The sequence below is a fragment of the Anabaena lutea FACHB-196 genome, assembly GCF_014698305.1.
GTDB classification, from domain to species: domain Bacteria; phylum Cyanobacteriota; class Cyanobacteriia; order Cyanobacteriales; family Nostocaceae; genus Anabaena; species Anabaena lutea.
Genome location: NZ_JACJST010000012.1, coordinates 115,343 through 173,013, shown reverse-complemented (window position 1 = coordinate 173,013; position 57,671 = coordinate 115,343). Strand labels below are relative to the sequence as shown.

46 protein-coding genes and 1 tRNA gene (1 of these 47 cut by a window edge) are annotated in these 57,671 nt (G+C 39.9%); 30 read left to right on the top strand and 17 right to left on the bottom strand.

Going from position 1 to position 57,671, the window contains the following annotated elements; translation table 11 throughout:
- A protein-coding gene (locus tag H6G59_RS14705; RefSeq protein ID WP_190715610.1) for a Calx-beta domain-containing protein crosses the window boundary here: on the bottom strand, positions 1-2,422 show its 5' portion. Its footprint begins 1,631 nt before the window's first position; only the first 2,422 of its 4,053 coding nucleotides appear in the window; the start codon lies at positions 2,420-2,422; the stop codon falls past the left edge of the window.
- 242 nt (positions 2,423-2,664) lie between these two features.
- Between H6G59_RS14705 and fni the strand changes: the two genes are divergently transcribed.
- The 3 genes from fni to H6G59_RS14690 all read left to right on the top strand — a co-directional run bounded on the left by fni (position 2,665) and on the right by H6G59_RS14690 (position 6,207).
- Entirely contained in the window at positions 2,665-3,714 is a 1,050-nt protein-coding gene (fni, locus tag H6G59_RS14700) for a type 2 isopentenyl-diphosphate Delta-isomerase (protein ID WP_190715608.1), read from the top strand.
- Between the two features lie 165 nt (positions 3,715-3,879).
- A complete protein-coding gene (gene sppA, locus H6G59_RS14695; protein ID WP_190715605.1) occupies positions 3,880-5,715 on the top strand; it encodes a signal peptide peptidase SppA in 1,836 nt (611 codons plus the stop codon).
- 252 nt (positions 5,716-5,967) lie between these two features.
- Positions 5,968-6,207, top strand: coding sequence for a hypothetical protein (locus H6G59_RS14690; protein ID WP_190715603.1), 240 nt, complete (start codon positions 5,968-5,970; stop codon positions 6,205-6,207).
- Positions 6,208-6,267: 60 nt separating this feature from the next.
- On the opposite strand, the gene H6G59_RS14685 is transcribed toward H6G59_RS14690, so the two are convergent.
- Together H6G59_RS14685 and H6G59_RS14680 are read right to left on the bottom strand one after the other, a co-directional pair.
- Positions 6,268-6,999: a GDYXXLXY domain-containing protein gene (locus tag H6G59_RS14685; RefSeq protein ID WP_190715601.1), complete on the bottom strand. Its 732-nt coding sequence runs from the start codon at positions 6,997-6,999 to the stop codon at positions 6,268-6,270.
- Positions 7,000-7,117: 118 nt separating this feature from the next.
- Positions 7,118-8,551, bottom strand: a complete 1,434-nt coding sequence (locus H6G59_RS14680; protein WP_190715633.1) for a DUF2157 domain-containing protein — start codon at positions 8,549-8,551, stop codon at positions 7,118-7,120.
- 212 nt (positions 8,552-8,763) lie between these two features.
- Between H6G59_RS14680 and H6G59_RS14675 the strand changes: the two genes are divergently transcribed.
- On the top strand, positions 8,764-9,717 hold the full coding sequence (locus tag H6G59_RS14675) for an RsmB/NOP family class I SAM-dependent RNA methyltransferase (protein WP_190715599.1): 954 nt from the start codon (positions 8,764-8,766) through the stop codon (positions 9,715-9,717).
- Positions 9,718-9,985: 268 nt separating this feature from the next.
- Here the strand turns inward: H6G59_RS14675 and pip are convergent, their stop codons facing one another.
- The 3 genes from pip to H6G59_RS14660 form a co-directional block, all read right to left on the bottom strand.
- On the bottom strand, positions 9,986-10,933 hold the full coding sequence (pip, locus tag H6G59_RS14670; RefSeq protein WP_190715631.1) for a prolyl aminopeptidase: 948 nt from the start codon (positions 10,931-10,933) through the stop codon (positions 9,986-9,988).
- A 435-nt stretch (positions 10,934-11,368) separates the two neighbouring features.
- Positions 11,369-15,337, bottom strand: a complete 3,969-nt coding sequence (locus H6G59_RS14665) for a PAS domain S-box protein (protein ID WP_190715597.1) — start codon at positions 15,335-15,337, stop codon at positions 11,369-11,371.
- A 213-nt stretch (positions 15,338-15,550) separates the two neighbouring features.
- Complete coding sequence (locus tag H6G59_RS14660) at positions 15,551-17,134, bottom strand: diguanylate cyclase domain-containing protein (protein ID WP_190715595.1); 1,584 nt, start codon at positions 17,132-17,134, stop codon at positions 15,551-15,553.
- 833 nt (positions 17,135-17,967) lie between these two features.
- Here H6G59_RS14660 and H6G59_RS14655 point away from each other — a divergent pair.
- From H6G59_RS14655 to H6G59_RS14645, 3 genes are all read left to right on the top strand, one after another.
- The gene (locus H6G59_RS14655) at positions 17,968-20,388 is read left to right on the top strand and encodes a dynamin-like GTPase family protein (protein WP_190715587.1); all 2,421 of its coding nucleotides are present in this window, start codon (positions 17,968-17,970) and stop codon (positions 20,386-20,388) included.
- A 370-nt stretch (positions 20,389-20,758) separates the two neighbouring features.
- Positions 20,759-21,946 (top strand): DUF2252 domain-containing protein, encoded by a 1,188-nt coding sequence (locus tag H6G59_RS14650; RefSeq protein ID WP_190715585.1) that lies wholly within the window; start codon positions 20,759-20,761, stop codon positions 21,944-21,946.
- 360 nt (positions 21,947-22,306) lie between these two features.
- Complete coding sequence (locus H6G59_RS14645; protein ID WP_190715583.1) at positions 22,307-22,549, top strand: hypothetical protein; 243 nt, start codon at positions 22,307-22,309, stop codon at positions 22,547-22,549.
- Positions 22,550-22,587: 38 nt separating this feature from the next.
- Here the strand turns inward: H6G59_RS14645 and H6G59_RS14640 are convergent, their stop codons facing one another.
- The gene (locus tag H6G59_RS14640; RefSeq protein ID WP_190715581.1) at positions 22,588-25,287 is read right to left on the bottom strand and encodes a DUF3536 domain-containing protein; all 2,700 of its coding nucleotides are present in this window, start codon (positions 25,285-25,287) and stop codon (positions 22,588-22,590) included.
- Positions 25,288-25,997: 710 nt separating this feature from the next.
- On the opposite strand from H6G59_RS14640, the gene cax reads away from it, so the two are divergent.
- Together cax and H6G59_RS14630 are read left to right on the top strand one after the other, a co-directional pair.
- On the top strand, positions 25,998-27,086 hold the full coding sequence (gene cax, locus H6G59_RS14635; protein WP_190715579.1) for a calcium/proton exchanger: 1,089 nt from the start codon (positions 25,998-26,000) through the stop codon (positions 27,084-27,086).
- Between the two features lie 688 nt (positions 27,087-27,774).
- A complete protein-coding gene (locus H6G59_RS14630; RefSeq protein WP_190715577.1) occupies positions 27,775-28,332 on the top strand; it encodes a peptidoglycan-binding domain-containing protein in 558 nt (185 codons plus the stop codon).
- 179 nt (positions 28,333-28,511) lie between these two features.
- Here H6G59_RS14630 and H6G59_RS14625 read toward each other — a convergent pair.
- Positions 28,512-28,584: transfer RNA gene (locus H6G59_RS14625), tRNA-His, on the bottom strand.
- 113 nt (positions 28,585-28,697) lie between these two features.
- On the opposite strand from H6G59_RS14625, the gene H6G59_RS14620 reads away from it, so the two are divergent.
- On the top strand, positions 28,698-29,078 hold the full coding sequence (locus H6G59_RS14620) for a DUF4359 domain-containing protein (RefSeq protein ID WP_190715570.1): 381 nt from the start codon (positions 28,698-28,700) through the stop codon (positions 29,076-29,078).
- Positions 29,079-29,348: 270 nt separating this feature from the next.
- Positions 29,349-30,872 (top strand): protein kinase domain-containing protein, encoded by a 1,524-nt coding sequence (locus H6G59_RS14615; RefSeq protein ID WP_190715568.1) that lies wholly within the window; start codon positions 29,349-29,351, stop codon positions 30,870-30,872.
- A gap of 54 nt (positions 30,873-30,926) precedes the next feature.
- Here H6G59_RS14615 and H6G59_RS14610 read toward each other — a convergent pair whose 3' ends face one another.
- From H6G59_RS14610 to H6G59_RS14600, 3 genes are read right to left on the bottom strand one after another with little or no spacing between them, the layout of a single operon-like run.
- On the bottom strand, positions 30,927-31,367 hold the full coding sequence (locus tag H6G59_RS14610; RefSeq protein ID WP_190715566.1) for a hypothetical protein: 441 nt from the start codon (positions 31,365-31,367) through the stop codon (positions 30,927-30,929).
- Positions 31,357-31,785 (bottom strand): DUF6010 family protein, encoded by a 429-nt coding sequence (locus H6G59_RS14605; RefSeq protein ID WP_190715564.1) that lies wholly within the window; start codon positions 31,783-31,785, stop codon positions 31,357-31,359. Before H6G59_RS14605 ends, H6G59_RS14610 begins: the two co-directional genes overlap by 11 nt.
- A gap of 4 nt (positions 31,786-31,789) precedes the next feature.
- A complete protein-coding gene (locus tag H6G59_RS14600) occupies positions 31,790-32,242 on the bottom strand; it encodes an acyl-CoA thioesterase (RefSeq protein WP_190715562.1) in 453 nt (150 codons plus the stop codon).
- Positions 32,243-32,318: 76 nt separating this feature from the next.
- Between H6G59_RS14600 and H6G59_RS14595 the strand changes: the two genes are divergently transcribed.
- The 3 genes from H6G59_RS14595 to cobA all read left to right on the top strand — a co-directional run bounded on the left by H6G59_RS14595 (position 32,319) and on the right by cobA (position 34,496).
- Positions 32,319-32,930 carry a TetR/AcrR family transcriptional regulator gene (locus H6G59_RS14595; RefSeq protein WP_190715560.1) on the top strand — a complete coding sequence of 204 codons (612 nt, stop codon included), beginning with the start codon at positions 32,319-32,321 and terminating at the stop codon, positions 32,928-32,930.
- 89 nt (positions 32,931-33,019) lie between these two features.
- Entirely contained in the window at positions 33,020-33,751 is a 732-nt protein-coding gene (locus H6G59_RS14590; RefSeq protein ID WP_190715558.1) for a sirohydrochlorin chelatase, read from the top strand.
- The gene (gene cobA, locus H6G59_RS14585; protein ID WP_190715556.1) at positions 33,744-34,496 is read left to right on the top strand and encodes a uroporphyrinogen-III C-methyltransferase; all 753 of its coding nucleotides are present in this window, start codon (positions 33,744-33,746) and stop codon (positions 34,494-34,496) included. The genes H6G59_RS14590 and cobA overlap by 8 nt, the downstream gene beginning before the upstream one ends.
- Positions 34,497-34,507: 11 nt before the next feature.
- Here cobA and H6G59_RS14580 read toward each other — a convergent pair whose 3' ends face one another.
- Complete coding sequence (locus H6G59_RS14580) at positions 34,508-35,533, bottom strand: response regulator (protein WP_190715554.1); 1,026 nt, start codon at positions 35,531-35,533, stop codon at positions 34,508-34,510.
- 1,768 nt (positions 35,534-37,301) lie between these two features.
- Between H6G59_RS14580 and H6G59_RS14575 the strand changes: the two genes are divergently transcribed.
- The 10 genes from H6G59_RS14575 to H6G59_RS14530 all read left to right on the top strand — a co-directional run bounded on the left by H6G59_RS14575 (position 37,302) and on the right by H6G59_RS14530 (position 45,566).
- Positions 37,302-38,222, top strand: a complete 921-nt coding sequence (locus H6G59_RS14575) for an RluA family pseudouridine synthase (protein ID WP_190715553.1) — start codon at positions 37,302-37,304, stop codon at positions 38,220-38,222.
- Positions 38,223-38,812: 590 nt separating this feature from the next.
- Entirely contained in the window at positions 38,813-39,334 is a 522-nt protein-coding gene (locus H6G59_RS14570; protein WP_127055129.1) for a phycocyanin subunit beta, read from the top strand.
- A gap of 84 nt (positions 39,335-39,418) precedes the next feature.
- Positions 39,419-39,907 carry a phycocyanin subunit alpha gene (gene cpcA / locus H6G59_RS14565; protein ID WP_127055130.1) on the top strand — a complete coding sequence of 163 codons (489 nt, stop codon included), beginning with the start codon at positions 39,419-39,421 and terminating at the stop codon, positions 39,905-39,907.
- 213 nt (positions 39,908-40,120) lie between these two features.
- Entirely contained in the window at positions 40,121-40,981 is an 861-nt protein-coding gene (locus H6G59_RS14560; protein ID WP_190715551.1) for a phycobilisome linker polypeptide, read from the top strand.
- A 166-nt stretch (positions 40,982-41,147) separates the two neighbouring features.
- Complete coding sequence (locus tag H6G59_RS14555) at positions 41,148-41,393, top strand: phycobilisome linker polypeptide (protein WP_190715549.1); 246 nt, start codon at positions 41,148-41,150, stop codon at positions 41,391-41,393.
- Between the two features lie 10 nt (positions 41,394-41,403).
- Positions 41,404-42,234: a HEAT repeat domain-containing protein gene (locus H6G59_RS14550; RefSeq protein WP_190715546.1), complete on the top strand. Its 831-nt coding sequence runs from the start codon at positions 41,404-41,406 to the stop codon at positions 42,232-42,234.
- Positions 42,235-42,307: 73 nt separating this feature from the next.
- Positions 42,308-42,916 carry a HEAT repeat domain-containing protein gene (locus tag H6G59_RS14545; RefSeq protein WP_190715544.1) on the top strand — a complete coding sequence of 203 codons (609 nt, stop codon included), beginning with the start codon at positions 42,308-42,310 and terminating at the stop codon, positions 42,914-42,916.
- Positions 42,917-43,026: 110 nt separating this feature from the next.
- Entirely contained in the window at positions 43,027-43,866 is an 840-nt protein-coding gene (locus tag H6G59_RS14540) for a phycobilisome rod-core linker polypeptide (RefSeq protein ID WP_190715542.1), read from the top strand.
- Between the two features lie 72 nt (positions 43,867-43,938).
- Positions 43,939-44,682: a phycobilisome rod-core linker polypeptide gene (locus H6G59_RS14535; RefSeq protein ID WP_190715540.1), complete on the top strand. Its 744-nt coding sequence runs from the start codon at positions 43,939-43,941 to the stop codon at positions 44,680-44,682.
- Between the two features lie 122 nt (positions 44,683-44,804).
- Positions 44,805-45,566, top strand: coding sequence for a phycobilisome rod-core linker polypeptide (locus H6G59_RS14530; protein WP_190715538.1), 762 nt, complete (start codon positions 44,805-44,807; stop codon positions 45,564-45,566).
- A gap of 87 nt (positions 45,567-45,653) precedes the next feature.
- Here the strand turns inward: H6G59_RS14530 and H6G59_RS14525 are convergent, their stop codons facing one another.
- The 3 genes from H6G59_RS14525 to H6G59_RS14515 all read right to left on the bottom strand — a co-directional run bounded on the left by H6G59_RS14525 (position 45,654) and on the right by H6G59_RS14515 (position 48,941).
- Positions 45,654-46,322 (bottom strand): HD domain-containing protein, encoded by a 669-nt coding sequence (locus tag H6G59_RS14525; RefSeq protein ID WP_190715536.1) that lies wholly within the window; start codon positions 46,320-46,322, stop codon positions 45,654-45,656.
- 124 nt (positions 46,323-46,446) lie between these two features.
- On the bottom strand, positions 46,447-47,922 hold the full coding sequence (locus tag H6G59_RS14520; RefSeq protein ID WP_190715535.1) for an adenylate/guanylate cyclase domain-containing protein: 1,476 nt from the start codon (positions 47,920-47,922) through the stop codon (positions 46,447-46,449).
- Positions 47,919-48,941: a molybdopterin-dependent oxidoreductase gene (locus H6G59_RS14515; RefSeq protein WP_190715629.1), complete on the bottom strand. Its 1,023-nt coding sequence runs from the start codon at positions 48,939-48,941 to the stop codon at positions 47,919-47,921. Before H6G59_RS14515 ends, H6G59_RS14520 begins: the two co-directional genes overlap by 4 nt.
- A 155-nt stretch (positions 48,942-49,096) precedes the next feature.
- On the opposite strand from H6G59_RS14515, the gene pruA reads away from it, so the two are divergent.
- The 3 genes from pruA (at position 49,097) to H6G59_RS14500 (ending at position 53,001) form a co-directional block, all read left to right on the top strand.
- The gene (gene pruA, locus H6G59_RS14510; RefSeq protein WP_190715533.1) at positions 49,097-52,123 is read left to right on the top strand and encodes an L-glutamate gamma-semialdehyde dehydrogenase; all 3,027 of its coding nucleotides are present in this window, start codon (positions 49,097-49,099) and stop codon (positions 52,121-52,123) included.
- Between the two features lie 177 nt (positions 52,124-52,300).
- On the top strand, positions 52,301-52,498 hold the full coding sequence (locus tag H6G59_RS14505; RefSeq protein WP_190715531.1) for a hypothetical protein: 198 nt from the start codon (positions 52,301-52,303) through the stop codon (positions 52,496-52,498).
- Positions 52,499-52,500: 2 nt separating this feature from the next.
- Positions 52,501-53,001, top strand: a complete 501-nt coding sequence (locus H6G59_RS14500; RefSeq protein ID WP_190715529.1) for a hypothetical protein — start codon at positions 52,501-52,503, stop codon at positions 52,999-53,001.
- A gap of 115 nt (positions 53,002-53,116) precedes the next feature.
- Here the strand turns inward: H6G59_RS14500 and H6G59_RS14495 are convergent, their stop codons facing one another.
- On the bottom strand, positions 53,117-53,458 hold the full coding sequence (locus H6G59_RS14495) for a hypothetical protein (protein ID WP_190715527.1): 342 nt from the start codon (positions 53,456-53,458) through the stop codon (positions 53,117-53,119).
- Positions 53,459-53,687: 229 nt separating this feature from the next.
- On the opposite strand from H6G59_RS14495, the gene H6G59_RS14490 reads away from it, so the two are divergent.
- Positions 53,688-54,473 carry an HAD family hydrolase gene (locus tag H6G59_RS14490; protein WP_190715526.1) on the top strand — a complete coding sequence of 262 codons (786 nt, stop codon included), beginning with the start codon at positions 53,688-53,690 and terminating at the stop codon, positions 54,471-54,473.
- A 372-nt stretch (positions 54,474-54,845) separates the two neighbouring features.
- On the opposite strand, the gene H6G59_RS14485 is transcribed toward H6G59_RS14490, so the two are convergent.
- The gene (locus tag H6G59_RS14485; RefSeq protein WP_190715524.1) at positions 54,846-55,454 is read right to left on the bottom strand and encodes a tetratricopeptide repeat protein; all 609 of its coding nucleotides are present in this window, start codon (positions 55,452-55,454) and stop codon (positions 54,846-54,848) included.
- 152 nt (positions 55,455-55,606) lie between these two features.
- Here H6G59_RS14485 and H6G59_RS14480 point away from each other — a divergent pair, with 152 nt between their 5' ends.
- Together H6G59_RS14480 and H6G59_RS14475 are read left to right on the top strand one after the other, a co-directional pair.
- Positions 55,607-56,782 carry a DNA double-strand break repair nuclease NurA gene (locus tag H6G59_RS14480; RefSeq protein ID WP_190715522.1) on the top strand — a complete coding sequence of 392 codons (1,176 nt, stop codon included), beginning with the start codon at positions 55,607-55,609 and terminating at the stop codon, positions 56,780-56,782.
- Between the two features lie 95 nt (positions 56,783-56,877).
- A complete protein-coding gene (locus tag H6G59_RS14475) occupies positions 56,878-57,663 on the top strand; it encodes an FHA domain-containing protein (protein WP_190715520.1) in 786 nt (261 codons plus the stop codon).
- The last annotated feature ends 8 nt before the right edge of the window (positions 57,664-57,671 follow it).

The window sequence follows — 57,671 nt, the reverse complement described above, 5'->3', positions numbered from 1 at the left end:
CACTACTGGGAGTGAAAGAAGGAACATCAAAAGTTCCATCTCCTTTACTTAACCAAACATGAGTATAATCATTATTAATAAAATGAATTAAATCTGTTTTTCCATCTCCATTAAAATCTCCTGTCTTAAAGTTGTAGTTATTATTAGCCATCCAATAGCCATTCCAAGGAGCATAACTTGGTTTAATTGTGAATGTTCCATCACCATTAGCTAACCACAGATGAAGAGAGTCAGGATTGTCAAAATGAATTAAATCTGTCTTACCATCTCCATTGAAATCCCCTGTCTTAAAGTTATAGTTATTAGCACCAATTGAATAACCACTACTGGGAGTGAAAGAAGGAACATCAAAAGTTCCATCTCCTTTACTTAACCAAACATTAGCATAATCATTATTGACAAAATGAATTAAATCTGTCTTACCATCTCCATTAAAATCCCCTGTTTTAAAGTTGTACTTATTACTGGCCACAAAATAACCATTCCAAGGAGTATAGTGTGAACCTACATTGAAAGTTCCATCACTATTAGCTAACCAAACAATCAGATAATTGCTATTTGCAAAATGAATTAAATCTGTCTTACCATCTCCATTAAAATCTCCTGTCGTAAAGTTATAGTTATTAGCCCCCATGTTATAACCACTACGGGGAGTATAATGCTGACCAACCGTAAAAGTTCCGTCACCATTAGCAGACCAAACGATCAGATAATCGCTACTGGCAAAATGAATTAAATCTGTTTTACTGACCAGTTTATCATTATCAGCAATAGTTACTGTTGCGGTCTTAACAGCACCCAAATTATAAGCCGCATTAGAACTGAGAGTAACTATCACAGTTTCATTACCTTCAACCAATGAATCATCAATGGAATTAACATTAATCAATGCCGTCGATGCACCAGCAGAGAAAGTGGCAGTACCACTCAAATTATTGTAATCTGTCCCATTTGTTGCCGTACCAGCAACAGAATAATTAACCGTCAAAGATGAAGCTGTACTTCCTGTACGCGTCAGAGTAAACTTACCAGGATTTGCAGTTTGTCCAGTTAAAGTTTCCCCTGCATTTGCATCTGTAGCACTAATAGTAATAGTCGGTTTAACATTAGTTGATGAATCATTATCAACCAAATTAACAGTAGCAGCTTTCGCAGTTCCTAAAATGTAACTTGTACCGCTTGCTAAAGTAACAATAACAGTCTCATTCCCCTCAATAGCCGTATCATCTTTGACATTGACATCAATTAATGCCGTAGCTGAACCAGCCGCAAAAGTCACTGTCTTAGTTAAAGTATTATAATCTGTCCCATTAGTAGCCGTACCCGCAACTGTATAACTAACAGTTAAAGCAGCAGTTTTATTTCCTGTACGCGTCAGAGTCAACCTACCAGGATTTGCAGTTTGTCCAGTTAATGTTTCTGCTGCACTTGCATCTGTCGCACTAATAGTAATTGTCGGTTTGTCATTATCAACTAAATTAACAGTACCAGTTTTTGAAGTTCCTAAAATGTAACTTGTAGCGCTTGCTAATGTAACTATTGCTGTCTCATTTCCCTCATAGACAGCATCATCAATGGGACTCAGATTAATTATTGCAGTAGAAGAACCTGCTGCAAAAGTAGCAATCTTAGTTAATGTTTGGTAATCTGTTCCATTTGTTGCCGTACCTGCAACTGTATAATTAACTGTCAAAGATGAAGCTGTAGTTCCTGTACGTGTCAGAGTAAACTTACCAGGATTTGCAGTTTGTCCAGTTAATGTTTCTGCTGCACTTGCATCTGTAGCACTAATAGTAATTGTTGGTTTATCATTATCAGCAATATTAACAGTAGCAGTTTTCGCAGTTCCTAAAGTGTAATTTGCACTACTTGCTAAATTGAGAATAACTGTTTCATTTCCCTCAAATACAGTATCATCACTAGGAGTGACATTAATTATCGCTGTCGATAAACCCGCTGCAAAAGTAATACTATTAGTTAATGTTTGGTAATCTGTCCCATTCGTTGCTGTACCGGAAATTGTGTAATTGACTTTTAGAGATGAAGCGATATTTCCCGTGCGTGTGAGGGTAAATAGACCAGGATTTGCTCCCTGTCCAGCTATAGTTTCAGCCGCATTTGCATCTGTAGCACTAATGGTAACTGTAGATAGAGTAGCTTGTTGAACTGTTAATAATTGACCGACAACACTGTGATTACTAGAAGACTGCCAGCCAAAAATGTTACTATATGATAGTCTCTCAGGAATAAGATTAGACCACTGTTGTTCTGCTTCAATCGTCGATAATCGCAATAGACGAAGACTTTCTGTATTACCACGAGTTGTCTGAAGAGGACTGACAATATCCAAAAAACCGTTGTTTTCCAGTCCAGGAAAAGGATTGGAGAGACCCTGATTGCTTTGTAGTATGAATTCATCCATTAGTATTTACACCTTGTCGCTATTAAACGATATATGTTGTGATGCTTTTTGACTTGGTATAATTAAGTCTATGGTGTTCCTCATGGAGTTGAGTATAAAGTTTTAATGAAGGATGTTGTATTTTTAATGATGAATCACTTTGCTATGCAGATGAGACGAGTAAGGGTTTAGCAATGCTAAACCTCTACAAATTTTCTATGGACTGTCACAATAATGAAGGTAAAAGCTTGGAATAATTATCTGTGAACCCTCCTACCAGCACCCCAGCAGAAACCCAAAATCGCAAAGCAGATCACATCCGCATCTGTCTAGAGGAAGATGTTCAATGTCAGCAAGTCACTACTGGACTAGAACGCTATCGTTTTACCCATTGTTGCTTACCAGAATGCGATCGCACTGACATCGATATCAGCACCAATTTTTTAGGAAAAAGCCTGAATGCACCGTTGTTAATTTCCTCCATGACTGGGGGAACAGAACGCGCAGGAATGATTAACCGTCGTTTGGCAGAAGTCGCCCAACGATATAAACTAGCAATGGGTGTGGGTTCCCAGCGTGTAGCAGTAGAAAAACCCCAAGTTGCTGACACCTTCGCTATTCGCAAATATGCTCCTGATGTACTTCTATTTGCCAACTTGGGTGCAGTGCAACTTAATTATCAATGTGGCGTTGATGAATGTCTGCGAATTATTGATATTTTAGAAGCAGATGCTTTGATTTTACACATCAACCCTTTGCAAGAATTCATTCAACCTAGAGGTGATACAAATTTCCGGGGCTTATTTGACAAAATATCTAACTTATGCAGTAAGTTACCAGTACCTGTAATTGCTAAAGAAGTAGGTAACGGCATTTCCGCTGTCATGGCAGAAAAACTCATATCTGTGGGAGTACAAGCCATTGATGTGGCTGGTGCAGGTGGTACATCTTGGGCGTTGGTGGAAAGCGAACGGGCAGAAACTGCATTACAGCGGCGTTTGGGGAGGACTTTTGCTGATTGGGGTTTACCAACAGCAGAATGTATTACCAGCATTCGCGCTCAGTTTCCTCAAATCCCCTTAATTGCTTCTGGGGGGTTACGTCATGGCTTAGATGTCGCCAAAGCGATCGCATTAGGAGCAGATATCGCCGGTTTAGCAATGCCCTTCCTGCAAGCAGCAGATGTATCGGAAACTGCCCTGCAAGAGTTAGTAGAGGTATTAATTGCCGAAATCACCACCGTATTATTCTGTACTGGTAACAGAACTTTGTATCACTTAAAGCAATCGGACAGTCTACAAAGCATACAATAAAGAAAACAACTTGTTTTTTCTTAGTCATTGGTTTTTGACTAATGACTAACATAGCAGTTGCTAGGTAAGTTAGGACATACAGTGATAATAAACTCAGACACAGAAAAACTTTTAACCCTGTTCCCTGTTCCCTGCTATGACCAATAACTAATAACTAATAACTAAATGAATAATTTCCTCAAACAAACTTTTGCCAGTTTAATTGGTAGCTTACTAGGACTGACTATTTTCTCTGGTATCGGTACTTTAGGCTTATTGTTCCTAATTATCCTTGCGACTACTTCCAAAGATACGGGGCCACAAGTCAAAGATAAGTCAGTGCTGGTTTTTGACTTATCCATGAAAATCACAGATAGCGAACCGAGTTCCAGTAGATTTCTGCAAAAAACCCTAACAGGTACAAATGAAGATAGCATTACACTCCGCAAAGTTATAGAAACCCTTGAAAAAGCACAGCGTGATCCACGGATTGTGGGTATTTATATAGACGCTACCAAGTCACCCGCAGCTAGTGGACTCGGCTATGCTTCCCTCAAAGAAATCCGTCAAGGACTAGATAAGTTCCGTGGTTCTGGTAAAAAGATTGTCGCATACGGCTCAGACTGGAGTGAACGAGAATATTATCTCAGTTCGGTAGCTAATAATATCGTCCTCAATCCCGTAGGACTAATGGAAATCAACGGTTTGAGTTCACAACCGATGTTTTTGACGGGAGCATTGCAGAAATACGGTGTTGGTGTTCAGGTCGTGCGGGTAGGGAAATTTAAAGGAGCAGTAGAACCGTTTATATTAGATAAACTGAGTCCAGAAAATCGGCAACAAACCCAGAAATTATTAGATGACGTGTGGGGAGAATGGCGGACATCTGTCGGGACAAGCCGGAAAATTCCACCAGAGAAGTTGCAAGCGATCGCAGATAATCAAGCTATCCTAGAAGCCTCATCCGCTAAAGCCAACGGTTTAGTAGATCAGGTGGCTTACATAGATGAAGTGGTAACTGACTTAAAAAAGTTAACTACCAGCGATAAAAACGATAAAAGCTTCCGCCAAATTAACATTAGTGATTATGCCGAAGTTAGGGATAAATCAATCGGTGCAGAACGCAACTCAGAAAATAAAATTGCTGTAGTCTATGCTGAAGGCGAAATCGTCGATGGTAAAGGGGAAGATGGAGAAGTAGGAGGCGATCGCTTCGCCAAAATCTTCAACAAAATTCGCCAAGATCAAGATGTGAAATCTGTCGTTTTAAGAATTAATAGCCCAGGTGGTAGCGCCTCCGCAGCCGAAGTTATTCAGCGAGAAATAAAACTAACTCGGCAAGTCAAACCAGTTGTCGTCTCAATGGGCGATGTTGCCGCCTCTGGTGGTTATTGGATTGCCAGCGATTCAAACCGCATTTTTGCTGAACCTAACACCATCACAGGCTCTATAGGCGTGTTTGGCGTGCTGTTCAATGGTCAAAAGTTAGCAAACAACAACGGTATTACTTGGGATACAGTAAAAACAGCCCAATACGCCGATAACCAAACTGTGTCTCGTCCCAAATCCCCCCAAGAATTGGCACTTTACCAACGCAGCGTTAACCGTATTTACAATATGTTTTTAAGTAAAGTTGCTCAAGGTCGAAAACTACCCCAACAAAAAGTAGCAGAAATTGCTCAAGGGCGAGTTTGGTCAGGTGCAGCAGCCAAACAAATCGGGTTAGTTGATGAAATTGGCGGACTAAATGTTGCCATTGCATACGCTGCCAAACAAGCAAAATTAGGCAATGATTGGGAATTGCAAGAGTATCCACAAGTTACTAGTTTTGAAGAACGCTTCTTTGGGCGGAAACTAGAAGAAGCACAAGCAAAATTAGGGATGGAGAAAACTCCAATCAAACCAGTTAACCCCCTCCTTGCCGAATTTGAGAAATTGCAACAGGAAATGACTATTTTGCAGAAAATGAACGACCCTCAAGGAATTTATGCCCGCTTACCTTTTAATTTGAAAATCGACTAAGGGAATTGCAAGAATGTCTCTGAATCAGGATTTACAGGATTTGAAGATGGGCAGGATTTAATCAGCAATAATTATCTAGTATTTTTTCCTCATGTACATCATTTAATCTTGGGTATCCTGATTCAGATTCCCTTCTGCCTCCTTCCTTCTGCCTTGTCATAACGACAATCGGACCTTTGGCGAAGCCTATTTCTTCTCCACTATTTCTAAAAGAGTGTAAAGTAGTTGGAATCCTAATTCACGCATCCATCTATGGATATAAAAAGTAAGCGCCTGTTACTCCTTGTGGTTTCCTGTAGTATATCTGGTGTTATTTTAGGCGGAACCTCGGCGTGGGCAGAAAGCAAAATGTGTTGGCACGCTGATACAGTAACCAGCGAATGTCTGACCCAAAACATAGTGGAAAAAACTATTCAAGGTATGAGTACTGGATTATTAGCTGGGGCTGGGGCTGCTTTTGGTGCAGCTTGGAATTTACGCCACCAAGACTAATATTCAGATCCCCGATTTTTTTGAGAAGTCGGGGATCTATCTTCTGATAACTGTTCACTGTTAAAAGCGATAATTGCGGTAGCTGCGCTGACTTGAAGGATCACCAATCCACATACTCGTCGGTACAGCATTACCTTGAGGATCTACTTTCACTTGTACCGCTATTGCTGGTCTCTCTCCGTCTGTGTTTTCCTGTGCTTGCAAGATATCATTGTTAATTTGCTGCCGTTGTTCATCTTGCAGGTAATAGTTTTCCAAGCCGTAGTTAATCAAACCATTTTGATAATTACCCTTTAAAGCTACCTGATTATTGGGGAGGTACATAGGCAGACTACTACTCACTCGCATAGGTCTCCAAGCCCTGGGAAAACCACGTTCAGAAGATTGTTGTTCTTGCAAAATTAAGTATAAAGTACTTCCCTGAGCTATTTGTCCGTTTCTCACAGAATTTCTCCTCACCCAATCTCTCCAACCCGGTAGTCTTCTCAGAGTTTCGCTCCGAGAAATATTATAATCAAGGGTCAAAGAAGATCCCTGTAGCGCATTATTAGTATTCACAGGTACAGTTTGCAAAATTACTGACTTCCCAGTCATGTCTGTGTACATCGCTTGGGTGGGAACTGCCATAATTAAGCCAATTTGTACCATTAATGGGGCTACGAACCGCCAAATAGGTAGAGGTTTATTGGCTTTCTGTTCAGTAGCTATCAAATAATCCCGAAAAGTCAACTTTTCGGAAAATTCCATTTCTGGAGTTAAGGTTTTATTTGGTTCGGATGAGTTACTTTTCATGAAAACTAATTGATAATTGTTTACTTGTCATTTGTCATTTATTCAGTTGTTAATACCCAATGACTCATGACTAATAGGAATTTAAACGCAGAGATTTAGGAATAAATATTGTGTTACGTCAATTGCCTTGCTTCTTACTTGCAGAATTAGATGCAGGAGATAAGCGACGTTCAAACCACTGACCAGCAGCTATGAGAGAATAGCCACAGGAGATAAAAACAAGTGACCTAAAAAGTACATCCGTGTCGTACTCCAACACCCGGCTGATAATTTGCAAGATAAACAGTAATATCCCACACCAAAAAGAGCGTCTTTTACTTAACTTCAATCCTTCTTGAATTAACCCCCAAGCTAATGTTGCCAAAAGGACATTGAAGATAAAAATGCCCAGTTCAGTAATCCGGCCAATCGCTTGATGCCAAAAAGGGACGATGACAATGAAACCCAGAAAGATGCTAATGACAATGAAAGTAAAAAATACTTCTCTCCGGGGTGGGCTGTTTCGATGACGCAACAGAAACAACCATTGCAATACAGCCAAGCCGCTGAGAATCCCCAAATCAATGATAGGCAGAGATTGGAATCCATTCAAGAAAGAATTACCATCAATTGGTGATTGCCACTGCCCACGGAAAGACAACAGATAAAAGACTACCCCAAAACATATCAACCCTAAATTCCGGGCTAGAGGTTGAAACAACCTGTAATTGATGATTGGGAATAGCAAATCATCATAACTCCAGAGTAATGCTGGTGGGAGCGCTAAAGCAAAAGATGCCACCCAAGGAACTAAATCAGAAAAAGTTAATAGGGGTAGTGGGTTAAGGTTGTATTGCAAGGAAAAAGTAAAGGCTACTACTCCTAGTCCAAAAATCCACCGCGAACGGCAAACATAGGCTAAAGGAACAAACAGCAGCCAAGATAACAGAGGCATATGCCGTACTGCTAACCGCGCCCAAGTTAACTCATTTGGAGAAGATAAAAATTCTCCCAATCCTATCCAATAGCCGATTTGCACCAAGATAATCGACAAAATTCCCAAGGAGTTTAGAGATAGACTATAGGCCATGACTAAAACGCCAAACCCCCAAGCCAAAAACAACTCAGAAGTTGAACCGCTAATATTGAATATTTGCGCCATCAGCCATAAAGTTGCCCCTAAAATCAGGCTACTCAGAATTAGCAAAGCTTCTCCCAGTAAGCGTTTGCTACGTTGTGGTTTTTTACCTTCAGCTAAAGCAAGTGCAGGTTGTCTCCATGTGAAAAAACCAGTGATAGCAGTAGACAAAAACAAACTCATTAACAAGATAAACTTGACTTCTCTTGACCATGTTTGCCAATTTGTGGCTACAAAGATAATTACACCTAAGGCTAAAAGTAAGCCACCAAAAGCAATGGCTATTAACCCAGAACTTTCCCGTGCATCCGCTTCTATCTTATTAAATTGATAGCGGTCTGCTAATTGCTGGTGTTGGGAAGAACTAATAAGTCCTTCATCTCGCCAAAGTTGTGCTTCTTGGCGCAGTTTTCGCTGAAAATTATCTAAGATCATGACCTCTCCGGTGCAATGGGTTAGTTTAGCAAGTGTCAAAACACGGTTAGCTTCTAGCCAAAGGCCAGAAGCCGCGCCGGACGCGCTTCGCAAACGCAATCTAAATGGTGGTCATTATATTTTCAGTATGCAGCCAAATACCTTAATTGCATTGTTCTGCTGTAACAGTTTCAATACTGTTCTAATTAGCTAAAATTACCCAAATTTAAAATATGGAAAAGCCTTCAAATTTATTACTTAAAGTCGCACGTCGTTTATTTAAAGATTCAGAAGAAGAAGCAAAGTTTATCGATGCTTTAGTTAATCCTCAACGTTTTTTACCTTGTATTCTTTGGTGTCAAGATCAGCCAGAAATCTCTCCTTTTTCGGTAGAAACACCTGTGGATTGGCAACCAAAATTTGTAGATCGTTTACACCTGGGAGAAAAGCCAGGTCAACATCTCTTACATCAACAAGGATATTTTTATTGTTTAGATTTTTCTTCTGTGTTTTCTGCTTCTAGTTTGTTAACTATTAATCAATCAGTACCTTTGGTGTTTGATATGTGTGCTGCACCAGGGGGTAAGAGTGTTTTTGCTTGGAAAGTATTAAAACCTCATTTGCTGATTAGTAATGAGGTGATTGGTAAGCGGTTAGGAATGCTAATTTCTAATTTGAAGCGTTGTCAGATAAAACCTGCTGGTGTAGTACATCGAGATTCTAGTATTTTTGCAGAAATGTTTCCAGAATCAAGTAATTTAGTTATAGTTGATGCTCCTTGTACAGGGCAATCTTTATTAGCTAAAGGTGAAAAAGCACCTGGATGTTTTCATCCTACTTCAATTAATAAAAGTGCAAATCGTCAAAAACGCATTATCGCTAATTCAGCACAACTTGTAGCTCCCCAAGGTTATTTAGCTTATATGACTTGTACTTATTCACCAGAAGAAAATGAGCAAGTATGTGAATGGTTTTTAGAAAAATTTCTCCATTTTCAAGCTGTAGAAGTTAGACATTTATTAGCTTATCAATCAGATTTAACTGACATTCCTTGTTATCGAATGTTTCCTCAATATGGTTTAGGGGCTGGTGCATTTACGGTGCTGTTTAAAAATATGACTGAGGGTGAAGGGAAGAAGATTGATATAGAGACGATATCGCCGATGTGTAAATATTTAAGTATTTAGTAATAATCTTTGATTTTTGAAATCTAGGTTTGGTGGGCATTTCCCACCCTACGAAACGAAGACTTACACATTGACTTGGTATATAGGTTTCAATTTTGATTCTGTACCTCATTGATCTGCAATCTGCTGTAAGTATTTAAATATGCCATCAATTTAATCAATTGTGATGCTCAGTTTTTTTAGTTCTAAGATTGGGTTGTGTGCCGCTTAACCCAATCTTCAATTTAGACAGTGACAGAATTTAAAACAGAATTTAAATATGCGTGATCTAAAACTCTGTAAATTTATCTGTAGCTGCAATTAAAGCACTACTAATTCCTGGTTCACTCATGGAATGTCCCGCATCAGGAATAACGATAAATTCTGCTTCTTTCCACGCTTGATGTAATTCCCAAGCTGATATCATCGGACACACTACATCATAGCGTCCTTGGACAATTACAGCGGGAATATGGCGAATACGGTCAACATTTAAAAGTAGTTGATTTTCCTGTTCAAAAAATCCCTTGTTAATAAAATAATGGCATTCAATGCGTGCAAAAGCTGCTGCAAATTCATCATCACCAAACTTTTGTTTAAGTTCGGGATCTACAAAAAGTTTACTTGTACTACCTTCCCAGATTGACCAAGCACGGGCTGCTTCTAGTTGAATTTGCAAATTTGAACTAGTCAAACGTTTGTAATAAGCTGTTATCATATCTTCTCGTTCAGCGACGGGAATAGGTTTAATATATTCTTCCCACGCATCAGGAAAAATATAACTAGCACCTTCTTGATAAAACCAGGATAATTCCTTTTCTCTTAACATGAAAATGCCACGCAAAATTAATCCTGTACAGCGAGAAGGATGGGTTTGACTATAAGCTAATGACAATGTGCTTCCCCAACTTCCACCAAATACAACCCACTTTTCTATTCCTAAATGTTCGCGTAATTTTTCAATATCGCTGACTAAATCCCAAGTGGTATTTTCTCGCAGTTCAGCATGAGGCTGACTTTGACCACAACCACGTTGATCAAACATTACTAAACGCCATTTCTCTGGGTGGAAATATTGCCGATAAAAAGGTGGACAGCCGCCACCAGGTCCTCCATGTAGTAAAACTATTGGTTTTCCTTGGGGATTACCTGATTCTTCAAAATGAATTGAGTGTAAGTCAGAAACTTGTAAGTAATCTTCGCGGTAAGGTTGGATAAGTGGATAAAGTTCTCGCATTTTGTTGATTGACACAAAAAGAATACTGTTATTATTTACTCACACTTTTAAATCAATTTATTTTTGGCAATTTGGCAGATTTTTTCATTGTTATATTGCTATTCTATATCCGCGAATGTCTTTGTGCGATAATTCCGACTTGCAGAATCCCTCGGTCTATAACCGGGGGTATTTTTTATGATGTTGCCAAACTAAAGACGGCTGGGAAGTTTACTTTTAAACGCAGAGGTTCGCTGAGGTAAACGCAAAGGTACGCAGAGTCTTTGTTTAAGTTTTTTTTCTCTCATTTATGCAATACTGTAAAGTCCAAATATTAGCCGATTTAAGTATAATTTATATCAGGTTCGCTTAATTATTTATCAAAAAAGCTCGACCTGTCATCGCGTTTCTCTATCGCTGTGTGATTGCCTGATAAGTCTTTAGCCGAAAACCATATTACTCGTTTAGGGTGCTGGATAATGTCAAAATTTGCAAGATTGCCTGGAATTGATAGGTGCTGACTAGATTTTTCAAGCTAGTAATTAAAGCGATGTTTGTTTCGGGAATTTGATCAATCAAATTTAGTACTTCCTCCTCATCACAACATAATGCAGCTTGGTGTAATTCGTTCAGCCAAGTTGAGGGCATAACAGATAGACTTTCAGATATTGCAGTTTGAGATTGTTCATCGTCTTGAATATTATTTGTCATGGGTAGCTGAGAATTTTCTTCAACATCTGAACTAGGAGAAATTCCTTCTGCTGTGGCTAATTTGACTGGAATATCAAAATAGAAAGTACTGCCTTGATTGAGATGACTGGTAACGCGAAGATTGCCATTCATTAAGTTAACAAACTTGTGGCTAATGGAGAGTCCTAATCCAGTTCCTTCTATAGCAGAAGTACCTGTGTTTGAGTTGCTATGCGATCGCACAGATTGGACAAAAGCATCAAAAATTCTGGTCAGTTCCTCTGGGGCAATACCAATACCAGTATCTTCGACTGCAAAGAAGAGACGCACAGATATTTTAGAAGGGGATTCAGGCTGGAGGGACTCATTCTGCTCTCCCTCTCCGTGTCCCCGCGTCTGTGCGTCATCTTGTTGAAAATGAAGACTGAGTGGGTCAATTTGAGCATTATTGCAATTTTTGACTTCTACACGTAGAGTGACACTACCTTGCTCTGTAAACTTAAGGGCGTTATTCAGCAGGTTAATCAGTACTTGGCGGAGTTTATTGGCATCGGTGGTGATGTACTGAGGTAAGTCTAAATCTAGTTCTAGATTAAGTTGTAAGTTTTTAGCTGCGGCTTTCAAGCGGAACATTTCTTGCAGGGACTTTAACAGCGCTATCAGGTCAAAGCTGGTTTCATTCAATACCATGCGTCCGGCTTCAATTTTGGATAAATCTAAAATTTCGTTGATGAAGTTAAGTAGGTTATGGCCACTGCGATGAATGATTTGGAGATGTTCTTGTTGCTCTAAACTGAGAGAACTGTCACGTTTCATGACTTGAGTGAAGCCCAAGATGATGTTAAGTGGTGTTCGCAATTCATGGCTCATGTTTGCTAAGAAGATAGTTTTTGCCTGGTTTGCGGCCACTGCTGCTTCTTTTGCTTGTTGAAGTTGTATTTCGGCTTGTTTGCGGTCTGTGATATCTATGGAATAGCCAACTACTTCTTTGGGGTTGCCTGCTTCATCTCTGATTAATCTTAATTCTGACTGTATCCAGCGATAATTACCATCTGCATCGAGGAAACGGTAATTATGAGCGTAAATATCTTTTTCATACAACTTTGGCAGATTGGCGAACACTTGTTCCTTGTCTTCTGGATGGATGTGATTGGCCCAAAAGTTTTCCTCCTCTAAGACTTCTTGGGCTGTATACCCCAGCAAATTCTGGACGTTTTCACTTATGAAGGTGAGACTGTAGTCATCTGGATTATAGCTATAGATCATGGCTGGACTGGAGGTGAGCAGATAGCTTAACCGTTGCTCACTTTTGCGGAGGGCTTGTTCAAAGAGTATGCGATCGCTAATATTGATGCTACTACCCACCAGGCGATAAATCTGCGACGATTGATTACGTATCGGTGTCAGACTCGTGAGCCACCAGCAATCTTGCCCTTGGAAAGGAAGATATTCTTCATAGGTGATGGTTTTACCTGTGTCAATACATTTTTGATAGTTTTGTCGTACCGCAGCCGCAAAATCTGGAGGAAGTATCTGTTCAGGGGTCTTACCAACTAGATCTGCTGATTGAATTCCCGTTAACCTTTCATGGGCTGGGTTTAGCCCTACATAGCAAAACTCACTATCAGCCAAAACATCAATCACAAAAATGGATTGCTCAACACCATCGTAAATGATTCGTAAAAATGCTTCTTTTTCTTGTAAAGCTAGTTCAGCTTGTTTGCGATCGTTGATATCCCTACCAACTGCTTGAAATTCTACAAACTCTTCTTGCTCATCAAAAATCATCAGGTTAATCCACTGAGTCCAGCGAATTTCTTCACCAACAATGACGCGATTTTCAATCACTATTGTGGGATTTTCCCGGCTCATTGAGTTGATAAGTTGGGCAACATACTCCCTGTCTTCCTCGAAAATGACTGGGTAAAAATTATGTTCCAGCAACTCTTCAGGCGATCGCCCAAAGTATCGGCAAAATGCTTGGTTAACAAAGGTTACAGTGCCATCTGGTTGATAGCGGACAATTAGTTCAGTTTGATCTTGAACAATGGCACGATAGCGATCTCTACTAGCGTGTAAAGCAGCTTGTATTTTTTTCAGTTCGGTGATTTCCTTACAGATGGAGAGAATGCAGGGTTTACCATCGAGTTCGATGATCTCGCAAGAAACAAGAGATACTTTGATTTCTTGTGTTTTTGTCCGCCAATGAAATTCTTGATTGCGGATAAATCCTGTTTGTTTGAGTTGTTGGGCGATTGCTTCTACTTCTTGAGGATTTACCAAAATATTCATTTCTATTGCTGTACGACCGATAAGTTCATCATAGGTATATCCAGCTAGTTGCAAAAAAGCATTGTTAACATCAATCCAGCGTCCATTCTCTAAGAGAGTAATGGAAATAGCATCAGGGCTGGTACGAAATATGGTGGCATATCTGCCTTCTAACTCTGACAGATTGACTCGAATTTGTTCAAAGTTGTCTCTTAACTGCTGCGCCATTTGGTTAAAAGATTGTGCCATCCGAGCCAATTCCCGTATAGGCTGATTTTGGGGAATTCGCTGCTGCAAATCGCCTTGAGCCATTAAGGATGAAATCTGGCTAATATTCAGGATGGGACTGGCCAGCCAACGGGTAATCAGAGAAGTGAGTGCGATCGCTATGATTACCGCAAATATTACCAAATTTATCGTAGTTTGGGTTGTGTCATGAATGCGACCTACAAAATCAGATTTGGGTACAACTGTTACAATTAACCAATTCAATCCATATTCATTTTTATAAGGTTGAATCTGAGATAAATAAGTTTGCTTATTGTCAATAAATTGCCAATTTTGGAGTTGATTTATCTGACTCCAATCGCCAACTTTTGATTTTATAAATTGGCTGACAGATTTAATTAGTGGATGTCGGCTTTGGTTAGCAATAATTCGCTCTATTTTACCATCACTAGTTTTAATAAAAGGTAATTCATCTGTTGAACTAGCAATTAAAGAACTATCCATTTCAGTCAGAAATACAATCCCAGAATGCCCTAATTTTAAATTGTTGAGAAATGTATTGATGTTTTTTAATAATAAATTAACGCCAAATACTCCTGTAAGGTTTTTAGTCACGGTGTCATAAATTGGCAAACTGGCATTAATTTTCAGATTCCTGCTATTAGCAGATGTATAAACAGGACTCCAATTTGCTTTTTTTCTCTGTTTGGCTAACTTATACCAATAGTTTTGTCTAATATCCCAATCAGGTGGATATTCTCCGATTTTTAATAATCGCACACGCTCACCTTTGGAGTTGACTTCATACTGTTGAAACTTTCTGATATTTGGACTATTCGTTACAGTAATTTGGCGTTTTCTATCTGTATTAACAACCATTCTAAAACTACCTTCTTCGTTAGCGTAGACAATATTTTCAATATTATTAAAACTGTAAATTTGCTCAATTAAATGACGTTCTACAGCCTCAATATTAGTAATATCAAGGTCACCATCTTTAACTTCGTTAATATTGATCTGATTAATCAGATGCGGTAATGATAGATAATTGTCTAGATAAAGATAGACACGATTTCCAACTTCACCCATTAATTGCTGTGTTATTTCCTCTACAACCTGGTTACTATTATGCAAACAAAAAAAGTTAGTCAGTCCTACTGTAATCACCAATAGCAAGATCAAAGGTAGAGTTAGAACTGTGCGGAGGGGAAGTGCGGGAAAACGATTGTAAAGCATAGATATTCGCAGAATATAGCGGTTCTCGATTGTGTGAGGTACAGTTAGTTTTGACTAATAATTCCTTGAATTTATCCGTAGAACCAATCCAGAATCTAAAATCTGTCTTGAAAAGTTTATTACAGAGGGAAACCCTCCTGAGAACTTTTCGCCAAATCCAAAATCGATTGAGATAGAGTCATCAAGTGATGATGCAAAATACAAAAATATGAATTAAATGGCAGAAGATACACAGTATGTGTTACGTCCTTGGGCTTTTGCCTGATAAAGTGCCTCATCTGCGGCAGCAATAAGCTCTTTTGGTAGAGTTTGACCTTGAGGAATTATACTAGCAATGCCTATACTCAAAGTTAATTGATTAGTGGAAGAAAATTGATGGGGTATGGCTAGTCTGGCTATTTCTGCTTGAATCTGTTTAGTAATATGAATTGCTCCGTCTACATCGGTATTAGGCAGTAAAATCACAAATTCTTCACCACCATAGCGAGCGACTAAATCCGCAGGACGATGACAGGTGCGAGCGATCGCTTCTGCTACCTTTTTCAGGCATTCATCACCAGCTAGATGTCCGTAATAGTCGTTGTAGGATTTAAAATAATCAATATCCCCAAGAAGTAACGACAAGGGTGCTTTTTCCCTTCGCAGTCTTTGCCACTCATGAGAAAGTGATTGATCAAAACACCTGCGATTGGCAATCTGTGTTAACCCATCTAAATTTGCTAACCGCAGTAATTCTTTATTTGCCTGTTTAAGTGCCTCCTCTGCCTGCTTACGCCCAATAAATGCACTCAACTCCATAGCCACTGCATTTACCAACTCTACAAGTTGGGGATTATGGGGTAAGAGCGATCGCTTGAAGAAGCACATAACTACAAGTGTTTCTCCTTCTAGGCTAATTGGCACTGCAAATACAGTCTTCAATCCGGCCTTATTCGCCGATTCAACCCTGATAAACATATCTTGCGGCACCTGTGAAACATCCTCAATCCATTGCGGTTGCTGGGTTGCACCGACTTGACCGATTAGTCTTACTCCATAGGAAAAAATGTATTCTAAACTTGCTAGGTGAAAGTCTTTTAACTGTTGATCAATCGGATCATAGGCAACTTGTCCTAGTTCTAATCCTGTACCATCTAAGTTGGTGATCCAAGCCTCTCCATAGTCCCAACCAATCACTTGACAAACTTCACACAAAACAGCATCCAACGCATGATTTAAATTCAGGGCTTGATTTACTAAAGTCATGGTTTTTATTAACAGTTGCAGTTTTGCTTCAGTCTGCTTTCGCTCTTCTATTTCCTTGATTAATGCCTGATTATGTTCATAAAGTTCCTGGCTTTGTCTGACAATGGTTAGTTGATGCTGAACTCTGATTAATACTTCTTCAGCTTGAAAAGGTTTAGTAATATAGTCAACACCACCAACCTCAAATCCTTTGACTTTATCAGTAACAGCATCTAGGGAACTTAAGAAAATCACAGGGATATGACGGGTTTCATGATTTTGTTTCAGCATTGAACAAACCCTGTAGCCATCGATTGTCGGCATTTTGATGTCTAACAGAATTAGATCAGGTGCTTCAACTTTTATAGTATCCAAAGCTACTTCCCCACTGATAGCTTTTCTGACTTTGTACCCTTGCTGGCTTAAAATCGCAGATAGTGTACGCAGGTTGTCTGGATGATCATCAACCACCAGTAAATTAGCGTTATACACAAATGGTTTTGTTTCTATTAGCGAAATGGAGGTAACTTGTCCGCTACTGTAACCCTCTTTAGCTTGGATTTGGTAGGACATTTCTTACGAAAGTTTGGCAGTTTTAAGTATATTTTTTCGTAGAATCTGACCAATTATCCTTGATGTATGGTAGAGGCTTGGTATCGAGTTGCTAAGATGATGTTCTGCGTTACTATGCTTCATATATAGGTAAACGACGATAGTAACACAATCTAAGTTTTTTACGCTATTTTATTATTTTGTATCATTATATGCTCTTAAAGTTCCCTAAACGGGCATTTTGATTGGGGAGACGCGGGGAGATGAGGACGCGGAGATGGGGAGACGCGGTGACGCGGAGATAGGGGGACACGGTGACGCGGTGACGCGGAGATAGGGGGACACGGTGACGCGGTGACGCGGAGATAGGGGGACACGGTGACGCGGGGAAAATTAAGAATTCCCTGTTAAGAGTTCCCTATTTACGAATTACGAATTACGTTGGCGGTAGCCTGCCGTAGGCACTATTACGAATTACGAATTACGTTGGCGGTAGCCTGCCGTAGGCACTATTACGAATTACTTTAATCGGTATTCTTCTGGTGGAAAGGGAGTAGCCGTAAATATGTTTATTGTTTTTATGATCAATAAAATATACAGGAGATTGCACATCAATGAGGTACACAATCTAAATTGAAACCTAGAAACTAAGCCAGTTTTACTCCTGACTCCTGACTCCTGACTCCTGACTCCTGACTTCTGACTTCTGACTTCTGACTTCTGACTCCTGACTCCTGGCTCCTGACTCCTGACTTCTGACTCCTGAATTCTGCTGTATATACCTCAGTGAACTTACTATACAAAAATTTGCTTAAGTAGTATTAAAATATTTATCAATAATTCTATTATTCAATATGTCAAACTTACCGCCTCAGTGTAAAAATTTGTCAGTACAAGTTGAATCTATCTTACAACTTCTACAGCAAGAACCAAGTTTGCGTTCTCAAGATATTACGTCGGTAAAGCTTTCTTTGGATAAAGCGATTTCTCCCAAGTTTGAAATTGTCTTTGCTGGTGCATTTAGTGCGGGAAAGTCGATGTTAATTAACGCACTATTAGAGAGAGAATTGTTGTACAGTGCAGAGGGACACGCTACAGGCACAGAATGTAAGATTGAGTATGCACCAGCAGATGCAGAAAGAGTAGTTTTAACTTTTTTGAGTGAAGTAGAAATTCGAGAACAAGCTATTTCTTTGTGTCAGCAGTTGGGGTTTAATACAGTTGCGAATATTAATCAATCGGATGTGATTGATTTACTCCGACAAGGTTGTGAAGTAATTATTCAGCAAGAGGGTGGGGAAAGTAAATCAGAACGCGCTAAACAAGCAAAAGCATTAATTTTGTTGTTAGAAGGATATATAACTAACCGCGATCGCATCAAGACAGTTAATAATGCTACATATTCAATGGAACAATTTAACTTTACTAATCTCAAAGAAGCCGCTGGATATGCGCGCAGAGGTAGTAACAGCGCGGTTTTGAAGCGAATTGAATATTATTGCTATCATCCTCTTTTACAAGATGGAAATGTCATTATTGACACACCAGGAATCGATGCACCAGTAGAAAAAGATGCACAATTAACTTACAGCAAAATTCAAGATGCGGATACCTCAGCGGTAGTGTGTGTACTCAAACCTGCTGCTGCGGGTGATCTGACGAAGGAAGAAACGGAACTTTTAGAAATGATGCGGGGAAATGCAGGAATACGCGATCGCGTTTTTTATATTTTCAACCGCATTGATGAAACTTGGTACAACACCCAACTTAGACAACGATTAGAAGATTTAATTAATGGACAATTTCGTGATAGCAGCAGAGTTTATAAAACCAGCGGATTATTAGGATTTTACGGAAGTCAAATTAAACAGACAAGTAAATTAGATCGATTTGGGTTAGATTCGGTTTTTGCAGAAAGTGTTAAAGGTTTGGATGGGAGGGAAGAAATACCTCAATTTGTCTATGCTTTTAATAACTATTGCGTTAGTTCGGGAAAACTTTCTCCTAGTCAATTCCGAATTTCTCTTAATGGCTTTGAAACTCCCAATGAAAACTATGTCCGCATTTTAGATGAACAAGGAATACTGCTAATTAACCAACTCATTCACGATAGCGGTATTGAAGAATTTCGCACAGCTATCACTCGCTATTTAACTGAAGAAAAGCGTCCTCAATTGTTTAAAAATCTTGCAGATGATTTAGAAGATATTTGTATTAATCTGAAAAAACACTATCAGAGTTCTCAGCGAGATTTAGATAGTCAACCGCGAGAAATAGAAACGATGAAGGCGCAGGAATTACAACGCCTCAATCAGCAACTTCAGCAAGTTGGTAGAGACTTTAGTCAGCATATCACAGATGAAGTTAATAGATTAATTAATAATTCCTGTGAAGAGTTTGAATCTGATTTTCGCCAATTACAAACTCGGATGATTCGTCGTTTGGATGAGTTGCTAGATACCTTCTCAGTTGCTAATGCTTATCGACGTGCAACTGTCAGTCATCCTCGTAACGCAACTGCACCTTTATTAGCTATATTAGTAGAGGCGTTTTATTACTTAGCTAATCAGTTGGAAGATATTTTAATTGAGTCTTGTGAACAATTAATTGCTAATCTTTTCCAACGGTTAATTGAGAAGCTTCAAAAGTCGGAATATTATCGTCATTTATACCGTTTGTTAGGTAATGATGGCGGAATTGAACAACAGGTAAAGTTGATAGAAAAACAAGTCGCTCAAGTTTTGATCAGTGCTGCTAGTATAGAGTGCGATAGATTTGTCAGAGAAAGTCCTAGATTTTACGATGAAGGTACTTTTTCTATCTATCAATTTCGTCAAACTTTACAGCAAACGTCCCAAGGTTATGATGCAGAAAGCGTTATAGAAGCCGAACCAGCAATTAGACAATTATTAAAGTTAGATTTTGAGCCGAAAGTTTCTCATACTATTCGCAAATCTTTCCGTCAAACTATTAACCAAACTCTCAAAACTCAGTTGTTACCAATGGCTGAAAAACAAGCAGATCATATTTTGCAGCAGTATCCCTATGCGCGGGCTTATTTGGAAGCTACTTTGGAACAGGAAGCTACGGAAAAAATTGCCAATAATCAGCGTTTATTGGGTGTTGTAGAACAAAAAATAGAAGATTATAATGCGGCTGTTTCTGGTATTAACAATTGTTTGCAAGCGATGCAGTTATATGAACATCTTTTGCCTATAATTGATGTGATATCTTTTAATGATGTGGTTGTTTCTGAGGAAGTAGTAGAGATTTAATTCTAATATTAATCACAGGTAAATGTGGTAATTTATCTGCGTTTATCTGTGGTTTGATTATTGTTTGTTTCGCGCCATGTTGGAATTGTATGTATTTAATATTCATTTTTGGCAATATTTTGTGTATAACCAAAAATAAAACTTCACACTTTTTAAGATTATAAAAGTGATATTTTAAATATAAATCTAGCAACATCTAAGAGGATGTTTTAAAAGCCAAAATATATAGTAGAAACCTCTCTCCAAACCTCTCCCCTACAAGAGGAGAGGCTTTGAAGCCCCCATTCCCTTGTAGGGAAGGGGGGAAGGGGGGTTAGGTTTTTGAGACTTAAATGTTACCCAAAATACTTTTCAAACAACATCTAAAGCTATGTCTAACAATATCACTGAAAGAATCTACAAATTCAACAATGGGCGCAACCCGGAATTTTTGAAATTAAAATACCAGAATATGCGTTCTGATGTCTTCACATTTTATCGTGGAACTTGTCATTTATTTTATGAAGATTTTCCTCAAGATTCATTACTCAATGCAGCCCCAGCAGTATGGATTTGTGGTGATTTACATTTAGAAAACTTTGGTAGCTATAAAGGACATAACCGATTAGTCTATTTCGATATGAATGATTTTGATGAAGCTGCTCTTGCTCCTTGCACGTGGGATGTAGTAAGATTAGTAACTAGTATAATAGTTGGTTGTCATGCTTTGGGAGTAAATGCGACAGAAGCATTGCATTTAAGTAATCATTATCTAGATGCTTACAGCGAAACTCTCTCTAAAGGACAGATAAGAAGTGTAGAGAAAGAAACTGCTAAGGGTTTAGTTAAGGATTTATCGGAAACCTTAAAATCCCGAAAACGTTCTGAATTTTTAGATCAGCGAACCAAAGTCAAAAAAGGTAAACGGCGCTTAATTATTGATAATCAACGTATTGTTGAAGCGACAGAAGAACAGCAAGAAAAGGTGAGAAAATTAATTACATCTTGGCACAAAGAAACCAAGCAAGATCAGGATTTTTATCAGATATTAGATGTGCAAATCAGGATAGCTGGGACTGGTAGTTTGGGTTTAGAACGCTATCTAATTTTGGTAGAGGGTGAAGGTTCTCCAGATCACAATTATTTGTTAGATTTTAAGGAAACAAAAACTAGTTCATTACAACCTTATCTAACATTACCTCAGCCACAATGGGAAAGTCCAGCCGCACGAGTTGTAGCTATTCAAAACCGAGTGCAAGGAACTCCACCTGCATTGTTAGAAGCGATTGTTGATGGTGATAAATCCTATGTTCTGAGGGAATTGCAACCAACACAAGATAAGGTGAATTTAAAGGGGTGGAATGGTAAACTTGGACGTTTAGAAAAGTTAATTCAAACTATGGCTGAGGTGACTGCTTGGAATCAATTACGTAGCGGTGGTAGACAAGGTTCTGCTATTGCTGATGATTTAATTAATTTTTCTCACTCTTCTCAATGGCGTGAATCTATTTTAGAATATGCACTTAACTACTCTGAACAAGTAGAAAAAGATTTTCGGGAATTTTGTCAAACATCATAAGTCGGGTTTGCTGATAGTATGGCATAAGCTATAAAATTTGTTCATGAGGATAGGGAATAGTGTTTTTATCATTATTTAAGAATGAAGCCATATAAAAAGAGAGTTTCAACCCTGTTAAGAGTTCCCTACTGTATGATTGATTTCGACGACATTTTAAACTTTAGGCTAAGAGGATGTTTGAAAAGTCTTTAGTTATGTATCAAAAACTTTTAGATCCCCCTAAATCCCCCTTTTTAAGGGGGACTTTAATTCAAGTTCCCCCCTTGTAAAGGGGGGTTAGGGGGGATCAATAAGTGCTTAAAGTCACAGCCAGAAACTTTTAAAACAACCTCTAAGATAGACTTTGAGTTTATCGTTTCTATGCCTAAAAAACTCAAGAATAAGTCCCGTGAATTCCCTAAAGCTGTCACTCTGACTCTTTACATCTTCGCTGTTATAGCTGTTTTAGTGGCAGCGTTTCCTTGGTTGTACGAGATAAAAACTAAAGCGGGGATTGATATCTCACCTAAATATCACGCTGGAACATTTTTTGAGAAACATACTAACGGATTGTTTCGGTGTGAGTGGTTATATCCCTATCATTGTGACCGTTCTAAAAGTTAAATCGGAGTAGAATGGTGGGCATTGCCCACCCAACAAATCTAGGCTAATTTTTTCTCAATCATGCTGACATCGACGGCTAATTTCTGCCCTAATTTCAGTAGTTGACGACAGTGATCTGTTTCTGCTTGATTGTTAAAGTTGCTGAGACACATGGGAATTATTTGACTATGCAAACAGCTAAAGTAGAGTTCTTGGGATTTTTCTAAGGAAATGCCAAGATTTAGCTGATGCCCTACATCTATCAACTTTTCTAGACGTTGGATATCTGTCCCAAATGTACCGTTATTATCGTGTAAGACTTGCCATAGCGATCGCACAATTAACTGTTCTATGATTTGCTTACCGTCAGGAGTATTCAGGTGACAACGCAGATGTTTAGCTTCAGTAGCGATCGCTTCTAATTCTCCAATATGATTCCAACTTGATTCTGCTTCGCCAATATCTTGTTCTAAAGACCTTAATGTCATCATACAGCGATAACCCAAAGCAATCTCCGCTGCCACTTGCAATTCTTGGGGAACTGCTAACTCATCTCGGTGAAATGCCATAATCACACCGTAATTTTCACGATATGCTTGGGTATATAGCTGGTCTAATCTTGTCAGTGTTTCTTGGCTTAATAGCCGCATAATTCTGTGTCGTTCTTCGGCAAATAAATTTTGCAAACTAAAAGCTTCATCCCCAAATAGCTGCGTCATTACTAAGATAGCGTGTGCTGCACTCGCTTGTTTTAGTGATGCCAATAGCTGATCTTTCAATTGGCCGTAGTCACGTCTGCCCGTGAATTGTTGAATACAACAATGAAAATCCCAGCCCCCCAAATGGAGAACAGCAAAGACTAAATTTTCACTCTCCCAAGTAATTTCTGACACCAGCTTCAAATGTCCTACCGCCATAGTCAACGATCCCATGCGTTGCATTTGGTAATCTAATTCATTAGCGGTATAACAATAAACACGCTTTTGGTGAGGATGGGGATGTTTATCTGGATCTCGTGGAGAAGATGTATTTTTGTGATTGTTAAATAGGGAAGTAATTGCATAATGAGCAGCAACTTGCTTAAAACCAATTTGGGCTGTTAGCACCAATTGACGATAAATTTCTCCACCATGCTTAAAGTGTTCCACATTGCTGGGGGCTAAACCCAAACGTTTGAGGAAGGCTTTTTCTAACTGCACACCTGCCACATCTCCCGCTAATTCTAAAGCACGAGCAGCATAACGGAGAATCTGTGTTCCTTCTGGGCGAGAAATTTCTTCAAAAAACCAACCGCAACTAGTAAACATCAGCAAAGCATGACGCTGCATTTCCAATAAACGCAAAGCATCTACTTGTTCTGCTGCTTGTAGTTTCCGGGTTTGATGACGAGAAAGAAAACGGCTAATATTGGCAGGAGAGCGATCGCGCAGCACTTCAATATATTCATCCCTCGCTAACCAGGGATCACGAAATAACTGCCCGCCATATTCTTCAAACACCTCAATTAACTGATCTCGTAGCCAATTTAAGGCATCTCGTAACGGCCGTCGCCATTTTTGATGCCATACCCCACCTTCCCCACCACATCCACAATCATCCTGCCATCTATCGACACCGTGGGCGCAACTCCAGGCGGTGATTGACTTTAATTCCACTTCCCAAGTCGGAGGATTTAAACTCAGATAATGAGCAAAGTTAGTTACCGTCCAACCATGACGGGGAAACTCGCCAACAAAAGCATAGGCTAAAGTTTTCTCAGTTCCCTTTTTATGATGTCCAAAGGTTTCCCCGTCTGTAGCTACAGAAATTAATTGGGACTGACGATGATCCCCGCGCACTGCTGCACCAACTCTACCTGCGAAGTGATGGGAATTATAAACCACATCACTAAAACCCATATCCCGTGAAATCGGACCATCGTAGAAGAAGATATCAATGTACGGTAAGCCTTCTGTCGCTTCTGAGGTAGTTGCTTTAGTTGTACTCAATGGAGAAGATGCAATGCTGAGGCTAGGCTTTAAATAACAACGATAGGGACGGGTGGGATCAATCTGACTACCACCGACTTCGCACCATTCATGGTGGGGATCATTTTCATTAGCCAGAGGACGACAACGTTGGGCTTGGGATGGTGCTAAGACAATAAAGCGAATTTTTTCGGCAACTAAAGCTTCTAAGGTGGCATAATCTACAGCCGTTTCCGCCAACCATATTCCTTCGGGATCACGTCCAAATCTAGATTTGAAGTCTTCTTTACCCCAGCGAATTTGAGTATGTTTATCTCGTTCATTGGCCAAAGGCATGATGATGTGATTATATACTTGCGCGATCGCATTGCCGTGACCATGCAGACGTTGACTACTCTTAACATCAGCCTCCAAAATCCGCTGATAAACTGACCTATCGTAGCGTTCTAACCACGACATCAGCGTTGGACCAATATTAAAGCTCATGTACTCATAATTATTGACGATCCCCACCAACTCGTTTCTGTCATTTAGCACTCTGGCAAAGGCGTTGGGGCGATAGCATTCCCTATGAATGCGTTCATTCCAATCATGGAAAGGGGTCGCACTCGGTTGGCGTTCAATTGCATCTAAATAAGGGTTTTCTCGTGGTGGCTGGTAAAAATGACCATGAACCGTTACATACACACCCTGGGATTTTTTCAGGGGATCATTATCAGCAATTTGTTGGGAATCTTGGTGTAATGTCGATGTTGAGCCAGAGCTAACTGGCAGTTCAGCAGCAGAAGTCATGATATTTTTATCCAAAAAAAATGGTAAGTAAATGTGGCGAAAATCTTGTTATGTATGCTTTTTACGGTGGTTTTTTCACAAAATCCGGTATGAACAACAGCTATGAAATCAGGCTAAATAGTTATTTTTGCCAAAATAGTTGAAATTTTCGGATAAATCTGCATTATCGCGCAGCCATTTCCCGCAGACAAATAGTCATCAACTATGGAATCAAGTCTCATAGCAGGAATTTTATCACTGGTAACCTGAATCAGCCAATAAAATTAATGGTATTTTAACCTATTAAAACTCATTTTTGCGATAAAACCCAGGCTTGAATCCATACTTTTGCAACAAAACATTGCAATAACTAATTAAATCGCAATCTTATTTTATGTATCGGCGATGCTCTCATCCACTGAGGTACAGCCAGAAAGAATTAACCGCAGCGAAAAGTTCCTCGTGAAAGCCGGGAAACCCTGCGTAGGAACGCCACTTTGCACAACTCTGGGAACCCCCGCAAGCAAGTGGCTCAACTTTTCAAGACAGATACACCTAGATAAATTTGTACCTCACCTGACTAGCAAACTCTATCAGCTGATTATGATCAAAATGGTAAAATTTGGGAATAGCTTCACCGACAGTTGAGAGTATTCTAGAGTCTGGTTACAGATTGCTGTTTCAATTCCTCACAGGCATTTGTAACTGATACTCAAAATTCGAGATGCCAAATGTCAGCTAAAAACATCCTTTTTCTCGGCTTATTAGTTTTTATCCCTATTTCCCTAACTGCTCACTTTCTAGAATGGGGAGACTTAATAGTTTTTATCACCGCTGGACTAGCAATTCTTCCCCTAGCTGCTTGGATGGGTACAGCTACAGAAGAAATTGCCGTGGTCGCCGGTCCTTCATTGGGGGGTTTGTTGAACGCCACCTTTGGCAACGCTACAGAACTGATTATTGCCTTAGTTGCCCTGAATGCGGGGCTAATCGATGTAGTTAAAGCCAGTGTCACGGGATCGATTATCAGTAACTTACTCCTAGTCATGGGTTTTTCCATGCTTTTGGGTGGACTGCGTTATAAAGAACAAACATTCCAATCAGTTGTAGCGCGGGTAAATGCTTCATCGATGAACTTGGCGGTAATTGCGATTCTATTACCAACGGCGATGAATTACACATCAGTGGGAATTAGTGAAATAACAGTGCAAAATCTTTCCCTTGCTGTTGCTGTGGTGTTAATTCTGGTTTACGCCTTAACCCTGCTATTTTCTATGAAAACCCACGCCTATTTATATGATGTAGGTGTAGCTGAGACAGAAGAAGAACAAGCAGAACCAGAAGTCGCCCATGAAAAACCAAATCTTTGGCTTTGGACTGCCATACTGCTAGTATGTACCCTGCTAGTAGCTTTAGAGTCAGAATTGCTAGTTGAGACTTTAGAAGTAGCCACGTCTAAGTTAGGTTTAACAGCATTATTTACAGGGGTAATTTTGCTTCCCATCGTCGGTAACGCTGCTGAACACGCTACAGCCGTGACAGTGGCGATGAAAAATAAAATGGATCTTTCCGTATCTGTAGCTGTAGGCTCAAGTATGCAGATTGCCCTATTTGTCGCCCCTGTTTTAGTGATTGCTGGGCGTTTCATGGGTCAGCCGATGGATTTGGATTTCAATCCCTTTGAATTAGTGGCAGTAGTCGTATCGGTGTTAATTGCCAATAGCATTAGTTCCGATGGTAAGTCTAATTGGTTGGAAGGAACTTTACTTTTAGCCACTTATACGGTTTTGGGTTTCGCCTTCTATTTCCATCCAGTTTAGGTTAGTGGTCGAGCGATCGCTACACCTGTACTCATTAATTGATTACCCAAAACTGAAATTACAGGGCATAATCCTACAGCGCTTCCTGCTGTTATGAGGTACGGGGTTTCATCGCCAAGCCTGTACGGGCGGGGAAACCCCGCCCTCGATTTATTGTTAGGTTTTATAATCGCTTGGTGTCCTAACCGCCCTGTCCGTTGCTATGGATGCAAAACTGCATTAGCTTTGCAGTCAGTCTTTTACCATCCTACATCTAAACTGGTATTATTTAGGCTTATCTTTCCTAAATCAAATATTATTCCTATAATGCGACTTTGTTAGTCAAAATAAATATAGATTTATAAAAATATTCATGTTATTTTCCCTGACAAAATAAATGTCTGAATGATGACTCAATCAAGCACTATTTATCCATTTAAAATCTATTAATGTAGAACACACAGGTATTTCAATGTAGCTAAGAAATTCTAGTGCTATAAAACCCAATACATATCTCATCCACGAAATACCAGCTTGTCATTATCAACTGAGACTCCATATTTCATAGGGTTTATGATTTAGATTTTTGTGATTTAAGGAACTTCTTACTGCGTAAATTATGCCTCTTTATCTAGAGTCATACTTTCACTCTCTTTGTTTGTCTACTCCTGGTTTATCCTTATAGGTGCAAGATATGAGATGAACTACAATGACTGAAATTGGCCTGCTGATGACAGGCGTGTTAAACACCACACAACCAACCTTACCTCCTTTGCCGCAGCAGCGACCATTTCATCTGGAAAATGGCGTTCACAAATCAGCAAATAGTCAGTTATCTCAGTTAGTTCCCACTCCTCAAATCACGCCACCTGAAGTCATCGAGACAAATGAAAGGGAGAAACCTAAAATCTCAACACTCGCACTCAAACGGGAAAAGATACTCAAGCAAATTAGACAAAAGCACCTATCCCTCGATTCCTTAAAGGTAGCTGAGTCCCAGGATATTTCCACAATAGGTAAGGATGGTGTAAAGTTATCACGATACCAAGCCTATAATCGGCAATCCATGCCGATTTTGTATTTTGGTAGTTCCGGTATGTCCGTGAGAATATTGCAACGGCTGTTAGTTTCCAACGGTTATGGTATCCGCATCGATGGAATTTTTGGACCCCTGACAGAGACAGCGATTAAAGCCTTTCAAAATCAACGCAATTTATTGGTAGATGGTGTAGTTGGTCAAAAAACTTGGTCGGAATTAACAATTTAATACTAGGACAGGTGTAGCACCTGTCCCGGTTAATTCGTAATTTGTAATTCATAATAATCCTGACCGCAGGCTACGCCGATGTAATTAAGTTTTGCAACAAAAATTTAGATCCTGCCACAAAATTTACTTCTTGAGCATCGCGGGGTCAATTAAAACAATGAGAATTATTAAAATAACAGGGCGAACGATGGGACTTGAACCCACGAATGGTGGTACCACAAACCACTGCCTTAACCACTTGGCTACGCTCGCCATTCACTATCTGAATATAGCACGAGCTTGGCAAAATGATCAATATTTTTCCAGAACTTTTTCAATTTACTTGTAGTCTTGACAATATAAAGACCACATCAGATTGAAACTATATGAAAGCCTGGACTATGATTGCATCTGTAGGAGCCGCAGGAATCGCCGTTTTGGGAGTGGCAATGGCGAATACAAATCCTGAACAGGCTGAATATGAAAAGTATGCAGTACAACGCTTGACGACTTACTTAAAAACCGATGTTTGCCAAAAAACGCCGAATTTCTTGCAAAATCTCATCCAATTGAATTGCAATAAATTGGTTGATTCGGCTAATCCCCAGATTCGAGACATTATTGCTGCGACTACAGCCAGACAGAATTATGTGATTTTTAGCTTGTATCGAACTGAAATAAAAATTGATAATTTATTACCTAACTACAAATTTGAGAGTGTAGGTGCATTTGATAACTTTTATACTTACAAAGCTGAACAACAATGATTGAAGAAGACACGGGGACGCTCTTACACCCCATGTCTAAAGCCAGGGGATTCCAGCAAGGAATGTCTTTTTTCTTCTCCACGACTGTAGTCGGGGGCTGGAAACCATTTGTGTCGAACGTCGGACACAGGCTTATTCTCGTCGCCGCGCGGATAAGCCTGTTTAAATTTTACATCTCTAATTCAGTAAACTTCTTTTTTGGGCAACAAAGGGGGCAATAGTTGGCAATACTTGTATATATAAAGATCCCTAGAAAAACTCCACCTTGTAATGAGTTTCTGTACTGCTTGTCTGTACCCGCAAAATCCAGATTCTGCTAAATTTTGTCTTAAATGTGGCCAGCCTTTATTGCTTAAAGAGCGTTATTACCCACTTTATCCTATTGGACAGGGTGGTTTTGGCAGAACTTTTTTGGCTGTGGATGAACACATCCCCTCTCGTCCTTTCTGTGTGATTAAACAACTTTGCTTTCCAGATGCTGATACATCCAGTTTTGGTAAAGCCGCAGAATTATTTCGTCAGGAAGCAGTCCGCTTGGATGAGTTGCGACATCCCCAAATTCCCCAGTTGCTGGCACATTTTGAACAAGAAAATCAGTTGTATTTGGTACAAGAATTAATTACCGGACAGACATTAGCGCAGGAATTACAACAACAGGGTGTATTTAGTGAAGCACATATCTGGCAATTGCTCCAAGATTTATTACCCGTACTGCAATTTATTCATTCTCGACAAGTGATTCACCGGGATATTAAGCCAGCAAATATCATGCGAAAACACACGCCGGAGAATTTAGGATCGATTGATATTTCAGTTCCTCAACAAATTTCTGAAACTGCAATATTTAATCAAGGCTCTACTATGACTGTTGGTAACATGGAATCTTTATTTCGTAAACCAAAGCGAGGTAAAGCAGTACCCAATAGTCAGATTCAGCCAGCAAATAGCATAGAATTATCTACCCCTGGGAATCTAGTTTTGATTGATTTTGGCGTTGCTAAACAAATCACCGCTACAGCTTTGGTAAATACTGGGACAACAGTAGGTAGTGCTGAATATATGGCTCCTGAACAAATGCGCGGTAAAGCCTTACCAGCGAGTGATCTCTATAGTTTGGGAGTGAGTTGTATTTACTTATTAACTGGCATTTCTCCCTTTGATTTATTTGATGTTACTAGCGATCGCTGGATATGGCGAGATTATTTACTTCCTGGAAATACTGTTACAGAAAACCTGAGTGCAATTCTCGATAAACTCCTGCAAAATGCCCTTCCCCAACGCTACCAATCTGCTACTGAAGTTCTAGCAGCAATTAATACAAAAGCACCAATTAAGCGATCGTTAGTTAATACCCTGTATTCAGCCGCAGGAGTTGATTACAAGCGGTTACGAAATTTACTCGCTACTAGGCAATGGCAGCAAGCAGATCAAGAAACTTGGACAGTGATGTGTCAGGCTTTATCCAAGCCTGCTGGTAGCTATTTATTTAATAGCGATTTGGAAAACTTACCCTGTGAAGATTTACAGATAATTGATCAATTATGGAAGAAATACAGCCAAGGGCATTTTGGTTTCACCGTGCAAACACAAATTTACCTAAGCTGTGGCAGCGACTATGGGCAGTTTTGCGCCACAGTTGGCTGGAATTTGACTAAATCTAACTCACCCACTCATAATTTCCTGCTTATTTGGTCAGTACCTAAAGGAAACTTACCCTCTCACTCGTGGGCTGGTGGAACTCAATTATGGCGACACATGAATGCTTTAACGACAAAGCTGTTAAGTAATTCGTAATTCGGGAACAGAGAACAGAGAACAGAGAACAGGAAAGTCTGCTTTTTTTAATTTTTAATTTTTAATTTTTAATTCCGAGAAAGCGGTACTAGGTTCTTGCAGCCACTGTTTGAGGATTAGTGCTGACCAGACAATAAATCCTAATATTGCTAAACCAGTTAACCCATCAGTCCAAATAAACAGATGCATCTTTGCTGTGAATTGCGACATCTTTCCATAAAGATAATGTCCTGGGCTTGCTAAACCTGTAAATGAGTAGACCAACAGACAGGCATAAGAGAGCCAATACTTTCGATATTTATACAACCAATACCCAGTAATTCCTATGGCTGTGAGAATGAGCCATGATTGATAAATTGAAGGAGCCGTAATCCAGGCTGGTTGTGGATATTGCTTAATAAATAGATAATTATCAGTGAAGTGAATACCTGTAGAAATGATGCTGGCAATTAGCAGAATTTTCAATAACCTTTGATGTTTAAGTTCAAGATTCATAATCAGGTTTTCTTAAATTGAATAGATTTAACTGCACACCAGCAATGTAACTTGCTACAAGTAAATCAAAGCTAATACAAGCAATTGGATACCAAGCTGGAGTAAATACTGCACCTTGATTAACTAGATGTAGCCCGATGTCCCAGAGTGGATGAGCCATCCAACCTAACATCAACCACCAGTTTGAATAACGCAGTCCTAATACGGCAAGTAGTCCATAAACTCCCACACCAGCAACTTCAATTACTATCCATAATTGGTTAGCACCGCCCCCAATCGCAAAGCCAATATAAATAATTGCAGCAACAACAAGCCCAATTGCAAGGATTTGTGATTCTTTTTTTGGCTGAATTCGAGTGAGGGTAATAAATGAAATTGCACCTACTAAACCAAACAATATCCAAAAAACAATGCTCATCGTTTTATAACGTACCAATCAGTAAATTAGCGCCTTGAGAATCCACCTTTGGATGTACATAAGGTATGAACAAAGAACGTTCCTCCGGGCGTAACCGCCTTGGGCGCATTGTTTCTTTATCCACAAACAATCCTTTTTGCCATCCCTCTGCGGCTAATATTTTCTGTTCGTTATAGAAACAAAACTGCATAATAGCAGAAGCATTTTTCAGTTCAGAAATCCACATTTCTGCTTGTACACGTTCGCCCAAATAGAGCGGTAATTTGTAGGTGATGTTGGTTTGAACCAAAACCGGAGCAAACCCTTGTTTCAAGATTTGCTGTGTTGGCATCTCAACGGCTTCCAGTAGTTTTGTTCGTCCAATTTCCATCCACTGAATATAAACAATGTTGTTAACATGACCGAGAAAATCAATGTGGAAAGAATACACCTCTAACTCAAAGGTAATTTTTTGCATTTTTAGTCTTTTAAGTCACCGATCAGTGATATAGTATCATAGTCACCAGTTGGTGACAAGTAAATGAGAATGATTTATGGCGCGAGACAAAGAAGAGACAAAAGCACGAATTCTATCTGCGGTTGGTAAACTTTTAGCAGAATCAGGTTTTAAGCAACTGGGGGTAAATGCGATCGCTCGTGAAGCTGGGGTTGATAAGGTTTTGATTTATCGATATTTTGAGAATCTCCCCTCGTTGCTACGCACCTTTGGCAAGGAAGGCAACTACTGGATTACGGTTGCAGAATTAATTGCAGATGAAACAGCCGTTAATGATAAATCACTGGCTGATTCGATGGTTTTATTGCTGACGCGCTTTCTGTATGATTTGCAAGAACGACCTATCACGCAAGAAATAGTGCGCTGGGAATTGCTGGAAGGTAATGAGTTAACCCATGAGTTGGCAACGGTGCGAGATCAGGTAGCGATTGAGAGTTTAGAATTTCTGAAGCAGAAGCATTCCTTCCCCCCAGATCAAGATATCCCTGCTATCAGTGCGGTTTTGATTGCGGGAATTGTTTATCTAGTTCTCCGAACCAAAGTCAACGACACATTTTTAGGAATTGATTTCAGTTCACCCAGCGGATGGCAACGGATTGAAAAAGCGATCGCATCTCTACTTGGGGCAATTGTGGAAAATGATGGGTAAATGTTGTGGGGAGCAACTTTCTTCACGGCTGCTCATTTAACCAGGTTAAAATTTACGTAATATTCAGTACTAAATTTGTACCTTTGCCTATGCCTTCTGCCTATCTTTTGGTATCTCACGGAAGTCGTGATCCACGACCAGATATTGCTATGCAGCAACTAGCCCAGCTTGTAAGTCAGAAGCTACCAAGTGGTGAAAATTTAGTAGGGACAGCGACATTAGAAGTAAATGAGCAACCTTTACACCAGCAGATTCAAGATTTTGCTGAAAGTGCTTTAGCCTATGGATACAACTACCTAAAGATTATTCCGTTATTTCTCTTGCCGGGAGTTCATGTGATGACAGATATTCCCGCAGAAATAGCAATGGCAGAAAAAGCACTTGGTCAAGATATGATCATTGACCTAAAACCATATTTAGGTAGTCATCCCGATTTAGAGAAATTGCTGATGCCGACAATGGCTAACATCAAAGTAGAGGCATCAATTCTGTTATCTCATGGTAGCCGTCGTTCTGGTTCCCAACAGCCTGTAGAAAATATGGCTGCGAGTTTGGGAGCAATAGCTGCTTATTGGTCTGTACTTCCGAATTTAGAATCAAGAGTGAAAGAGCTAGTCGCTCGTGGTTATAGACAAATTGCGATTCTGCCATACTTTTTATTTACTGGTGGCATAACCGATGCGATCGCGAAATCAGTAGAAGCGCTAAAATTACAATTTCCGGGGGTGAAATTTCAATTAGTGCCACCTCTAGGAGCAAGTGCAGAACTAGCTGATTTAATTTGCGATTTATCAACAGAAGAGGAAAAAGTTTTTGGGTAAGGTTTATTTAGTCGGTGCAGGCCCCGGTGATCCCGGACTCATGACTCTGAAAGGAAAAGGCTTGTTGCAATGTGCAGATGTCGTTATCTATGATGCTTTGGTAAGTCCCGCAATTCTGGAGATGATTAATCCCCAAGCAGAGCAAATTAACGCCGGTAAGCGGATGGGGAGACATTCACTGTTGCAGGAAGAAACCAGTCAACTGCTGATTGAAAAAGCTCAGGATCATGCCATTGTCGTGCGCTTGAAAGGTGGCGATCCTTTTATCTTTGGGCGCGGTGGGGAAGAAATGGCAGAATTGGTAGCAGCAGGAATTGCCGTGGAAGTTGTGCCAGGGATCACAGCCGGAATTGCGGCAGCAGCTTATGCTGGTATTCCCTTGACTCATCGTCTGTATAGTTCATCAGTGACATTTGTAACGGGTCACGAGTCGGCGGGTAAATATCGACCGGCAGTTAACTGGCAAGCGATCGCTCAAGGTTCAGAAACAATTGTGATTTATATGGGTATCCACAATCTACCTTATATCGTGGAGCAATTAACATTGGCTGGATTAAGCGTAGAGACGACGATTGCTTTGGTACGATGGGGTACTCGTCCAGAACAAGAAGAATTAATTGGTGAATTAGGGACAATAGTTGAGCAAGTAGAAGAGACTGGTTTTAGCGCCCCGGCGATCGCAGTCATTGGAGCGGTTGTGAAGATGCACAGCATTTTAGCTGGATGTCGTCCAGTGTCATCTTGACTGTGAGTATTTTAAACCATGTGCTGAAAGATGATTTTTAGTAAGTCACCTTGATTAACAGGTTTAGTCATGCAACCAGAAGCTCTGACCAGCTTGGCTTTGGCTCTATCCATCAAGCTGGGTTTTTCTGTCACCATAATCACGGGTGTATTTTTAAAAGATGCCTGTTTTCGTAATAAAGCACATACTTCATACCCATCTAAATTTGGCATTGTCACATCTAGCAAAATCATGTCTGGTTTGACGCGGAAAATTTCCATTAAAGCTTTTAAAGAATCGGTAACACCAATTACAGAAAATATTTGCTCGTCTAGAAAACCTCTAATGGCATTTAAAACCATCGGACTATCATCTACACAAAAAATTGTGTAATTTCTTTTGTTCGTAGGTCGTGAGTAATTTTGCTTATTTCTGTCAGCGGTGACTTGTCTATTACTAATTGGGGGTAATTGTACTTCTGTTGCGGTGCGTGTCTTAGACTGATTCTGCTGCCAAAACTGCTCCCGCGAAATTTTTACGCCAGCTTCACACTTTTCGACTAATAAGCGCAAGTTCAAATGACAAAATTTGGGTAGATCATCCAGAAAACTCTCAGGGATAAATTCATAACTCCCTTCTTCTATTTTCAGAAACGAATCTAGAAATTCTAGAGACAATTGCTCAATTAACATTGCGGCTTGTAAGGGACTCAGATATTTCTCGTTAACTAGCCAGCAAATAGCTAAGTAATCTGGATTCGGTATAGATTGATTTTCCACACCTCTTTCAAATATTGTCTGCAACTGCTCATTAATCTCTCTCGGCAGAGTAGAATCTTGTTGACTTAATCGCTGCAAGTTTCTATATAGCGGCTCAAACATTTGTTCTGAGTAGCAAGCATAAATGAGCTTACCCTCTTGTACATATAAAGACCAAGCCCCTGAAGTGCTAAATACTTGTAGACAACCAGTCACAGACTTACTGGTGATTTTTTTCAACAGAGATAGGGGTTGTAGCTTTTGGAAAAATCTGTATCTACTAATAGGAAGCGTTTTCATTAGCACGGCTCTAAGCTCAAATAAAATTTTCAACTACAATTTGTGAACCACCCGTTGGGGATTCACACCGGTCTAAAGTGGACGTACTGCCAGATCAAGATAACGGTTTATATTGGGGTGAGTATAGCAAGTCCTGATCCAGATCACACAATACCCAACACCCCACACCCCACACCAAACTTGCCAAGCCAAAAGTCTGAAATTGTTGCTAGAAAACAGTATTCCAAAAATCAGATTTCCTTTCTGTATTTTTGGCTAGACTGTACTTACTTTACAACTGCCGTAACTTACTCTCTGCTAGAGGTAGCATCTACAGCAGGTGACAGGTGACAATTTGAAAAGTCTTTTGGTGTCTAGGTTTTATAATCAGTTGGTGTCCTAACCGCCCTGTCTGTTGCTATATAAGAGAACTTAGAGACTCTTATCTCCCTTTCTACCCGAAGAATACCGATTAAATGTAGATGCGGAGCAGCTTCCCGCAGGATACGGCCAAAACCCATGCAGAGTGGCTTCTCGCAGGGAAGAAATTAACAAGTAATAGGCAATAGGAAACGGAGATAAATAGATGTGTTGGTCGTTTTTTCCAAAAATCAAATAGGACTCCTTTATCAGTAAAAGAGAACAATCAAGTCTTTACGGTTCTAGGACTTTGGTTTAGTCTTTTGTGGCAGTTGACTCTCCTCTGCATAGTAAACACCTAAAAAACAGCCATTTTTAGTTAAATGGTAGACGCTCAGTTATTACTTACTAAATTTCAGGTTACTCTAGATTTATCAGAGAAATAAAAAAGTATTTTAAACCTATTATGAAAAATTGAAGTTAATAGAAAAAATCAAAATTTTGGGCAACTCTATTTTAACCGTAATTTCTTCTGAGAGAAAATTTTACGTAGTTTTAAAAAAGAGTAATTAAATGACACAAGATCAAGAAGAAAGTACCTCAATTATCTATTTTTCCCGCACTATGTAGCAATAGGTTTTTGTTAAGCATAAGTTTTTGGTCAAAGTAATTCTTTAAAACTAACTACAGAGGAGCCAGTGCTTTGGACGGGTTCCCCGAATTGTAGTAACTGGCGCAACACAGAGAGAATAAACAAATGCTTAACGTAACTGCGTGGGAATATATAGGAATTATATTTTTTGGTAAAAAACGACCTACTCATCTACCACTTTTCTTTCCTACACACCTCAGTAAATATGGCTACGCCTCCCGTAAGTTATACAGAAATAAAGTTCGGATTGCTATAATTAGTTTCTGGGATAAATAAGTATTGTTTGGTAATAATCTGTTATACTTATGAGCTATATCAGGTTTATTTTTGGTAAAGGCTAAAACCTTTTTTTCCTCTGCTGCTTCTAAGATCACTCCTCTGTTGTCTGAAAATTTAAATTTAAAAAGCTCCGATTTGTTCTATTTGGTAGAAATAAGATTTACAGCTAATACGGTAGTTGTTTTATTCTTTTCGGCTTCGAGAATTCACCATCAGGATGTTTATGGATTGTGGAGTGTTACCCAACATGAAACAGCCTCAGGATGAGTATTGATAATTCTCTTTTTTTAAAATTAGTATCCAGTGTGATCGAGAATTACTGATGTTGTTAAAATCAGTGTATTCCTCACGAATCGAGCAGTTTAAAGTTAAGCGATTTGTGACCAATAATTCCTGGATAGCACAACTCGGATTTATCTATGGAGTGAATCCAAAATCCTCAAGCCCCCGGAATCCGTGGGGTGAATCCAAAATCTAAAATCAAAAACCAAAAATCGGATGACCGCTATTAATCTCCAAGTCGAAGAAAAAACTGAACGCCTTGATCGTTACCTGTCCGAAGAATTACCAGATTTATCCCGGTCTCGTATTCAACAGTTAATTGAACAGGGTCATATCCAACTCAATGACAAAGTTTGCACATCTAAAAAAATTCATCTCAAAGCAGGCGATCGCATAATCCTGGAAATTCCAGCAGTACAACCTTTGGAATTGGTAGCAGAAGCTATACCGTTGGATATTCTCTACGAAGACGACCAGTTACTGATTCTCAACAAACCCGCAGGCTTGGTAGTTCATCCTGCACCCGGACATCCAGATGGTACTTTGGTGAATGCTCTATTAGCTCACTGTCCTAATTTACCGGGAATCGGTGGCGTTCAACGTCCAGGAATTGTTCACCGATTGGATAAGGATACTACTGGAGCGATCGCGATCGCTAAAACAGATATCGCTTATCAACACCTCCAAGCACAACTAAAAGCAAAAACTGCCAGAAGAGAATATTTAGGGGTGGTTTACGGTGCGCCAAAAACTGAAAATGGCATCATTGACTTACCCATTGGTCGTCACCCCCAAGACCGTAAAAAAATGGCAATTGTCCCCATAGAACAAGGGGGAAGATCAGCAATCACTCACTGGCAAATTCGAGAACGCCTGGGTAACTACACGTTAATCCACTTCCAATTAGAAACAGGACGCACTCATCAGATTCGTGTCCACAGCGCCAAAATGGGTCATCCTATTGTCGGCGACCCTATTTATAGTTCTGGTCATTCCGTGGGGGTAAATTTGCCCGGTCAAGCACTGCACGCTTGGCGACTCAAGTTACAGCATCCAGTATCTGGAGATTGGATTGAAGCTACCGCAACCCTTCCCCAATCCTTGATCACCTTGCTAGACATTCTTCGTCGCCGATGATTGGGGATTCGTGAACTTCCTCCCCATCTCCCCAGGGAGGATTATGACAAAGGCTTGTAAAAAATTTAGAAATGTAACATTTACATTCTGTAACAAAACCTGGTGAAACTGTAAATTTCATTAAAAGCCGTAAAATTAAGTCCTGACAAGGGTTATGACCAATCTTGAAATAATATTAAAGCCCTAAAATTCTTGCTTATCCTCACTTATTGTAAAGTTTTGTAACAAAAATATCTAACTTTTCTCAGCTAAAGTCCTTGTATGTAAAGGATTTGAGGCATTTCTTATTGCCACATCTTATTTATTCATAATTTGTAATAAATAAAGGATCTATAGCATTGTATAAACTAATCTGAAGGGGTTAAACAACAAATAAAAGTTAAACGATGCCGCTAATTCACCAGATTTAGTTGTTTCTCATAAAATTACCTCTGATTCTCATAATTTCTGGCACATCATGCCGAAGAGTTGAGAAACTAAGTAAATAGGCCGTTTAATTATAGTTTGCTGTCAGCCAATTCCAAATTGATAAAACATCCACAGTTTTAATCAAAACATCTCTCAACTAAGTAATTAGGAGAATAGAGTCCATGACATTAGATGTATTTTCCAAGGTAGTTTCCCAAGCTGACGCTAGAGGCGAATTCCTCAGCACCGAGCAACTAGATGCACTAGCAGCAGTTGTAGCTTCAGGCAGCAAGCGTTTAGATACCGTTAACCGCATCACCAGCAACGCTAAAGTTATTGTTACCAACGCAGCTCGTGCTTTGTTTGAAGAACAACCCCAGTTGATCGCTAATGGTGGTAACGCTTACACCAACCGTCGCATGGCAGCTTGTCTGCGCGACATGGAAATCATCTTACGCTATGTTACCTACGCTGCATTGGCTGGTGACTCTAGTGTTTTAGATGATCGTTGCTTGAACGGCTTACGCGAAACCTACCAATCTTTGGGTACTCCCGGTGCTTCTGTAGCAGTTGGTATTGGCAAAATGAAAGAAGCAGCAATTTCTATTGTTAACGATCCCAACGGTATCACCAAAGGTGATTGTGCATCGTTAGTTTCTGAATTGGCTAGCTATTTTGATCGCGCTGCTGCGGCTGTTGGTTAATAACTTCAAATAGCCTAGAGGCTGAGAGTTGGAGATTTTCTCCAAGTAAAAAAAGCTAAGAAACAATCAAGGAGATAAGAAAACATGAAAACACCAATTACCGAAGCAATCGCAGCTGCTGATACCCAAGGACGTTTCCTAAGCAACACCGAATTGCAAGCAGTTAATGGACGTTTTGTACGTGCTGCTGCAAGCATGGAAGCTGCTCGCGGTTTAACAGCTAACGCTCAAAAATTGATTGATGGCGCAACCAGTGCTGTATACCAAAAGTTCCCTTACACCACCTCTACCCCCGGCGCTCAATTTGCATCTGATAGCCGTGGTAAGTCCAAGTGCGCTCGTGACGTTGGTCACTACCTACGCATCGTTACCTATAGCTTAGTTGCTGGTGGTACAGGTCCTTTGGATGAATTCTTGATTGCTGGTTTGGCTGAAATCAACAGCGCGTTTGATTTGTCTCCCAGCTGGTATGTAGAAGCACTGAAGTACATCAAGAGCAATCATGGCTTGAGTGGTCAAGCTGCTAACGAAGCTAACACCTACCTTGACTACGCAATCAACGCTCTCAGCTAGATAGCGTCATGCCCGGAGAGGGATACAAGTGCTGGATGAAATCAACCCTTCGGGGTTAGCCAGTGGCTCATGGGCAAGTTCCCAAGACCGCGCTGGATCACCTAGCAGTTGGATCTGGCTCCGGGCATAGTTTTATGTAGGTATAAATAACAAGCTTTATTCAGCCAGCACTCGGTCACAAAAACCGTAGGGCAAATAAAATAGGGGAAAAAAATGGCAATTACAACAGCAGCATCGAGGCTGGGAACAGAGCCTTATAGTGAGGCACGTCGAGTTGAACTGCGCCCCAACGCCAGCCGCGAAGAAGTCGAATTGGTGATCCAAGCCGTATATCGGCAAGTCTTAGGAAACGACTATATTTTGGCATCAGATCGCCTGGTCAGCGCAGAATCACTGTTGCGCGATGGCAACCTAACAGTGCGGGAGTTCGTGCGGAGCGTTGCTAAATCAGAACTCTACAAAGCCAAATTCTTTTATAACAGTTTCCAAACTCGGTTGATAGAACTCAACTATAAACATTTGTTGGGTCGCGCTCCCTATGATGAGTCTGAAGTGACATACCACTTAGACTTATACATTAACAAAGGTTACGACGCTGAAATTGACTCCTACATAGATTCTCAGGAGTACCAAAACAGCTTTGGTGACAATGTTGTTCCTTACTATCGTGGTTTTGCCACTCAACCAGGGCAAAGCATCGCTGGGTTTACCCGGATGTTTCGTTTATACCGGGGTTACGCCAATAGCGATACCGCTCAAATTGAAGGAACTAGATCTCGGTTAGCACAGGAGTTGGCAAGTAATAAGTCTTCTTCAATTGTTGGACCTTCAGGCAGCAATGATAACTGGAATTTCCGTCCATCTGCGGATAATGCTCCTAAGCAAAATTTAGGCAATTCTGTAGGGCAATCGGATCGTGTTTACCGAGTAGAAGTAACAGGGATTCGCAGTCCAGGTTACCCAAGTGTACGGCGGAGTAGCACAGCATTTATAGTACCTTACGAGCGACTGTCTGACAAGATTCAGCAAATTCACAAGCAAGGCGGGAAAATCGTCAGCATCACATCAACGTAAGGTGAATTTTAGATTTTAGATTTTAGTTTTGGATTGTACCCACAGACGAATTAGTGGGCTAATAGATTTTAGATTGATTCAGTAGCAAAAAATCTAAAATTTGGCTTTTCTGAAATCTAAAATGGGCTTTTTGTCGGCAAAATTCATCAAGAGGAGATTAGAAGCAATGTTCGGTCAAACCACACTTGGTTCTGGTAGCGTTTCTTCATCTGCAAGCCGAGTATTTCGTTACGAAGTAGTAGGCTTGCGCCAAAATCAAGAAACCGACAAAAATCAATTCAACATTCGTCGTAGTGGTAGCGTGTTCATCACCGTACCCTATAGCCGGATGAACGAAGAAATGCAGCGGATTACCCGTCTAGGTGGCAGAATCGTCAAGATTGAACCATTGAGTTCAGCAGAGGAAAACTAACGCTCTGGCAATGATAGAACCCAGTGCAGAAGAATACTCGGTCGAAAACGGGACACAGTTAACACCAGAGATAGCAATTGCTAATCTGCAATCACCAGATTTAAGTCTCCGCTATTATGCTGCTTGGTGGTTGGGTAAGTTTCGGATCAGTCAGCCAGAAGTTGTAGATGCACTCATTGCTGCGTTAGAAGATGAAGCCGACAAAACAGAACTCGGTGGTTATCCGTTACGACGCAATGCAGCCCGAAGCTTGGGGAAATTGGGAAATACCAAAGCTGTACCAGCATTGATTAAGTGCTTAGAATGCTCTGATTTTTATGTCCGTGAAGCAGCAGTCCAATCGCTGGAAATGCTCCGCGCTCCAACAGCAATACCCGCACTGATTAAACTGCTTGATGGCGGTGTTTCCCAAGCAGTGCAAGTACCTGGTCGTCCTCATCTAGCCCAGCCTTATGAAGCAGTTTTAGAAGCCTTGGGAGCTATTGGTGCAACTGAGGCTATTTCCCTGATTCAGCCTTTTCTCAAGCATCCGGTTCCACGAGTACAATGCTCCGCAGCCAGAGCCATGTACCAACTGACACAAGATACCAGCTATGGTGATCTGTTGGTGAAAATGTTGGAAGCAGGTGATTTAAAATTGCGCCGTGTTGTTTTAGGGGACTTGGGGGCAATCGGGTATCTAGCAGCCGCAAATGCGATCGCACAATCTAAAGCAGAAAATAGCTTCAAACTTATTGCCCTCAAAGGATTGCTAGAGCATCAACTTCCAGATAAGTTCGATGATGTTGGTGTTGCTGATGAGGCCATCAGAGTCATGAAGCTGATGGATTCACTGTTGTAGTCAGTGTTAGGGGCGGGGTTTCCCCGCCCACAAAGTTGTTTTTTGCTAACAAGTGACCAATGACAACTGACAAATGGATGAACTAATTCGTGCTGTCACCCTAGCGGAAACACCAGCCCAAATGCTGACAGCCGTGCAGAACCTAGCAGCCGCCAAAGATGCCGCAGCAATTCCCACCTTAATTGCCGTCTTTGGTTATAACAACCCAGGGGCGGCAGCAGTGGCAGTAGCTGGATTGATTGAGTTAGGAGAAATAGCAGTACCACAATTGCTAGAGCAAATAGATGATTATAACTATGGCGCACGGGCTTATTCGATTCGCACTTTAGCAGCGATCGCAGATCCCCGTGCAATAGACGTATTAATCACAGTTGCTGCTACTGACTTTGCCCCTAGTGTCCGCCGCGCAGCGGCTAAAGGACTAGGTAACTTAAACTGGCATAAGTTAGATTTTCCCAAAAGTCAAACAGCCATCAATAGCGCCTTAGATACACTGCTGTTAATCTCCCAAGACACAGACTGGTCAATTCGTTATGCTGCCGTTGTCGGTTTACAAGCTTTAGCGAAAATAGTCGATGTGAGACAGTCTATTTTGACTAAACTCCAAGAAATGTTGGCTAATGATAACGAAAAGGCAGTCCGCGCTCGCGTGCAGTTGGCTTATACCAATTGTGGATTTTAGATTTGGGATTAATAGGCTTTTTCCAGAATCTCAAAAAATACTAACTATACCAACTTGGTATTACCATCAATAGACTGCTTTATTTAGCATAAAAAAAGGTAAAAGTAAAGATGTCAATACCACTGCTAGAATATTCACCTTCCTCGCAAAACCAGCGGGTAGATGGCTACGAAGTTCCCAACGAAGACACTCCAACTATTTACCGCTTGGATAATGCCACCTCAGATACAGATATTGACAGCATCATCTGGGCAGCATATCGGCAGATTTTCAGCGAACACCTAATTTTAAAGAGCAATCGCCAAAGCTTTTTAGAATCGCAAATGCGAAATCGGGCAATTAACGTTCGGGATTTTATTCGGGGCTTGGGTAAGTCAGAAGTATTCCGTACTCAAATAGCAGACCTCAACTCTAACTACCGCTTAGTGGATATCATCTTAAAGCGGTTTTTAGGAAGGGCTGCCTACAACAAAGACGAAGAAATTGCTTGGTCAATTGTGATTGCCACCAAGGGACTACATGGTTTTATTGATGCCTTGTTAGACTCTGACGAGTACCTAGAAAACTTTGGTAATGACATCGTACCTTTTCAACGTCGCCGCTACGGTTCAAGACCGTTTAACCTAGTCAATCCCCGCTATAATGCCTACTGGCGCGATACCCAAAACATCCTGGGACTGGCTGGTCGTTCTTTCTACAGCGCTCGTACTTCAGGATCTTTAACCACAGAAGATATTCGGAAGGCAATTCCTGCTAACTTCTTTGCAATGGCAGGAACAATTATCCCCAATGAACGTAACTATCAGCGCACAATTGCCTCGGTTACTTCCCAAATCACAACCCTGGAAATTCCCGATACCACCCGCGAAATAGGTACAGAGCAACCAACTATCAAAGCTGTAGCAGTTGCCCTACCCTATCGTTACATACCTGGAACCCAGAGGAATTAGGTCATTGGTCGTTAATCATTACTAAAGAATAATTGACGGCTGACAACTCACAAATCACAACACCCCTGAAATATGGCAATACCTTTACTAGAATATAAACCCAGTTCACAAAACCAGCGTGTTTCTGGTTACGAAGTTCCCAACGATGACACCCCCAGAATTTACCGCATAGAAGACTATGCTGCGGGTGGCGAAGTTGAAGAATTAATATGGGCGGCTTATCGGCAGTTGTTCAGCGAACACGTCATCCTGAAATTCTACCGTCAGATTAATTTAGAATCTCAGGTAAAGAATAAAGCCATCACGGTGCGGGACTTTATCCGAGGTTTGGCTAAGTCTGAAGCCTTCCAAAGTTTAGTAATTCAGAGCAACTCCAACTATCGCTTGGTTGAAATTGGTCTCAAGCGGTTGTTAGGACGTGCGCCTTACAACAAAGATGAAGAAATTGCTTGGTCAATCAAAATTGCTACCGTTGGTTGGGGCGGCTTTGTTGATGCTTTACTAGATTCTGAAGAATATCAAAGCAGCTTTGGTGAGAATATTATTCCCTACCAACGGCGACGCTATAAAGATAGACCTTTCAATTTGGTCACACCCCGCTATGCGAACTACTGGCGCGACAAGCTAGAAGATGCACGCTACAAGCCAGGAAGTATCCAAGACTTCTTCAAAATGGCTAATTCCGTCAGCATTAGAACTGTCACCCACACACCAGTTAGTACTGCGAACATTAAAATTCCCGATACCAGCAGGGAAACCAAGCCCCAAGGTATTCCAGTTTCCGTCAGTCCCAGCGCTAGTTTTCCTGTGCGCTAAATCTGGGAAATAGGTGTGTAACCTAATGCGGGAAAATAGATAAAGCGTGAATGAGGAATCTGAGTAATCAAGCCTCTTTCAGTTTTCAAAGTTTAATTTGTTAATAAGAGGAATAACGCAGCATGGCACTGCCATTACTTCAATACAAACCTACCACTCAAAATCACCGTGTTAGCAGTTTCGGTGCTTCTGACCTAAATGAAGATACTCCATATATCTACCGTGTAGAAGATATTAGTTCTTACACTGATATTCAAAGCATCATTTGGGCTGGTTATCGCCAAGTTTTCAGCGAACATGAAATTCTCAAGTTTAACCGTCAAAAAACCCTAGAATCTCAGCTGAAAAACGGCTCTCTCTCTGTGCGAGACTTCATCCGGGGTTTAGCTAAATCTGAGGCTTTCTATCGTTTAGTTGTATCCGTTAATAACAACTATCGTCTAGTAGACATCACCCTCAAGCGCCTTTTGGGTCGTTCTGCTTACAACAAAGCTGAAGAAATTGCTTGGTCAATTGTCATTGGTACAAAAGGTTTTAGCGGCTTTGTTGATGCTTTAGTAGACAGCGAAGAGTATACCAGCAGCTTTGGTGACAACACTGTACCTTACCAGCGCAAGCGTGGAGAAGGTCGTCCCTACAACTTAGTCACACCTCGCTACGGTGAAGACTTCCAAGAAACAGCAGGTACAGTCACAACCGACTGGCGCTTTACTTTGGAAAAATACTACACCCGCAAAGCTAAAGAAAAGCGCATGGCAGAAGGCGATCCAGGCAAATATGCGGATATGGCTGCATCACTGTCTGGTAAGGGTAATTACGCACAAAAGCTATCTGCATATGACATTGATTACCTGAATGCAGTTCCTTATCGCGGTAGACGCTAAGAATTGATAGTCTGCTAAGATTTCATACTGGGTCTGGTTTTTGCGTTGATGTGACGACAGGTTTGCAGGTTTTCTGTTACCCAAGCGTTATGTTAACTGAAAGCTAGACCCAGTAGTTTTTATTAGGGTATCAATTTCTACCTGAATATTCAAACGAGCCGATGCTTCAGCCACTTCCAACATCAAAGGTGTAAAGTAGATCCGTTGCCGCTGCAAAAATCTTTCTAAAACCTGCTGACGACCTATGATGTAGTCTGCCTCTGATACCCATGCGTATTCTTGGCGAATGGCTTGGGCATATTTTTGATAAGTGACTGGTTCAGTAGCCAAAATCCCTAAATCTGCATCAATGAGAACCTGGCTATCTAAATTATCTGCTTTGTGGTTTTTGGTGTTTAAAATCAAACTTTTGACTTTAGTAATCTTATTAGGTAAAATCCCTAAATTCTTCAGCATCTGTTCCGCATAATCAGCGCTTTTTTCTTCGTTATCTTGAGCTTGAGTGTCATACACTACATCATGAAACCAGGCTGCAAGTTGGACAGAGGGCAAATCTTGGGCGTAAATTTGCAAAGTATTAATAGTGTTAAGGATGTAATAAATGTGTTCCAGTGTGTGGTAATGGCGATTGGAGCTAGAATAAGCTGTAACTAGATGATTGAAAGCTTGATGTGCTGCTAAGTAGTTAACATCGAAGGATTGGATTGTTTGCTGCCAGTGAGAAAATAAAATCAGGGTGAGATTTTCTGTAAGCATAATTACAGGAGAATTCAGGAAGTAATAGTAATATCGTGTCAGTTTGAATACTTATCACTAAAAAATTATGATACAAGCCCTTAATTTATGGGTTATTTAATTTCTAATTTTTAATTTCTAATTTTTAATTCCGAGAAAGCGGTACTAGTAGTTCATAAATAGATATAGCAGCATCTTTGCCTTTAACTTTCACTGATTCATCTACTAGCCTGAGACAAAATAATTCTGGATGGCATAAGCTTTTAACTACTGATTCCGTTAACAAAATTTCACATTCATATTGCTTTGTTAGTCCTTCAATGCGAGAAGCAACATTGACTGCATCACCAATGACTGTGGAATCAATGCGGGACGTAAAACCTACTGTACCCATGATGACTGTACCACGATGAATGCCGATGCCAACGACAATTTTTGGTAAATTTTTTTGCAATCGCTCATAATTAAACTTATCTAAAGCCTTTTGCATCAAAATTGCTGCTTTGAGGGCGCAGTCTGTAGCATCATCATCAAATAATGCCATGATGGCATCACCGATATATTTATCAATAAATCCCCCTGCTTCATCGATGGCTTTTCCCATACAAGCTAAATAGTCATTTAAAAAGGTAAATATTTCTATCGGTGCCATTGCTTCAGACATAGAAGTATAACCCCGAATATCACAGAATAAAATTGTCATCTTTCGGGTTGAAGCCATACCGACTTGAATATTTTCTATTCCTTGGGGGGCAATGACAGAAACAAATTTATCTGGTACAAATTTCTCAAATGATTCTAATGTTTTTTGCAATTTACTAAAAGAGATTTGCAATATTGCAGACATTTCATTAAAGGAATTTGCCAATGCACCAATTTCATCCCCACGATTATGAATGTCTGCACGATGTTGTAAATCGCCCCCAGCAATTTGAGCTACACTGGACTGTAACCGCCGGACAGGATCACTCAAATGTTGTGCTAGGATATAGGCGCACACCCAACCTACAGCAAGTCCCACAGAACCAACTATCAAAGCCTGATTGACTGCATTCGCAACAGCACGATCTACTTTTTGCAGAGATAAACCAATGCGTAAAACCCCAAGTTTTTTATTACCAGTTGGTGTGCGAATATCTGAAGCTACTTCAATTATCGGTTCACCGCGTTTAATCCGTAATTTATCTGCAAAATAAACATCTTGGAGGATAAATGTTTCTATGATCCGAGTTTGTTCAGAAGATTTTAATGCATTATTGGTAACACTGAAGGGGACAATATTGGGAATGTACTGATTTTGATATTCGCTAGGAAAAGCAGCTGCAATTTGATTGTCTTGACGATTATCAGAGACAAAGACATAGACAAAATCTTCATTTTCACGCAATATCAATTCTATGTTTAAGCGGATTTGACTCCAATTTTCTTCCGATAATTCGTTAGAGTATGTATAACTGAGGATCTTAGTCATACTTTTAGTATCATTCAACTTTTCTTGACGGTAGAGGGTATTTTCACTTCTTACCCAAACCGCAACTATCGCACCAATCAAACCAAGAATTAGCAAGGTGGTAGAAGCCATGATTTGGGTACGAATAGAACGAAAAGTAAAAATTTTCATAGTTGTGGAGTTAACTCTTCAACAAAAGTCACCCAGCGTTGATTTTTAGTTTGGCTTTGACAATCATCACCAATGGCCAGAGTCACAGGACCACCCATTTTTGCTAAAATCGGCTGTTTATTTTCACCCCATCTAGTTGCTAAAATGATATTGCAGTCGCGTATCTCCGTAGGTGCTAATTTTATCGCTTCAGAACTTTTACGGTAAATTTCTGGTTTCCCAGTTACAACTACAGAACTTTGAGGTTTTATTCCAGCTAAAGAAAGCACATCTTTTACTCTGACACCATGTAATTTAACTTTGCTACTAGGCCACCAGACGCGATAACCAACATTTTGGTTCAGGGTAACTTGTGGTAATTTATCAAGATCGGCTAAATTGAGTTCACTTTCACCTACACGCACTAATGGCTTCTCTGTACCAAAGATAACATGAGTTACATAAAAAGCCCAAAATCCTTCATTATATTTTTGTTTGATTTGGGGATACTTAGTATAGGGAAAGATTAAATAAATGGGACCACCTTGGTCACGCTGAATTGGTTTATTATCTTTGGCAAGTGCTAAAATAATTGGGTAAGTGAGTAAGTCTTCTATTTTTACTGTTACTTGATAAGCGTCGTAGCACACAAAAGTTATTTCTGTCACTCCCGGTGGAATACCAAAGTTTTTTAGCAGTGTAGATACGGGTATTCCTTGAAATTTAAAGACTTGATTTGGATTAACAATGTTATTTGCATCAATGGTATTGATATTGGTTGTAGCTAATTTAAGCAACTCCGTCCAACCTAAGGTTTCCGATTTACCATTTGCTGTCTCACCTTGAATAACTAAATTCCACTGACGCTGTGGGTTCTTTTTGGCTTTATCTGCTAGAATCTCCGCATTGCGATCGCTTGCTTCTTTGAGCCATACTTCCAATTGTGTATTGGTCGGCTTTTTTGTACAACCTCCTAAGCAGACTATAGCTATCCCCAAAGATACTAAAGCCAAGTTTTTCCAGATATTCAATACAACCACATTCAAAACTACTAGGAAAGTTTACAAAATGGCGCTAACTCAGTTAGAAATGACACCGTAATCAATTTTTACACCATCAGTCAACATTACTCCAAAATGGGGGACAGGTGACAGGTGACAGGTGAGAGTTAAAATTACCAACAATAATAAAACTTATGGTATTACAAGTAGAAAATAGTACATACGAAGCGAAAACCCAAGAAATTGCTAAACAGGTTCTTGCAGCTACCCAAGAAAATCGCTCATTTTTGGCTGCTTTACGGGATCAAATGCGCTGGGATGATAAATTACTCGACTGGGCTATGAGTAATCCCGGTTTACGGGTACAATTATTTCGGTTCATAGATACTTTACCAGCTTTACATAGTAAATCAGAAATTGCGTCCCATTTACAAGCATATTTGGGTGATGAGTCCGTAGAATTACCCGCAGCTTTGAAGGGAATCTTAAACTTTGCTAACCCTGATTCTATGCCCGCACAGGTAGCTGCGACAACTGTGGGAACGGCTGTAGAAACTTTAGCACACAAGTATATTTCTGGCGAAAATATTAAGCAGGTCATCAAAACCGTTGAGAGACTGCGAAAAGATAAAATGGCTTTCACCATTGATTTACTTGGTGAAGCGGTAATTACGGAAACAGAAGCGCAGTCTTATTTAGAAAGATACTTGGAATTGATGCAGCAATTGGTGGAAGCATCAAAAAATTGGGGGAAAATTCCGGCTATTGATGAAGCTGACGGGGAAAATATCCCGAAAGTGCAGGTTTCTGTGAAGTTAACGGCGTTTTATTCCCAGTTTGATCCTTTAGATGCTCAAGGTAGTGAGGAACGGGTGAGCGATCGCATTCGTATTTTACTACGTCGTGCTAAAGAATTAGGTGCGGCAGTCCATTTTGATATGGAACAATACGCCTACAAAGATATCACTTTCAATATTCTCAAAAAGCTTTTACTGGAAGAAGAATTTCGTCAACGTACAGATATTGGCATCACTATTCAAGCATATCTGCGTGATAGTGAACAAGATGCGAAAGATATCATTGCTTGGTTAAAACAGCGGGGTTATCCTCTGACTATTCGCTTGGTTAAAGGTGCGTATTGGGATCAAGAAACTATCAAATCTGTCCAAAAGCATTGGCCACAGCCAGTTTATAATGATAAAGTCGCCACAGATGCCAATTTTGAAACGATTACCCAGCTATTGTTAGAAAATCATCAATATGTTTATTCTGCCATAGGAAGTCATAATGTGCGATCGCAATCTCGCGCTATAGCTATTGCTGAAAGTCTCCAAGTTCCCCGTCGTCGTTTTGAAATGCAAGTTCTTTACGGCATGGGTGATAAAATAGCTAAAGCTTTGGTAGATAAGGGTTATCGCGTCCGGGTTTATTGTCCCTACGGTGAACTTCTCCCCGGAATGGCTTATTTAATTCGGCGTTTATTGGAAAATACCGCGAATAGTTCGTTTTTACGTCAAAATTTAGAAAATCGTCCAATTGAGGAGTTGTTAGCACCTCCAATTGTAGCTCACGCAGAGGAGGACACTTGCGTGGGCGGGTCTCCCGACTTGTGCAAAGTGTCCGTCGCGCAGAGTCGCAGAGAGGAAAAGGAAGGTTTTGTTGGTGTTGCTGATACGGATTTTGCGGAGGAGGAAAGAAGGAAGAAGTCGCGTTTAGCTTTTGAGGGTGTGCGTCAAGAGTTGGGGAAAACTTATTTACCTTTTTTGAATGGGGAATATGTAAATACAACCACGTTTGTTGATTCTCTTAATCCTTCTCGGTTTAGTGAGGTGGTTGGGAAAATTGGACTTCTGAGTGTTGAACAAGCTGAGGAAGCAATGAAGTTTGCTAAAGCTGCTTTTCCTGCTTGGAAGAAAACTCCGGTTAAACAACGTGCTGATATTTTGCGTCAAGCTGGGGAGTTAATGGAGGAACGACGCGCTGAACTTTCGGCTTGGATAGTTTTGGAGGTAGGGAAACCTGTTAAGGAAGCTGACGCGGAAGTTTCGGAAGCAATTGATTTTTGTCTTTATTACGCTGAGGAAATGGAACGGCTGGATAAAGGTGTAATTTATGACGTTGTTGGTGAAACCAATCGTTATATTTATCAACCGAAAGGAATCGCTGTTGTGATTTCTCCGTGGAATTTTCCTTTGGCTATTGCTTGCGGTATGACTGTTGCGGCTTTGGTTTCTGGGAATTGTACTTTACTTAAACCTGCGGAAACTTCTTCTGTAATTACTGCTAAATTTACAGAAATCCTGATAGAAGCCGGAATACCTAAAGGTGTTTTTCAATACGTCCCCGGTAAGGGTTCTCAAGTCGGTGCTTATTTGGTTAATCATCCTGATACTCATGTGATTGCTTTTACTGGTTCTCAAGAAGTAGGATGTAGAATTTATGCAGAAGCTGCAATTCTCAAACCTGGTCAAAAGCATCTCAAGAAGGTAATTGCGGAGATGGGTGGGAAGAATGCCATCATTGTTGATGAAAGTGCTGATTTAGACCAGGCTGTGGTTGGAGTTGTTCAATCGGCTTTTGGTTATAGTGGTCAAAAATGTTCTGCTTGTTCACGGGTAATTGTTCTCGAACCGATTTATGATGCTTTTGTCGAAAGGTTGGTGGAAGCGACGAAATCTTTAAATATCGGGGAAACGGAATTACCCAGTACTCAAGTTGGTCCGGTGATTGATGCTAATTCGCGCGATCGCATTCTGGAGTATATTCAAAAAGGGAAAGAAGAAGCAAAAGTGGCTTTGGAATTACCCGCACCAACCCAAGGTTATTTTATCGGTCCCGTGATTTTTTCGGAAGTTCCTGCAAATGGGGTAATCGCACAGCAGGAAATATTTGGCCCTGTCTTAGCGGTAATTAGAGTTCAAGATTTTCAGGAAGCTTTAGAAGTTGCTAACGGTACCAATTACGCTTTGACGGGCGGACTTTATTCTCGTACACCTTCCCACATTGAACAAGCGCAAGCTGAGTTTGAGGTTGGGAATTTATACATTAACCGGAATATTACCGGGGCGATAGTTTCTCGTCAACCGTTTGGTGGGTTTAAGCTTTCTGGTGTGGGTTCCAAAGCTGGAGGGCCTGATTATCTTTTGCAGTTCTTAGAACCGCGCCATATCACAGAAAACATCCAACGTCAAGGTTTTGCACCTATTGAGGGTGCGGAGTAACTAGATGATATAACCAGATCCCCAACTTCTAGCCATATTTTGTTATTCATATCATCAATTTATTACAGAAGTTGGGGACATTTCTTATCCTGTCAATCCTTAAATTCTGGAAATCCTGATTCAGACAAATTGTGATATTTTGATGTTAAAATATAAAATCAGGGTTTCTCTATATTTATGGGTAAAAAAGATGATCTTAAACAGGTTGATTCAATTGCTAAAGAATTTCGGATGTCAGCCGAATTAAGGAAAGAGTTTGGTTCATTTCTAGAGCAGGAAAAGAAACTTGGTCATGGAGGAACTTTCAATAATAGAGGTGATTTTACCTATGCGGAACTTCGCCAAAAAGCTAAAGAATTTTTAGAGGATTCTTGATTATGAATACTAATATAGAAATTTCTAATTCTCAACCAAATCTAAATGAAATTACTCAAAAAATTATAGGAGAAACTTGCCATCAAGTTAGATTTAGTTATGGTGATGAATTACTTTTAGATTTTGGTGAAATGACTCCCTACAATCATCCTAAATTAAAAGATTTACGCAAAGGAACTTGGCAACTTAGCACTAGGGCAACAAATTTTGATTTAAGAAAAGTACATCCAATGTTCTTTAGCTCATATTTCAAAGATCCTATGTATGCTACAAAAAGAAGGTTACGTCTATTGGAAAACAAAAAACTAACTGATTTTGTAATTGATAGTAATAATTTTAAACTAACTTTATCCTTTAAAGGTGATTACCAACTGGTTTTAAAACCGGATTTAGAAGATGATTCTGGGCTTGCTTATTGGGAATTATTGATGCCAAATGAACAAATTTTAACCGTGGGTCCTGGAATGTTTTGGGAATGTAAATCAATTCATGAACGTGATTAATCTGGATATTTAGATTCAGATAAAATTCCTTAATGTATATTTTATAATTTAGCTTAATTTTATATCAATTTTAATAGATCCCCATTTCTTCAAGAAGTCGAGGATCTAAAACTAATTATCTATTTTTTGGACACTCTGGTAAGCTATTATCAGCGTAGTTACAATCAAAATGAATTAATGCTTCTCTACTCGATTTAAAGTTTCCTGTTTGAGAGGACTTGTCTGTTTGTGGATCTTCATCTTTATCCCAAATTTTCAAGTAGTAATTATTACCATCATCAGTAGACCATAATTCATAGCGGTATTCACCACCAAAACCTTCACTTCTCAAGTAGTCTGCTAATGCTGTCTTTGATATAGATATAAGGGTAGGTATTGCTATGATGGGAATTAGAGCTATTTTCAATACCTGAGTTGTCTTCATAGATGAACCAAATTTTGCTTTAATTCCAAGCATAATGTAATTACGTATTAGCGTCTAGATATAAAAAAGCAAGTTTACACAGATTCATATACCCTTGTCTTCACAGTTTTAGTCATACTACTTTTGACTGCGGTTAAAATTTATTTAGAAGTGTCACCTGTTATAACTGCTGACTTCTGACTCCTGACTGCTGCTGTAATTGTTACATAACCATATATAAAGGTGCGGTAAGCTGACAATAGCAGTTTTCATCCTCAAAACAATGACAGTGAATAGTCCCACGATTTTAGCTTTAGACTTTGATGGAGTGGTTTGCGATGGACTAATTGAATATTTTGAGGTAGCATGGCGTACCTACTGTCAAATTTGGTCGCCGGTTAATGACACACCACCAGATGATTTAGCTTTAAGATTCTATCGCTTACGTCCGGTAATTGAAACGGGTTGGGAAATGCCTGTTTTAATTAAAGCCTTGATTGCTGGATTCTCTGATGATAAAATTCTCCAAGAATGGACAAGTATCACTCCACAAATTTTGGCTGCCGATAACCTAAAAGCGAAAGAAGTTTCTACAAAATTAGATAATCTGCGAGATGATTGGATTAAAACAGATTTAGATGGTTGGCTAAGTCTGCATAGATTTTATCCTGGTGTGATCGAAAGACTAAAAATAACTCTTGCGAGTGCAGTTCAGTTATATATCGTTACTACTAAAGAAGGACGTTTTGTCCAACAGTTGTTACAACAAGAAGGGCTTGATTTAACACCAAATGCGATTTTTGGCAAGGAAGTAAAACGCCCAAAATATGAAACTTTGCGAGAACTAATCAAGAAAGCAAATACCCAAACTGTGAGTTTATGGTTTGTTGAAGATAGGCTGAAAACATTACAATTAGTCCAACAGCAATCTGACTTAGATCATGTCAAACTTTTCCTCGCAGATTGGGGTTATAATACTCAACCTGAACGGGAAGCAGGAAAAAATGATCCACGAATTCAGCTAATATCACTTTCTCATTTTGCTCACGATTTTTCAACTTGGTTGTAATTGACTGGAGAGATATAGCAATCCTTGCAGAGGTTGTGAACATCTTGTAGGTTGGGTTAGATGCGGTAATTAACTTATAACGCTTACAGATAAATCACCAAACCGCGTTGTAACCCAACATCTACTATAAAATAGGTGTTCATGGCTCATTTAGAATCGCTATATATTACTTCAGTTTCTAATTAGGATTCAGGAAAATTATATAGAGTTACTATTTGATTTTTGAACATATACGTAGGGTGTGCATTGCCCACAATATGCGGGTTTTGGTGGGCAATGCCTACAATACTTAGATATTTTATGGCTACGCCACGCCAGCTATCAGAAATCATTTAGGATTCCTATAGATCGTAGGTGTAAGTTCAATCTAAATTACTTACGATCTATCTTCTGAATTAGCTCAATAACTTCTTGGTAATCTGTAATTCTTTTTTGTTGTTGAAATAAGTTAGCTGCTATCTTTAAATCGTTAATTGATCCTTGATGATCACCTAAATGATGGCGCGTAATTCCCCTATTTTTGTGAGCTTCAGGAAATTTAGGATTAAGAAGTAATGCTTGGTTGTAGTCTTCAATAGCGCCTTTTAAATCTCCTAAATCATGGCGAGCTAATGCTCTATGATTGTAAACACCTGAATAGTTAGAATTAATGCTGATGCATTGGCTGTAATCTGCAATTGCTCCTTTTAAATCTCCCAATCTATGGCGGGTAAAACCACGTTTATAATAGACTTCAGCAAAATTAGGATGCAAGCGTAATGCTTGATTATATTCTGTAATTGCCCCTTTTAAATCTCCCGATGTATGGCGATTAAGTCCACGATGAAAATAGACTACTGCCTCTTTAAGATTAGTTTGTGCTAACAGTGATGATTTTATTCTAAATTCGGAAATATTTGGCAAATTTTTAGCACTCACTTTCGGGCTATATAATATAGTTCCTAAGATGAGAGTTGTAATTGTTAATTTCCATTTTTTCATGACACTATTTTGCCAATTTTTAGAATACAGTTATTAATTATATATCATATCGATTAATGACTTATCGAAAAAACTCTCCGCGCGGTTCCCTAATGATACTTCTTTAATTGAAAACGATATTACATTTATTCACACAATTACACTTAGTCATTATGCTTGATTTAACAAAAGTATCGGGACAAATGCAAGGTTTTAGCCAGCATTTAACTTCAGAAGTAGCTGCGAGTCGTCAGCGTTTGGAGTTAGCACAGCAACATTTACAAAAAGCTGTTGAGTGTCAAGAGGAGTTAATTGCACGTCAAGAAAAATGGCGCGATCGCATTCTCTTTGCTAATGCTACCCCAATTGAACCCCTAAACACCTGTATTACTATCCCTGTCCCGCCTAAAGTTCATACTGTCATCGCTACCGATGGTTCGCAAATAGCACCTAATCATCACGAAATTGCTTATTGTTACTTGCTCAATATTGGTAGAGTTGTTTTACATTATGGTCAAAATCGTCACCCTTTACTAGATAGTTTGCCGGAGGTATTTTACCGCCCTGAAGATTTATATATGTCGCGTCAGTGGGGAATTAGAACTGAGGAATGGATGAGTCATCGTCGCACAGCTTCGGAAACTACGGTATTAGCAGAACTGGCTTGTGCTGCGAAAACAGAAGCCCCAGCTTTAGCAATGGTAGATGGTTCGTTAATATACTGGTTTTTAGAACAGTTGCCGATGGATGCACGCGATCGCATTTTACCTCCCATTTTAGAGGCTTGGCAACAGATGCGGGCAGCCCAAATTCCCATTATGGGTTATCTTAGCGCCTCTCGCAATATCGAAGCCATGAACTTTTTACGGTTGTTGGCTTGTCCCCACCCAGTACCCGATTGTGTCAGCCATTGCCCCAACCAGTTAGAATATGTACCATGTAAAATATTTGATTCTTTGCGAGATACAACCCTATGGACAACCCAACTCCTACCTGGACAACGTGGCCCCCTATGGCGTAGTCATAACCGGATTTTAGAACTATACGAAGACCAAACTATTTATTTTTGTTACGTTCATGTAGGTACAGAAATTGCCCGGATTGAAATTCCGGCTTGGGTAGCAGAAAATACTATCATGTTTGACCAAGCCCTAGGATTAATGCTGGCACAAGTGCAAAAAGGATACGGTTATCCTGTGGCAATTGCGGAAGCACATAATCAAGCTGTGGTCAGAGGTGGTGATAAAGCCCGTTTCTTTGCCCTTTTGGAACAACAAATGATTAAAGCCGGGATCAAAAATGTGGGAATTTCCTATAAAGAAGCTAGAAAACGGGGAAGTATTGCTTAACAATCATCAGTTCATAAATTGGCTTAATTTCACACCCGATGCTTGATAGATTTAGCAGTGTTCAATGATTTATAAATAGTACCAAAGAATCAGCCATGCAAAATATAAATATCGCCAACAATATAGGATTTAATTTAGAACTATTTCATCTTCAAACCAACACATCTTTTGAGTTACCGCCCAATCTAACTGTAATTCTTATTGGTAAGCCCAATGAAAAAAGTTTACCGGATATTGATGTTTCTCAGTTGCCAAATGCAGATATAGCTTCTCGCATTCATGCACAAATTCAAGTAACAAGTGGTATTTACTTTCTTGAAGATTTAGGAAGTTCCAACGGTACATTTTTAAATAATACTAAGCTAGAAGCAAAAACTCCCTATCAATTAAATATAGGAGATCAAATCAGTCTGGGACAAGGAAACGCCATCACCTTTGTATTTCAATATCAACAAAATCAGCAATCAGATATTATTGCTAACTCCAGTCCCACATCACTTCAGCCGCAAATTCCTAACAGAAGTATACCAACTACTTCCGATAAAACCAATAAGCTAATTGGTATAGCTTTAATGGTTGCAGGAGTTGTAATTTTAACAGCTAATATCCGAGTTGGCTTTTTTGTGCGTTTTCCTGGGATTATAGTTTGTATGGCAGGAGTTTATATTCTTTTTCAAAAGCGGATAAATCATTCTTTAGGCTGGCTGTTACTTGCCTTGGGAATTGGTGTAATATTTTTCACTAGTAATGTATTCGCGTCTGTAAACCTATTAGTAGTTATCGGTTCATTTGCTTTATTTATCGCTGGATATCAACTTTTAACTACTGGAAAAATATTAGATTACGATTTACGTTCAATTCAGAATTTAATTAAGAAATAGCTAATCAT

Coding starts and splice junctions, on each gene's coding strand:
- sppA (WP_190715605.1), top strand. CDS start 3,880: ATGAATAATTTCCTCAAACAAACTTTTGCCAGTTTAATTGGTAGCTTA.
- H6G59_RS14685 (WP_190715601.1), bottom strand. CDS start 6,999: ATGAAAAGTAACTCATCCGAACCAAATAAAACCTTAACTCCAGAAATG.
- H6G59_RS14505 (WP_190715531.1), top strand. CDS start 52,301: ATGGGTAAAAAAGATGATCTTAAACAGGTTGATTCAATTGCTAAAGAA.
- H6G59_RS14550 (WP_190715546.1), top strand. CDS start 41,404: ATGATAGAACCCAGTGCAGAAGAATACTCGGTCGAAAACGGGACACAG.
- H6G59_RS14525 (WP_190715536.1), bottom strand. CDS start 46,322: ATGCTTACAGAAAATCTCACCCTGATTTTATTTTCTCACTGGCAGCAA.
- H6G59_RS14610 (WP_190715566.1), bottom strand. CDS start 31,367: ATGAATCTTGAACTTAAACATCAAAGGTTATTGAAAATTCTGCTAATT.
- H6G59_RS14640 (WP_190715581.1), bottom strand. CDS start 25,287: ATGACTTCTGCTGCTGAACTGCCAGTTAGCTCTGGCTCAACATCGACA.
- H6G59_RS14645 (WP_190715583.1), top strand. CDS start 22,307: ATGCCTAAAAAACTCAAGAATAAGTCCCGTGAATTCCCTAAAGCTGTC.
- H6G59_RS14535 (WP_190715540.1), top strand. CDS start 43,939: ATGGCAATACCTTTACTAGAATATAAACCCAGTTCACAAAACCAGCGT.
- H6G59_RS14530 (WP_190715538.1), top strand. CDS start 44,805: ATGGCACTGCCATTACTTCAATACAAACCTACCACTCAAAATCACCGT.
- H6G59_RS14655 (WP_190715587.1), top strand. CDS start 17,968: ATGTCAAACTTACCGCCTCAGTGTAAAAATTTGTCAGTACAAGTTGAA.
- H6G59_RS14630 (WP_190715577.1), top strand. CDS start 27,775: ATGACTGAAATTGGCCTGCTGATGACAGGCGTGTTAAACACCACACAA.
- H6G59_RS14580 (WP_190715554.1), bottom strand. CDS start 35,533: ATGAAAACGCTTCCTATTAGTAGATACAGATTTTTCCAAAAGCTACAA.
- H6G59_RS14545 (WP_190715544.1), top strand. CDS start 42,308: ATGGATGAACTAATTCGTGCTGTCACCCTAGCGGAAACACCAGCCCAA.
- H6G59_RS14520 (WP_190715535.1), bottom strand. CDS start 47,922: ATGAAAATTTTTACTTTTCGTTCTATTCGTACCCAAATCATGGCTTCT.
- H6G59_RS14665 (WP_190715597.1), bottom strand. CDS start 15,337: ATGCTTTACAATCGTTTTCCCGCACTTCCCCTCCGCACAGTTCTAACT.
- cax (WP_190715579.1), top strand. CDS start 25,998: ATGTCAGCTAAAAACATCCTTTTTCTCGGCTTATTAGTTTTTATCCCT.
- H6G59_RS14650 (WP_190715585.1), top strand. CDS start 20,759: ATGTCTAACAATATCACTGAAAGAATCTACAAATTCAACAATGGGCGC.
- H6G59_RS14595 (WP_190715560.1), top strand. CDS start 32,319: ATGGCGCGAGACAAAGAAGAGACAAAAGCACGAATTCTATCTGCGGTT.
- H6G59_RS14570 (WP_127055129.1), top strand. CDS start 38,813: ATGACATTAGATGTATTTTCCAAGGTAGTTTCCCAAGCTGACGCTAGA.
- H6G59_RS14600 (WP_190715562.1), bottom strand. CDS start 32,242: ATGCAAAAAATTACCTTTGAGTTAGAGGTGTATTCTTTCCACATTGAT.
- pip (WP_190715631.1), bottom strand. CDS start 10,933: ATGCGAGAACTTTATCCACTTATCCAACCTTACCGCGAAGATTACTTA.
- cpcA (WP_127055130.1), top strand. CDS start 39,419: ATGAAAACACCAATTACCGAAGCAATCGCAGCTGCTGATACCCAAGGA.
- H6G59_RS14480 (WP_190715522.1), top strand. CDS start 55,607: ATGCTTGATTTAACAAAAGTATCGGGACAAATGCAAGGTTTTAGCCAG.
- pruA (WP_190715533.1), top strand. CDS start 49,097: ATGGTATTACAAGTAGAAAATAGTACATACGAAGCGAAAACCCAAGAA.
- H6G59_RS14675 (WP_190715599.1), top strand. CDS start 8,764: ATGGAAAAGCCTTCAAATTTATTACTTAAAGTCGCACGTCGTTTATTT.
- H6G59_RS14555 (WP_190715549.1), top strand. CDS start 41,148: ATGTTCGGTCAAACCACACTTGGTTCTGGTAGCGTTTCTTCATCTGCA.
- H6G59_RS14490 (WP_190715526.1), top strand. CDS start 53,688: ATGACAGTGAATAGTCCCACGATTTTAGCTTTAGACTTTGATGGAGTG.
- H6G59_RS14605 (WP_190715564.1), bottom strand. CDS start 31,785: ATGAGCATTGTTTTTTGGATATTGTTTGGTTTAGTAGGTGCAATTTCA.
- H6G59_RS14485 (WP_190715524.1), bottom strand. CDS start 55,454: ATGAAAAAATGGAAATTAACAATTACAACTCTCATCTTAGGAACTATA.
- H6G59_RS14590 (WP_190715558.1), top strand. CDS start 33,020: ATGCCTTCTGCCTATCTTTTGGTATCTCACGGAAGTCGTGATCCACGA.
- H6G59_RS14500 (WP_190715529.1), top strand. CDS start 52,501: ATGAATACTAATATAGAAATTTCTAATTCTCAACCAAATCTAAATGAA.
- H6G59_RS14475 (WP_190715520.1), top strand. CDS start 56,878: ATGCAAAATATAAATATCGCCAACAATATAGGATTTAATTTAGAACTA.
- H6G59_RS14690 (WP_190715603.1), top strand. CDS start 5,968: ATGGATATAAAAAGTAAGCGCCTGTTACTCCTTGTGGTTTCCTGTAGT.
- H6G59_RS14495 (WP_190715527.1), bottom strand. CDS start 53,458: ATGCTTGGAATTAAAGCAAAATTTGGTTCATCTATGAAGACAACTCAG.
- H6G59_RS14620 (WP_190715570.1), top strand. CDS start 28,698: ATGAAAGCCTGGACTATGATTGCATCTGTAGGAGCCGCAGGAATCGCC.
- H6G59_RS14560 (WP_190715551.1), top strand. CDS start 40,121: ATGGCAATTACAACAGCAGCATCGAGGCTGGGAACAGAGCCTTATAGT.
- H6G59_RS14540 (WP_190715542.1), top strand. CDS start 43,027: ATGTCAATACCACTGCTAGAATATTCACCTTCCTCGCAAAACCAGCGG.
- H6G59_RS14575 (WP_190715553.1), top strand. CDS start 37,302: ATGACCGCTATTAATCTCCAAGTCGAAGAAAAAACTGAACGCCTTGAT.
- H6G59_RS14615 (WP_190715568.1), top strand. CDS start 29,349: ATGAGTTTCTGTACTGCTTGTCTGTACCCGCAAAATCCAGATTCTGCT.
- H6G59_RS14660 (WP_190715595.1), bottom strand. CDS start 17,134: ATGTCCTACCAAATCCAAGCTAAAGAGGGTTACAGTAGCGGACAAGTT.
- H6G59_RS14680 (WP_190715633.1), bottom strand. CDS start 8,551: ATGATCTTAGATAATTTTCAGCGAAAACTGCGCCAAGAAGCACAACTT.